At 67.9% G+C, this 57,421-nt stretch carries 51 protein-coding genes and 1 tRNA gene (2 of these 52 only partly in view); 29 read left to right on the top strand and 23 right to left on the bottom strand.

What is annotated here, in order from left to right:
- The 4 genes from IPI67_13825 to IPI67_13810 form a co-directional block, all read left to right on the top strand.
- A protein-coding gene (locus tag IPI67_13825; protein ID MBK7581279.1) for a two-component sensor histidine kinase crosses the window boundary here: on the top strand, nt 1-447 show its final stretch. It extends 1,212 nt beyond the left edge of the window; the window shows 447 of its 1,659 coding nt (coding positions 1,213-1,659); its start codon lies off the left edge, out of view; its stop codon occupies nt 445-447.
- Between the two features lie 40 nt (nt 448-487).
- Entirely contained in the window at nt 488-991 is a 504-nt protein-coding gene (locus IPI67_13820) for a hypothetical protein (protein MBK7581278.1), read from the top strand.
- Nucleotides 992-1,067: 76 nt separating this feature from the next.
- The gene (locus tag IPI67_13815; GenBank protein MBK7581277.1) at nt 1,068-2,678 is read left to right on the top strand and encodes a chemotaxis protein; all 1,611 of its coding nucleotides are present in this window, start codon (nt 1,068-1,070) and stop codon (nt 2,676-2,678) included.
- 3 nt (nt 2,679-2,681) lie between these two features.
- Nucleotides 2,682-4,187 (top strand): glycosyltransferase family 39 protein, encoded by a 1,506-nt coding sequence (locus tag IPI67_13810; GenBank protein MBK7581276.1) that lies wholly within the window; start codon nt 2,682-2,684, stop codon nt 4,185-4,187.
- Nucleotides 4,188-4,417: 230 nt separating this feature from the next.
- On the opposite strand, the gene IPI67_13805 is transcribed toward IPI67_13810, so the two are convergent.
- Nucleotides 4,418-6,028: a hypothetical protein gene (locus IPI67_13805; GenBank protein MBK7581275.1), complete on the bottom strand. Its 1,611-nt coding sequence runs from the start codon at nt 6,026-6,028 to the stop codon at nt 4,418-4,420.
- 516 nt (nt 6,029-6,544) lie between these two features.
- Between IPI67_13805 and IPI67_13800 the strand changes: the two genes are divergently transcribed.
- Nucleotides 6,545-7,042, top strand: a complete 498-nt coding sequence (locus IPI67_13800) for a hypothetical protein (GenBank protein ID MBK7581274.1) — start codon at nt 6,545-6,547, stop codon at nt 7,040-7,042.
- 33 nt (nt 7,043-7,075) lie between these two features.
- Here the strand turns inward: IPI67_13800 and IPI67_13795 are convergent, their stop codons facing one another.
- The 5 genes from IPI67_13795 to IPI67_13775 all read right to left on the bottom strand — a co-directional run bounded on the left by IPI67_13795 (nt 7,076) and on the right by IPI67_13775 (nt 13,250).
- On the bottom strand, nt 7,076-7,579 hold the full coding sequence (locus tag IPI67_13795; GenBank protein MBK7581273.1) for a hypothetical protein: 504 nt from the start codon (nt 7,577-7,579) through the stop codon (nt 7,076-7,078).
- Nucleotides 7,576-9,468: a hypothetical protein gene (locus IPI67_13790; GenBank protein MBK7581272.1), complete on the bottom strand. Its 1,893-nt coding sequence runs from the start codon at nt 9,466-9,468 to the stop codon at nt 7,576-7,578. The genes IPI67_13795 and IPI67_13790 overlap by 4 nt, the downstream gene beginning before the upstream one ends.
- Nucleotides 9,469-9,479: 11 nt before the next feature.
- Nucleotides 9,480-10,691 (bottom strand): VWA domain-containing protein, encoded by a 1,212-nt coding sequence (locus tag IPI67_13785; GenBank protein MBK7581271.1) that lies wholly within the window; start codon nt 10,689-10,691, stop codon nt 9,480-9,482.
- On the bottom strand, nt 10,688-12,319 hold the full coding sequence (locus IPI67_13780) for a transglutaminase domain-containing protein (protein MBK7581270.1): 1,632 nt from the start codon (nt 12,317-12,319) through the stop codon (nt 10,688-10,690). The genes IPI67_13785 and IPI67_13780 overlap by 4 nt, the downstream gene beginning before the upstream one ends.
- A 145-nt stretch (nt 12,320-12,464) precedes the next feature.
- Nucleotides 12,465-13,250 (bottom strand): class I SAM-dependent methyltransferase, encoded by a 786-nt coding sequence (locus IPI67_13775; GenBank protein ID MBK7581269.1) that lies wholly within the window; start codon nt 13,248-13,250, stop codon nt 12,465-12,467.
- A gap of 117 nt (nt 13,251-13,367) precedes the next feature.
- Between IPI67_13775 and IPI67_13770 the strand changes: the two genes are divergently transcribed.
- Together IPI67_13770 and IPI67_13765 are read left to right on the top strand one after the other, a co-directional pair.
- Nucleotides 13,368-14,810 (top strand): methyltransferase domain-containing protein, encoded by a 1,443-nt coding sequence (locus tag IPI67_13770; GenBank protein ID MBK7581268.1) that lies wholly within the window; start codon nt 13,368-13,370, stop codon nt 14,808-14,810.
- Entirely contained in the window at nt 14,807-15,412 is a 606-nt protein-coding gene (locus IPI67_13765) for an HAD-IIIA family hydrolase (protein ID MBK7581267.1), read from the top strand. The genes IPI67_13770 and IPI67_13765 overlap by 4 nt, the downstream gene beginning before the upstream one ends.
- Before the next feature lie 3 nt (nt 15,413-15,415).
- Here IPI67_13765 and IPI67_13760 read toward each other — a convergent pair whose 3' ends face one another.
- The gene (locus tag IPI67_13760) at nt 15,416-16,345 is read right to left on the bottom strand and encodes a hypothetical protein (GenBank protein MBK7581266.1); all 930 of its coding nucleotides are present in this window, start codon (nt 16,343-16,345) and stop codon (nt 15,416-15,418) included.
- A gap of 75 nt (nt 16,346-16,420) precedes the next feature.
- On the opposite strand from IPI67_13760, the gene IPI67_13755 reads away from it, so the two are divergent.
- The 3 genes from IPI67_13755 to IPI67_13745 all read left to right on the top strand — a co-directional run bounded on the left by IPI67_13755 (nt 16,421) and on the right by IPI67_13745 (nt 19,651).
- On the top strand, nt 16,421-17,077 hold the full coding sequence (locus tag IPI67_13755) for a transaldolase (protein ID MBK7581265.1): 657 nt from the start codon (nt 16,421-16,423) through the stop codon (nt 17,075-17,077).
- 25 nt (nt 17,078-17,102) lie between these two features.
- A complete protein-coding gene (locus IPI67_13750; GenBank protein MBK7581264.1) occupies nt 17,103-17,846 on the top strand; it encodes a polyprenol monophosphomannose synthase in 744 nt (247 codons plus the stop codon).
- 416 nt (nt 17,847-18,262) lie between these two features.
- Nucleotides 18,263-19,651, top strand: a complete 1,389-nt coding sequence (locus tag IPI67_13745) for a hypothetical protein (GenBank protein ID MBK7581263.1) — start codon at nt 18,263-18,265, stop codon at nt 19,649-19,651.
- Here the strand turns inward: IPI67_13745 and IPI67_13740 are convergent.
- On the bottom strand, nt 19,648-21,354 hold the full coding sequence (locus tag IPI67_13740) for a serine/threonine protein kinase (protein ID MBK7581262.1): 1,707 nt from the start codon (nt 21,352-21,354) through the stop codon (nt 19,648-19,650). The genes IPI67_13745 and IPI67_13740 overlap by 4 nt on opposite strands.
- A gap of 121 nt (nt 21,355-21,475) precedes the next feature.
- Between IPI67_13740 and IPI67_13735 the strand changes: the two genes are divergently transcribed.
- From IPI67_13735 to IPI67_13720, 4 genes are all read left to right on the top strand, one after another.
- Nucleotides 21,476-22,468, top strand: a complete 993-nt coding sequence (locus IPI67_13735; GenBank protein MBK7581261.1) for an aldo/keto reductase — start codon at nt 21,476-21,478, stop codon at nt 22,466-22,468.
- Nucleotides 22,469-22,480: 12 nt separating this feature from the next.
- Nucleotides 22,481-25,222, top strand: a complete 2,742-nt coding sequence (locus tag IPI67_13730; GenBank protein ID MBK7581260.1) for a hsp70 family protein — start codon at nt 22,481-22,483, stop codon at nt 25,220-25,222.
- A 196-nt stretch (nt 25,223-25,418) separates the two neighbouring features.
- Nucleotides 25,419-26,975: a S1 family peptidase gene (locus IPI67_13725; protein ID MBK7581259.1), complete on the top strand. Its 1,557-nt coding sequence runs from the start codon at nt 25,419-25,421 to the stop codon at nt 26,973-26,975.
- A gap of 200 nt (nt 26,976-27,175) precedes the next feature.
- Nucleotides 27,176-28,189, top strand: a complete 1,014-nt coding sequence (locus IPI67_13720; protein MBK7581258.1) for a hypothetical protein — start codon at nt 27,176-27,178, stop codon at nt 28,187-28,189.
- 132 nt (nt 28,190-28,321) lie between these two features.
- Here IPI67_13720 and IPI67_13715 read toward each other — a convergent pair whose 3' ends face one another.
- Nucleotides 28,322-28,888 (bottom strand): hypothetical protein, encoded by a 567-nt coding sequence (locus IPI67_13715; protein MBK7581257.1) that lies wholly within the window; start codon nt 28,886-28,888, stop codon nt 28,322-28,324.
- Between the two features lie 147 nt (nt 28,889-29,035).
- Between IPI67_13715 and IPI67_13710 the strand changes: the two genes are divergently transcribed.
- From IPI67_13710 to IPI67_13700, 3 genes are all read left to right on the top strand, one after another.
- Entirely contained in the window at nt 29,036-29,899 is an 864-nt protein-coding gene (locus IPI67_13710; GenBank protein MBK7581256.1) for a hypothetical protein, read from the top strand.
- A gap of 108 nt (nt 29,900-30,007) precedes the next feature.
- Complete coding sequence (locus IPI67_13705; GenBank protein MBK7581255.1) at nt 30,008-30,652, top strand: hypothetical protein; 645 nt, start codon at nt 30,008-30,010, stop codon at nt 30,650-30,652.
- Between the two features lie 317 nt (nt 30,653-30,969).
- A complete protein-coding gene (locus tag IPI67_13700) occupies nt 30,970-31,833 on the top strand; it encodes a hypothetical protein (GenBank protein MBK7581254.1) in 864 nt (287 codons plus the stop codon).
- A 34-nt stretch (nt 31,834-31,867) separates the two neighbouring features.
- Here the strand turns inward: IPI67_13700 and IPI67_13695 are convergent, their stop codons facing one another.
- From IPI67_13695 to IPI67_13685, 3 genes are all read right to left on the bottom strand, one after another.
- Nucleotides 31,868-32,656: a class I SAM-dependent methyltransferase gene (locus IPI67_13695; protein MBK7581253.1), complete on the bottom strand. Its 789-nt coding sequence runs from the start codon at nt 32,654-32,656 to the stop codon at nt 31,868-31,870.
- Nucleotides 32,657-32,728: 72 nt separating this feature from the next.
- The gene (locus IPI67_13690) at nt 32,729-33,349 is read right to left on the bottom strand and encodes a hypothetical protein (GenBank protein MBK7581252.1); all 621 of its coding nucleotides are present in this window, start codon (nt 33,347-33,349) and stop codon (nt 32,729-32,731) included.
- Between the two features lie 77 nt (nt 33,350-33,426).
- A complete protein-coding gene (locus IPI67_13685; GenBank protein ID MBK7581251.1) occupies nt 33,427-34,860 on the bottom strand; it encodes a hypothetical protein in 1,434 nt (477 codons plus the stop codon).
- Nucleotides 34,861-34,987: 127 nt separating this feature from the next.
- On the opposite strand from IPI67_13685, the gene IPI67_13680 reads away from it, so the two are divergent.
- Together IPI67_13680 and IPI67_13675 are read left to right on the top strand one after the other, a co-directional pair.
- A complete protein-coding gene (locus IPI67_13680) occupies nt 34,988-35,929 on the top strand; it encodes a serine/threonine protein kinase (protein ID MBK7581250.1) in 942 nt (313 codons plus the stop codon).
- Nucleotides 35,908-36,153 (top strand): cyclic nucleotide-binding domain-containing protein, encoded by a 246-nt coding sequence (locus IPI67_13675; protein ID MBK7581249.1) that lies wholly within the window; start codon nt 35,908-35,910, stop codon nt 36,151-36,153. Before IPI67_13680 ends, IPI67_13675 begins: the two co-directional genes overlap by 22 nt.
- A gap of 10 nt (nt 36,154-36,163) precedes the next feature.
- On the opposite strand, the gene IPI67_13670 is transcribed toward IPI67_13675, so the two are convergent.
- On the bottom strand, nt 36,164-36,730 hold the full coding sequence (locus IPI67_13670) for a zf-TFIIB domain-containing protein (GenBank protein MBK7581248.1): 567 nt from the start codon (nt 36,728-36,730) through the stop codon (nt 36,164-36,166).
- A gap of 171 nt (nt 36,731-36,901) precedes the next feature.
- On the opposite strand from IPI67_13670, the gene IPI67_13665 reads away from it, so the two are divergent.
- From IPI67_13665 to IPI67_13650, 4 genes are all read left to right on the top strand, one after another.
- A complete protein-coding gene (locus IPI67_13665; protein MBK7581247.1) occupies nt 36,902-37,132 on the top strand; it encodes a DUF433 domain-containing protein in 231 nt (76 codons plus the stop codon).
- On the top strand, nt 37,129-37,545 hold the full coding sequence (locus IPI67_13660) for a DUF5615 family PIN-like protein (protein MBK7581246.1): 417 nt from the start codon (nt 37,129-37,131) through the stop codon (nt 37,543-37,545). The genes IPI67_13665 and IPI67_13660 overlap by 4 nt, the downstream gene beginning before the upstream one ends.
- 297 nt (nt 37,546-37,842) lie before the next feature.
- Nucleotides 37,843-38,001: a hypothetical protein gene (locus IPI67_13655; protein ID MBK7581245.1), complete on the top strand. Its 159-nt coding sequence runs from the start codon at nt 37,843-37,845 to the stop codon at nt 37,999-38,001.
- A 653-nt stretch (nt 38,002-38,654) separates the two neighbouring features.
- Nucleotides 38,655-38,963 (top strand): hypothetical protein, encoded by a 309-nt coding sequence (locus IPI67_13650; GenBank protein MBK7581244.1) that lies wholly within the window; start codon nt 38,655-38,657, stop codon nt 38,961-38,963.
- A 188-nt stretch (nt 38,964-39,151) separates the two neighbouring features.
- Here the strand turns inward: IPI67_13650 and IPI67_13645 are convergent, their stop codons facing one another.
- From IPI67_13645 to IPI67_13635, 3 genes are all read right to left on the bottom strand, one after another.
- Entirely contained in the window at nt 39,152-39,295 is a 144-nt protein-coding gene (locus IPI67_13645; protein MBK7581243.1) for a hypothetical protein, read from the bottom strand.
- Nucleotides 39,296-42,769: 3,474 nt separating this feature from the next.
- Complete coding sequence (locus tag IPI67_13640) at nt 42,770-43,027, bottom strand: DUF4215 domain-containing protein (protein ID MBK7581242.1); 258 nt, start codon at nt 43,025-43,027, stop codon at nt 42,770-42,772.
- Between the two features lie 119 nt (nt 43,028-43,146).
- A tRNA-Lys gene (locus IPI67_13635) sits at nt 43,147-43,217 on the bottom strand.
- Between the two features lie 715 nt (nt 43,218-43,932).
- Between IPI67_13635 and IPI67_13630 the strand changes: the two genes are divergently transcribed.
- The 3 genes from IPI67_13630 (at nt 43,933) to IPI67_13620 (ending at nt 46,192) form a co-directional block, all read left to right on the top strand.
- Nucleotides 43,933-44,262: a hypothetical protein gene (locus IPI67_13630; GenBank protein MBK7581241.1), complete on the top strand. Its 330-nt coding sequence runs from the start codon at nt 43,933-43,935 to the stop codon at nt 44,260-44,262.
- A gap of 503 nt (nt 44,263-44,765) precedes the next feature.
- Nucleotides 44,766-45,176, top strand: coding sequence for a hypothetical protein (locus IPI67_13625; GenBank protein ID MBK7581240.1), 411 nt, complete (start codon nt 44,766-44,768; stop codon nt 45,174-45,176).
- A gap of 677 nt (nt 45,177-45,853) precedes the next feature.
- A complete protein-coding gene (locus IPI67_13620; GenBank protein MBK7581239.1) occupies nt 45,854-46,192 on the top strand; it encodes a hypothetical protein in 339 nt (112 codons plus the stop codon).
- Nucleotides 46,193-46,426: 234 nt separating this feature from the next.
- On the opposite strand, the gene IPI67_13615 is transcribed toward IPI67_13620, so the two are convergent.
- The 5 genes from IPI67_13615 to IPI67_13595 all read right to left on the bottom strand — a co-directional run bounded on the left by IPI67_13615 (nt 46,427) and on the right by IPI67_13595 (nt 53,204).
- Nucleotides 46,427-46,933, bottom strand: a complete 507-nt coding sequence (locus IPI67_13615; protein ID MBK7581238.1) for a hypothetical protein — start codon at nt 46,931-46,933, stop codon at nt 46,427-46,429.
- Nucleotides 46,926-48,860, bottom strand: coding sequence for a hypothetical protein (locus IPI67_13610; GenBank protein ID MBK7581237.1), 1,935 nt, complete (start codon nt 48,858-48,860; stop codon nt 46,926-46,928). Before IPI67_13610 ends, IPI67_13615 begins: the two co-directional genes overlap by 8 nt.
- Nucleotides 48,861-49,021: 161 nt before the next feature.
- A complete protein-coding gene (locus tag IPI67_13605) occupies nt 49,022-50,206 on the bottom strand; it encodes a hypothetical protein (protein MBK7581236.1) in 1,185 nt (394 codons plus the stop codon).
- A gap of 443 nt (nt 50,207-50,649) precedes the next feature.
- The gene (locus IPI67_13600; protein MBK7581235.1) at nt 50,650-52,479 is read right to left on the bottom strand and encodes an Hsp70 family protein; all 1,830 of its coding nucleotides are present in this window, start codon (nt 52,477-52,479) and stop codon (nt 50,650-50,652) included.
- Nucleotides 52,476-53,204 carry a DUF2760 domain-containing protein gene (locus IPI67_13595; protein MBK7581234.1) on the bottom strand — a complete coding sequence of 243 codons (729 nt, stop codon included), beginning with the start codon at nt 53,202-53,204 and terminating at the stop codon, nt 52,476-52,478. Before IPI67_13595 ends, IPI67_13600 begins: the two co-directional genes overlap by 4 nt.
- Nucleotides 53,205-53,238: 34 nt before the next feature.
- Between IPI67_13595 and IPI67_13590 the strand changes: the two genes are divergently transcribed.
- Both IPI67_13590 and IPI67_13585 read left to right on the top strand, forming a co-directional pair.
- Nucleotides 53,239-54,045: a Nif3-like dinuclear metal center hexameric protein gene (locus tag IPI67_13590; GenBank protein MBK7581233.1), complete on the top strand. Its 807-nt coding sequence runs from the start codon at nt 53,239-53,241 to the stop codon at nt 54,043-54,045.
- Between the two features lie 56 nt (nt 54,046-54,101).
- A complete protein-coding gene (locus IPI67_13585) occupies nt 54,102-55,253 on the top strand; it encodes a hypothetical protein (GenBank protein MBK7581232.1) in 1,152 nt (383 codons plus the stop codon).
- 33 nt (nt 55,254-55,286) lie between these two features.
- Here IPI67_13585 and IPI67_13580 read toward each other — a convergent pair whose 3' ends face one another.
- Together IPI67_13580 and IPI67_13575 are read right to left on the bottom strand one after the other, a co-directional pair.
- Nucleotides 55,287-56,138 (bottom strand): hypothetical protein, encoded by an 852-nt coding sequence (locus IPI67_13580; GenBank protein ID MBK7581231.1) that lies wholly within the window; start codon nt 56,136-56,138, stop codon nt 55,287-55,289.
- A 73-nt stretch (nt 56,139-56,211) separates the two neighbouring features.
- Entirely contained in the window at nt 56,212-57,102 is an 891-nt protein-coding gene (locus IPI67_13575; protein ID MBK7581230.1) for a serine acetyltransferase, read from the bottom strand.
- A gap of 255 nt (nt 57,103-57,357) precedes the next feature.
- On the opposite strand from IPI67_13575, the gene IPI67_13570 reads away from it, so the two are divergent.
- Nucleotides 57,358-57,421: the 5' end (the start) of a DMT family transporter gene (locus IPI67_13570; protein ID MBK7581229.1), read on the top strand. It continues 773 nt past the right edge of the window; the window shows 64 of its 837 coding nt (coding positions 1-64); it begins with the start codon at nt 57,358-57,360; its stop codon lies beyond the right edge, outside the window.

The following is a 57,421-nucleotide window of genomic DNA, read 5'->3' as shown; positions in this document are numbered from 1 at the left end:
CGCAAGGTCGTCAACTTGCACGCCAGCAGCGGTGCCGCCATCGAGCTCTCCCTCTCGCCGGTGCCGATCATCAACGCGGATGCGGATCAGATGGTGCAGGTGCTGACCAATCTGATCCAGAACGCCATCGACGCTGCGAAGGGCCGGGACGAACCGCGTGTTGTCGTCGAGCTCGGTCCCGCCGGACCGGACCGGGTGGTCTTGGCAGTGAGGGACAACGGCCCCGGTGTGCCGGCCGAGCTCCGGGAGCGCCTGTTCGAGCCCTATGTGACCACCAAACCGGAGGGCACCGGGCTCGGTCTCGCCATCGTGCACCGCATCGTGCTCGAACACGGTGGCGAAATATTCCATGCCGATGCAGCCGGGGGAGGAGCGGTATTCACCGTGGTTTTGGCCGTTGCCGGGCCCACCTTGCTGGCCGAAGCGCCAGTCCCCAGCTCGGCCTGACAGGGAAGGGTTTGGGCGTTTTCGACGTGTAACAAGCTAGATGTCGAACCCGATCCCTTTCCTGGCGATCCTGCTGCTCTCGAGCGGCTGCTCCATTTCCATGACCACCGGCCCCGCCGCTCCGTCAGGTCCTGTCGTAGCCAGCCTGCCGCCGACCGCCGTGTACACCACGCCGGCACCGGCCGGAGCGCCCGCGTATCAGTCACCGGCGCAGCCCGCGTCCTCGCCTCAAACGAACCCGCATCAGCCGGCGGCTGCCACCCCGTCAGCTCCGGCCTCGCGCCCGTCCGATCCGCGCATGCCGCCGCCGGCAGCGAACCCGTCGGACCCCCGCACACCGTCGCCCGTGGCCCGCGGCCCCGCACCCAGTGGAGGCCTGAGTCGCGCTCCAGCCGCCGCCGATCGCAGTCGTGTCTCCACCGCGCCGACCAAGAAGTGGAAGCTCCGCTTCAAGGACACCTGGGTCGATAAGGGCAAAAAACAAGTCGAGCCGACCGAGGCGGCGACCCCGACCCGGAGCGCTCCCGGACGCCGAGAGATGTAACTTCCTTCAGCCGGAGCGCCTTTCTCTTGGCGCCCCGCCCGATGCCCAATAACCTCGCCGCAACCCGCGAGCGAGCATGAACGGACTGTCCCAGCGTCAACTCTTGGGTGTGGGGCTTCCCCTCGTCGCCGGTCTCATCGTCGCCTTCCTGCGACAAGACATCGCAGCCTACGCCATCGCGGTCGGCCTCGTTGGGACGGTCGGAGCGTGGCTGGCGACCTCCGGAGCTAGCTCCGGTGGCGTGGTCGAAGGAGTCGTGTCGGCGGTGCGCCGGCTCCGCGATGGTCGCAAGCCGGAGGCGCCCGCCGACGCGGATCCCGCACTGCGCGGCCTGTACGCGGAGCTCGACGAGCTTCACGAGACGCTCAACGAGCTGAGCGCCCGGGACGAAGAGCGCGCGGTCGCGGTCGACGAAGCGTCGCGGGCCGTGTCGGACGCGTTGCGCAAGCTCACCGAGGGCGTTGCGGGACAGCTCGACACCAGCGAGGACACCGCGCGAACCATCAAGGAGTCTGCGTCGTCGATGCTGGAGATCGCCCAGCACGTCGAGGTGCTCGCTGCCAGCGCCGAGGAGTCCAGCTCCAGCATCTTGGAGATGACGGCGACCAACGAGGAGGTCGCGTCCAACATCGTCGAGCTGGCGTCCAGCGTGCGCGAGAGCGTCAGCAGCATCGAAGAGATGGCATTCTCCATCAAAGAGGTGGCCAAGAACGTCGACGCGCTCTCGCTGACCGCGGAAGAGACCAGCTCGAGCATGAACGAGATGGACGTGTCCATCGATCAGGTTCAGTCGAACGCCAACGAGACGGCCCGGCTCAGCGAGGAGGTCGCGCTGGACGCCGAGCGGGGCGCCGAGAGCATCCTCAAGACCATTGGTGAGATCTATCGCATCAAGGAGAGCAGCCAGGAGGCCGTGGCGGTCATCTCCAACCTCGGGTCGCGCATCGACGCCATCGGGCAGATCCTCAACGTCATCGACGACGTGGCGGAGCAGACCAACCTCTTGGCGCTGAACGCCGCGATCATCGCGGCGCAAGCGGGCGAACACGGCAAGGGGTTTGCGGTCGTCGCCGACGAGATCAAGGACCTGGCGGAGCGGGCCGGGGCAAGCACCAAAGAGATCGCCGATCTGATCAAGACCATCCAGTCCGAGAGCCGCAACGCAATTCAGGCCGTCGAGCGCGGTGCACAGAACGTCGACCGCGGCGTCGAGGTCTCGAACGAGGCCGAGCGCGCGCTCAAGAAGATCCTGGAGAGCTCCCAGAAGAGCACCAACATGGTGCGGGCCATTGCCCGGGCCACGGTTGAACAGGCCAAGGGCAGCAAACAGGTCACCGACGCCATCGGGCGCATCGCCGAGACGGTGCAGCAGATCGCGGCGGCGACGGCGCAGCAGGCCCGCGGCAGCGAGCTCGTGATCAAGAGCAGCGACAAGATGCGGTCCATCGCCCAGCAGGTCGAGCGCTCCAGCCAGGAGCAGTCGCGCGGCGGGCGTCAAATCACCCAGGCCATCGAGAGCATCAGCCACATGGTCAACCAGATCAATTCGTCGCACCGCTCGCAGACCCGTGGCACCGAGCACGCGTTGGCCTCGGCCGCGCGGCTCGAGGACACGGCGCGGCGCCAGGACGGGGCGTTGCGCGAGCTGATCACCCACACCGAGAAGCTGAAGAAAGCGCTCAGCTGAGTCGTGCCGTCTCCGGGCGTGGCGGCGCTCGCAGGGCTCCTGCTCTTTGCCCTGCTCTCGCTGGCTCGGAGCCGCATCCGCCGCTCACTCCCGGGGTCCACGCTGAAACGACGCCCGGCCTGGCGCATGGGCGACGTCGTGTGCCTGCTCGTGGCCACGACTGTTGCGCTGGTGTTGCGCCTGATGTTTCTGGAGTCGCGCCCCGTCGATAACGACGAACCCGTGGGGCTCGGTCTCGTGAGCATCGCCGGCTGGGCGCGCGAGACCGATGCGCGGCTGCATCCGCCGCTGTCGGCGCTGCTCATGACCTGGGTTGGCGGGGCGCACGAGCTCGGGAACGCCCGCGGCGTGTCCGTGTTGGCGGGGGTTGCGTGCGTGCCGCTGGTGTTTGCGCTGGTTCGGGCGGCGGCGGGGCGCGGTCCCGCCACGATCGCTGCGCTGTGGCTCGCCAGCATGCCGGCGGCGCTGCACACCTCGCAGCTCGCGCGCGGCTATTCCCTGGCCGCGCTCGGCGTGCTCGCGGCCCACGTGTGTCTGTCGAAGGCGCTGGACACCGGGCGAGAGCGTTGGTTCTTCGGTTACTCGCTGGTGGCCGCGGCCACGCTGTTCACCGAGTACCTGACGCTGGGGCCGCTGGTTGGTTCGGTGGCGGTCGCGCTCTGGTCTGCGCGCGAGAGGCGCGGGCTCCTGGTGGGGATCGTCGGTGCGTTTGGCGCCGCGGTGACTGCCGTTGCATTCACGTTCCCGTTTGCGCTGCCGACGTTGTGGCTCGGAGTCGGCGGCGGCCCTCACGCGCCGACCGGCTCTCTACGGGCACTCGTGGATGGGCTGGCGCTCTTTTCGGGTCCGGCGGCGCCGTTCAACGGGCTGCTCGTGATTGCGCTGGTGATCGGCGCGGCGCGGCGGCGAGCGTTGGGTGGCAGCGAGGTTCGCGCGATCGCCGCCATTGCGCTCGGCGTGCTCACGCTGCTCGCATTTTCGCTCTTCACGGCAGTGCGTGCGCGGTACTTGCTGCCAGTCGTGCCGCTGTTCGTGGCTGTGGGTGTGCTCGGCGCAAGCGCCTTCGGTCGTATCGGACTGACACTCGTGGCCGCGGTTGCGTGCGCGCACGCCGGGCTCTTGCCTGCATACTTCTCGGGTTCAGCCACGGGCCCGGAGCTATCGACCGGGCGGCGCACACCGATCACCGTCGGCTGGCTGCGAGCGGATCCGAGCGCGGCGGTCGCCGTGTTTCCCGAGTGGTCACTCGCGGAGGCGAGCTACCGTTTGGCTCGGGTATTTCCGGGGCGTGACGCCGGGCTCGACTGTCCGGCAACGCTGTGCGTGCGCGGCGCCCGCAACCTATACGGCGCGCGCGCCGAGAATTTGCCCGGGTTGATCGAGCGCGAGGGGCGCCTCTACGTCTGGCTGCGAGCGGACATGGAGCTCGACCTGCCGGAGTGCGGAGTGGTGCTGCGCGAAGCGGGCACCACCCTTCTGAGCTGCAAGGCCAGCGCCCGCGCTCGTTAGCAAGACCGGTGTGCTCGGGCTGAGACGAGCGGCCGCGTGGGCTCGCGCCGACTTGCGCTGGGGCGCCGGGAAAGGCGCTCGGCCAGCGCGAGGGTCGAATGCGGAGCCGACCTGCGCTGGGAAAGGCGCTCGGCCAGCGCGAGGGTCGAATGCGGAGCCGACCTGCGCTGGGAAAGGCGCTCGGCCAGCGCGAGGGTCGAATGCGGAACCGACCTGCGCTGGGAAAGGCGTCAGCCCAACTGTTGCAAGTGGGCTTCGCGCTGGCGTGATGGGAGGACGCCTCTCCCAGCGCGAGTGGGTTCGCTGGCGTGATGGCAGGACGCCTCTCCCAGCACGAGTGGGTTCGCGCTGGCGTGATGGCAGGACGCCTCTCCCAGCGCGAGTGGGTCTCCATTTCGTGGTGGATTCTTGTGGGCGGCCCTCCCCGTCGCGGGTCGGCGCGCGCCTCGCGCGGGGGGATCGGTTTGGTGTCGTATGGCGCGCGCAATTCGCGGAGCTCGCGCGGAGGGATCGGTTTGGTGTCGTATGGCGCGCGCAATTCGCGGAGCTCGCGCGGGGGGATCGGTTTGGTGTCGTATGGCGCGCGCAATTCGCGGAGCTCGCGCGGAGGGATCGGTTTGGTGTCGTATGGCGCGCGCAATTCGCGGAGCTCGCGCGGAGGGATCGGTTTGGTGTCGTATGGCGCGCGCAATTCGCGGAGGTGGATTGGCTTGCTGATGAGGTCGCGCCCGAAGACGGCCTCGGCGGCGAGGAGATTGTGCGCGCGGCAGAGCACGCGCAGGTTGTCGGGATTGGCGCTCCCGCCCAGCGCGCGGCTGCTTGTGGTCGAGCTCGAGAAACGCGCGCGCCGTGCAGCGCTCGCCGTTCGAGCTGGTGTAAGTGCAGCGCTCGCCATCGCGAGCGATGACCTCGCGCCGCGTCGGATTGCTGACGCGCTCGCCGTCCGAGCGTCGGGGGCGGGCGGGGCGCGCGGTCTTGCCGAGCTTCTTCTTCTCGAGATCGTGCAGCAGGAGATCGACGGCGCGCTCGACCACGAGCGCGAGGTCGCGGCCCGGGTTCACGTGACTCGTGAGATCGAGCGCTCGCTCCAGTTTGCCGCGCAGTTCCGTGCTGGCAGTGAAGTGCACCGCGTGGCGCTCCGGGGCGAGGACTTGAATTTGCGCGGCGCCGCGCGAGCTCGTGTCATGGGGGAAGAAGGCTGCGCTGGGGCTGGCGGTCGCGTCGGTGGGCGGCGGCGCAAGCGGCTGCGCGGTGGGTTGCACGGGCGACGCCGAGCGCTCCGGGGGCGAGGTCAGTAGGGACGAGGGCGGCGGCGACGATCGTGGCGGCGACGAGCCCGAGGTGATCAGCTGCGCTGGCTGTACCGCGGCGAGCAGTGTCGAGCGCGACGGCGGGCGCCGCGGCGGCAACTTGCGCATTCGGGAGGGCACATCGGGTCTGGGTGCGAGGTGGGCGACGAGGGTCTCCACTTCGCGCTTGGTCTTGCCGCAAATCAGGTCGAGCAACTCGGCGTGATTGTCCGGTGTCAGGTGGGACTTGAGCAGCGCGAGGGCCGAGAGGTGCACCTTGCCCGAGGCCACCAGCGCGGGAATGACCGGAAACTTTCGCGCGAGCCGCGCGGCAACGATGCGTCGATAGGCCTCGCCCTCGCTCATGCCGAGGCGGCGCGTGCAGAAGTCGAAGAGAGAGGGGGACGCGGCACGCAGGTGAAGGCGGCGTTCCTCGACCTCGGCGAGGTAGAGGATGAGCTTGGCGGTGACCCGGCGACCGGCGACGACGAGGGAGCGGGTGGCCTCGACGAGCGCGTCGTCGCTCAGCTGATGAAGAGCAGCGTGACTCATGAAGCTCTCGTACCACGGAGATTTCTGGCTTCGCCGCTGACACCCAGCGCGGCGATCGGAGCGTCGGACGGCGCTCGAAGTGTTTTCGTTGCGGCAGCGCGTCTGGTGTCGAGTGCCGGGCGGCAGCACGCGGTTGCAGCCGACCTCGTCGATCGCGCGCGAAGGCGCTGCGAAAATCGGTCAAGCACAATCGTGATCGGTGAGAAGATTTTTTTTGCGCGACGTGCGGAGAGATCTGCGCGAGGGCCGCGTCCGGCCCGCGCGTTCTCCCGAGCCGGCGCCGCGCGGTCACTTTCGCCAGCGCCAGCGTCCGCCGCGCGGTCACTTTCGCCAGCGCCAGCGTCCGCCGCGCGGTCACTTTCGCCAGCGCCAGCGTCCGCCGCGCGGTCACTCTTGTCTCGCGCCAGCGTGAGTTGCGAGCAGGCGCGAGGTGTGCGAACTCTCGCGAGCTTCGGCCGGCGGCCAAGGCCAAGCTCGAGGCATGGGTGACGACGGAAGGTGCGCTCACGAGGCTTCATGGCAGGTCGTGGTTCTGGTGCTCTGGTCGGGTTCGGGCTGCTCGCCGCGGTGGGGCTGATCGGGCTGTCCGTGGTCCTGGCAGTGAAACAAGCTGCGCCCGGACCCGCCAACGTCCCCGCGATCACCGTGCACGAAGAGTTTCCGAACGCCTGGCCCTCGGCGCCGCCCCCCAGCGTGGCGCGGCTCCTCGACGGCGCCGGTCCGGGCACTGCGCTCGGTGAGAAGTGGCGGATCCGTGGGGTGAGCCCGGTCCACGAACAACGCATCGTGATCGACGTTGCCAACGGATCGATCGGGTTTCGCGTGCTCGTGATGCTCAAGGAGCGCGATGCCCGCCTGCCACCGAAGCAGACCGAGCGCTATTCACTCTACACCGTGCAGCCGCGCCCCAGGTCGGACTCGGTCGACGACAAAGACTACGACCTCGTGCTGAAGGCGTTGGGCGAACGCATCGCGAAACAGGAGAAGAGTGTGCCGGTTCCAGACGGGCTGTGACTTGCGTCAGACGAACGGCGACTCTCGCGCACGTCAGCCCCGCGCGCGCCTTCCTCGCGCCCACAGCATCAAGAGCCCCGTCGCGAGCCCAAAACCAATCGGCCAGGCGAGGCCCCGCGTCAGGCTCGCAGGCTCCACCGCCCGCCCCTCCCGCTCAACGTTCCGTCGAAAGAACTCCCCGCGATCATTGGCCCGCACGCGCGCGAGCAATGCATCGGCCGCCTCCCGCGCGGGGCCCATCTGTGCTTCTCCGTCCCGTGTCACGCCAAAGCTCGCGGTCGTCTCGCTCTGGCCCGCGCGCGGGCCGAGCTTCAAGCGCACGAGCGCGCCAGCTTCGTCCTTTAGCTCGACGTCGATGTGGTCAGCTCCGATGCTGACGTTCCACAGCTTGAAACCCCCTGAGATGGCGCCGCCCAGCGAATACGGCGCGAACAGCGCCATGACCTCTGCCTCTCGCCCGCTGCCGATGATCTGCTCTTCGACCGCCTGGGCGAGCGAAGCCGACAACATCAGCGCGAGGCAGAGGCGGCGATTCATTTGTGAACGCGCAGCAGCGTAACCTTCACTTCGTCGCCTTGGTAGGCGTTCCAGCGCATGCTCGGGATCGCAGGCAACGTCGCCTCCGCAACGGGTTCGAGGTGCACTCCGCGCTCGACGGCAGCGCACACCGGGGCGCCGTGCGGCGTCGCACACAGGGACGAACGGAAGTAGTAAGCGGGCTGGGGCAGCGAGCCGAGATCAAACGCAACGTCGTCGTTCCGGAGCGGCGCGCGCCGTGCGGTCCTGCCAGCGTAGAGCGGCAGCACGCTGACCTGGGAGTCCGCGCGCTCCAGGTAGGCAACGGTCGCCTTCGATTCCAACCGTACGCGAAGGGTCCGCACGAACTCCGCTTCGCGCGCGTCCGTCGGCAGGCGCGATAGCGGCAGACGAGCGGGCAAGGTCAGGAGTGACAGCACGACGAGCGCCAGAGCCGCCGCGGACTGCGCGCGCGGCGCTCGGAAACCGCGCGCGATGGCGACCGAGCACAGCACGACGACGGCCGGAAGATACATGCGCTGATGGGCGGCGGTCACCGCCGCGTTCGGATCGCTGGAGAGATCCGTCAAACGCGCGGCTGCGACGACACCCACGCCGGCGAGAGCGATCACCAAGCCACGAAACGAACGCAGGCTCAGGCCCACGACAACGGCGACCCCCAGCACGTAGAGGGTGGGTCTCTGACTCAAGAGCTCCCAGCGTGGCGCGGTGCGGGGCAGCCATTTCTGCCCCAAGGTCCCGTGCATCACCTCGAAAATTGCGCTCCCGCTCGCGATCGCCGCAATCACCACCATCAACGCCCCGCCCGCCGCACACAGCGTGAGGCGGCGCCGCACCGAGCCAGGTGCCAACAGGAGCGGGAGCGGGACCGTGAGCGCAACGGGCCACGCGCTCGGATGAATGCGGAGCATCTGCGCGACCAGCAGCGCCGCTCCAACAATGGGCAGAAAGAAACTCGAGCCCCGCAGGCGCGGCGCTGCCGCAGAGGTCGCCGCGGTCGCCAGCATGCACAGCGAGAGGATGCTCGAGAAGTAGGACTCCGTGGCCGCCAGCCGCGCGAGCAGCGGATCGAGCGCACACCCGAGCGCAAGCGCCGCAGCGAGCCAGAGCTTTGCGCCCAGCCTGCGCGCGATGAACCAGGCCGCCGGAGGTACCGTCGCCGCCAAGAGCGACTGAAAGAGCCAGAGCCCACGCTCGGGCTCACTGGCGATCAATCGCGCGGGCAGCGCAAACAACTCGGCGAAGCCGGGCCCATACGCCGCGAGGCCCGCCTCTCCGCCCAATGCGTGAGCGACCCAGAGTGGCCCTTGACCGTTCTGGTGAAAGAACGAACCGGGCGCGGCGAACCAACGGAGCAGCGCGCACGCAGCAGCCAAACCTAGCGCGAGCTGCGCCTCGCGACCGAACTTCGGCCGCGTCCGCCACACGCACAGCCCGATCGTGGCCAGCGCGGCAATCAACAACCACGGCGCCCGCGGCCCATCCGGCGGACGCGGTGCGGCAGTGGTGGCGAGCGCGAGCGGCAGGTTTGGATCTCGCTCCGCGCACCCGACCAGCGCCTCGAGCATCGTGCGCCGCGCTTCACTCTCCCTGGACCAGTCGGCGAATTGTCCCACCGGAGCGAGTCCGATCGAACCCGCGCTGCGGAAGCTCGCATCCGTGCGAGCTCGAAGCTCGACGTCGAGACGCTCGGCGGGGGCCCGCACGACCACGACGCCGTGATGACAGGTCACGAGCTCGAGTTGCCTTTCCGCGGACGCGGCGCAGCGGGAGACCCAGGCCTCGATGCCGGCGTCACACACCGGTCGTGCCGACGCGGCGGTCGTCCAACCGAGCAGCGCCACGAGCAAGCCCGCGCACACGATCCTCGAGGCGAGCCACGCCTTCACCGAGGTGGCTCCTACGACAGCCTGCGGTGCGCGGCAGCCTTCGAGAGGTGGGCCATGGCCTCGGTCAGACCCTCCAGCGTGAGGTGGTGCATGGGAAAGATCTCACCGATGCCCTTGGCCGTGCCGCCGCTCCAGTACTGCGGTGGGTCGGGGTTCAGCCAGACGCTGCGCTCGAAGCGCTGCTGAATGAACTGCAGCCAGTCGAGACCGGACAGCGCTTCACCACCGGCGGGTGAGCCCCACGGCCCCGTGCCGAGCAGCTCTCCGGGCGCCATGGCGGCGTCGCCGACGAAGACCACCTTCCAGCGCGCGTTCAGCTGATCGACCAGCTGCGGCACCTCGATGGGATCCATCAGCGCGTCGGTCGAATAGACGCGCCCGTAGATGGTGTTGTGGAAGTAATACGTACGCAGCTCACGGAAGTTCGACGCGCGCTTGGCGGCGCTGAACAGCTGCGAACAGGTGTGGGCGAAGGGGTCCATGGAACCGCCGACGTCCATCAACAAGAGCACCCGCACGCTGCTCTTGCGGGGTGGTCGCGTGATGATCTCGAGCTCACCGCCGTTGCGCGCGGTGGCGTCGATGGTGCCTTCCAGATCGAGCTCGTCGAGCGCGCCCTCACGGGTGAACGAGCGCAGCTTGCGCAGCGCGACCTCGATCTGCCGCACGTCGAGCACCAGATCCGAGCGGTACGGGCGATAACGGCGTGCGTCGGCCATGCCCATGGCGCTGCGTCCGCCACGTCCGCCGGAGCCGGAGCGCATGCTGATGCCGGATGGGTGATAGCCGCCGGTTCCGAACGGGCTCGTGCCGCCGGTTCCGATCCAGCGGTTGCCGCCCTCGTGTCGCTCCTTCTGCTCGCGCAGGCGCTGCTCGAGCAACTCACGCAGCTCGTCGACGCTGAGCTCCTTGATGGCAGCCTTCTGTTCGTCCGTCAGCCCTTCGAGGACCTTCGGATCGCGCAGCCATTCCTCCAGCTCTTTCAAGAAGCTGGTGGTCTCGAACACGACACCCTTGAAGTGGGAGAGGAAGGCCTCGTCGAACTTGTCGAGCTCGCTCTCGCGGTGAACCATCAGCGCCCGCGCGATGTAATAGAACCCGTCCAGCGAGTTCTCGTGCAGGCCGAGCGCCAGGGCCCGTGCCAGCTGCACGGCCTCTTGGGCCCCGACCGCCATGCGCCGCGCGCGCAGCTCGTACAAGAAGGGCACGATGAACTGGCTCATTCGCCGACTCCTGCGCCGCAGCGGGCGTCGCCCGGCGTCGACACCACGAGCTCGTATTCGCCCACCTCGAGGTTTGGCGGTACCACGATGGCGCCGTCGTACTTTCCGTCTTCCCCGGCCGACAGCGACTGGATGGGAATGAGCTTGCCGGAGTCACTCCGGAGCGCGAAGTCGACGCGAACTCCGCGGCAACCCTCGCCATCGGCCTCGACGCGACCGACCACGGCCAGCGGCTCGCCGCGGCGGACCTGTCCACTCTTGACGTTCACGCCCAGCTTCGATGCAGGTCGTTCGTCCGCCGGTGTCGTGCCCCCGTCCGCGACGCCGGGGCCGATGTTGGCGACGGGTGTGCTGCCGCTGCTGCTGCCACCGTCGAGCTGAGCCCCGCCGTCCGCGCCGCTCGTGGCGCCGGCATTGCTCGGGCCCCCTGCTCCCGAAATCGTCCGCTCCACCAGCTCGCCCGCGCTCTCCGCGCCGTCCGGCCACTTGAACGGATCGGCCGGCGGTGCGTGCATGGGTTGTGAGGGATCTCGCTCCGTATCCAGTCGTTCGGCGGCGCCGCCCAGATCGACCCGATGCCACCCGAGCGCGTCGAACACCTCGACCCAGGCGTGGGCCTCGTTGCGGATCATGCGGGTCGGGATCCCGAGCGCTTGGGCCGTGATGATGAAGGCGTACGCGCGGTGACGACACACACCCTTCTTGCTCAAGGCGAGCTCTTCGTAGAGCGCGGCGCCCGACGAGATGGGTCGATCGTTGGAGGGAGCAAAGCTCCGAAAGTGAGCGACCAGCGCGGTGACCGCCGCTGCCGGGGTCATGGCGCGCGAGATGCCGACTTTTTCCAGCACACGCTCGGCGGCGCTCTTGATGCTCGCTGGCATGTGGGGGACGAACCGGCTGAGCGAGACGAAGCTGGCGTCGCGCGAGAACGGGCTGCCGAAGGCCTCCCGCGCGATGGCGAGCTGCAGGACCATTCGCACGCGTTTGGTCTCGCCGGAGCGAATGAACCAGTTCTCCGCGCCGTCGCGCTGGAGCTGAAAGGTCGTGGGCGGCACGGTGTGTGCGGACAACACCCGAGTACCGGGGCCGACGCTGGGAATGCGCACCGGCGTGTCGGCGACCAGGTCCACGTTCATGTCGGCGTAGAATTGATCGTCGCCGCTGCGCACGTTGCCGCCAATCGGCAGCTTGACCAAGGCCTTGTCGGCGACGCCCAATTCCAGCGACTCTTCCACCACGTCGTAGGCAAACAGGCGCTTGAACGGTGTGATCGCCGGAATGAACGGGTCGTCGTAGCTCACGACCTCCGGCCGCGACGTGTTGCGGTCGATGCGATAGGTCGCGTCGACGCTCGCCGGTGTGGAGCCGCCGCCGTACGTTTGTTCGTTCTGGCGCTGGGAGCGCAAGGGATCGGGCGCCTGGACCACCCCACTCGGGGTCTCGATGGCGGCCGGGAGCTTGCCGTCGGTCGTGGTCGCGTGGAGCGCCAGGTCCTCGCCCGGGTCCGGATCGAAGTAGGTGTGAACGACTGGCCCCGCTGCGTGCGCCGGCAGAACGATGGCGACGAGCAGCACCACGAGCAGCTTTGCGGTGCCGAGGTAGCGGCGATTGAGTGCGGGGCGGTGCACGGCTGTCGGGAAGAGTAGCACCCGAGTGTTGCAAGGCGCCCCAGGTCTTTGGGTTGGGCGCTCGGGTGCGTGGTACCTTTGGTGATTCGACGGGCTGATTGACGGCGACGACCCGGCGCCCGAGCAGAGCCTGACCCGCTCTGCCTCACCCGCGCTCGGCCACACACACGATCTGAAACCCCAGCAGCTCCGGCCAGACGCCGCAGACCGCCGCCTCGGCCGGCTCGACGAAGCGGCGGTAGCTGCGGAACGCCGACGATTCGCTGAGTGACAGGTGGTCTCCCGCCGCAACGTCCTTCTCGAACAGCTTGCGCAAGAGCGGTGCGGCGGACTGCACCAACGACGGGGTGCAGCGCTCTTCGACGCTGGAGAGGCCCGAGTACTCGAGCAAAGCTCTGAGGGAGCGGCGCGTGAAGAATCGCAGGTGGGTGCGATCGTACAGACCGGACCAGGCGTAATCGAAGCGCCCGGCCAGGGTGCGCAGCCGGTTGTACCAGACCGCGTAGTTGGGCACCGAGATCACGAAGCGCGCGTCACGCAGGCAAGGAGCCTCGGTCAGCTGGCGGAGGAAGCGCACGGGATCCGGCGTGTGCTCGAGCACGTCGGAGAGGATCACGCCGTCGAACGCGGCGCTGTCCGTTCGGGTGAGCCAGGCGTCGGCGAGCCCAACGAACACCTCGTCCGCCGCCTCGCGGGCCAGCTCCGCCGCGTGCAGGTTGGGTTCGATGCCGGCGATGAACAGCTCGGGGTGACGCGACTTCAGCTCGCGGGCGTTGGCGCCGGCACCGCAGCCGACATCGAGCAGCCGCGGGCGAACGCGACCTCGGAGCACCCGACTCTCGACGAGCTCCACGAGCACGCTGTTCGGGCGTTCGACGTACGCATACTCGGTCGCTTCGAGATCCAGTGGGATGGGTCGGGCGGGCCGCATGTTCAGACCGATCAGGGCTCTAGCATGACGAACCGCGCGCCGAAAAACCGCGGGCGCCAAGGCCACTCTGGCCATGCGCCGAGACCTCGCCTAACGTCCGCGGCCTCGCTCTTCACCATGGCGCGCCAGGACCCCAAGGAAGAAGTCAACGCGGCCCTGGCTGCGCTGATCGGACGGCCCGAAGCCGTGCTCGACGTCGGCTGCGGCACCGGCATGAATGGCATGGTGGCGCGGACCACGGGCGCTCGTGTCACGGGCCTCGAGCACGATCCGGTGCTGGCCAAGCGCGCGGGCCTCTTGCTCGACGAGGTGTTCGAGCTCGATCCGACCGATCCCGCGGCGGTCGCGCGCGCGCTCGGAGAGCGGCGCTTCGATCTCGTGCTGATCCCGGATCTGATCGAGCGCTGCGCTCGACCGGCAGACGTGGTGCAGGCGTTTGCCAAGTACGTCGCGCCCGAGGGGCGCCTGATCGTGTCCGCGCGCAATCGTGAGGTCTGGCCCGTCAAGCTCGGGCTCGCCAACGAGAGCATCGGTTTCGAGGAGAGCCATCGTCTCTTCTCCCGCGCCGAGGTGGAGGCGTTCGTGCGTGCGGCGGGCCTGTCGCTGTTGCAGGTCGACGTGAACCCGATGCTCGTCAAGGCGGCGCGGCGATTCCTGGACGAGAGCACCTTCGTCAGCGCGAAATACGGCGAGGCCGAGGCTACTGGCTACCGCGATCTCAGCGTGTGGCAGATGTATCTGAGCTTGGTGCGTCCGGTCGAGGTCGCGCTGACCCGGTTGGCGCCCCGAGTGCTCGCGTATCAACACGTCGTGGTGGCGCGCCGCCCGCCGGAGCCCAGGAAGCTCGCGCTCACCATCGGCATGCTCACGATGGACGAAGAAGAGAGCATCGCGCGCATGATCGACGAAATTCGCCGGGTCGCGCCCGACGCGAAGATCCTGGTCGTCGACAGCAGCGTCAAGGATCAGACGCCGATCATCGCCGAGAAGATGGGCGCGCGGGTCCTGCGTCAGCTGCCGCCGCGGGGTCATGGCCCGGCGATGGAGCTCTTGATGTACGAGTCGGCCAAACAGGGCGACGCGCTCATTTACCTGGACTGCGACTTCACCTATCCGCCCGAGGTGATCCCGGTCATTCGCCGCATCCTCGAGAGCGGTGTCGACGTGGTGAACGCGACGCGTATCCGGGTGAAGCCGGAGGCCATGCCGCTGCCGAACTTCATGGCGAACCGTACGTTCGTCTATTTCTCGCGCGTGCTGAACGGCGTACCGCTCTCGGACCTGCACAGTGGCATGCGGGGTTATCGCTCGAGCGCGATCCGCGCCTTCAGCTTCACTGGCGAAGGCGACGCGCTCCCCATCGACACCATCGTGTGGCCCGCGCGCTCGGGTTACCACGTCGTCGAGGTGCCCATCGACTATCAGGAGCGGGTGGGGACCTCGAAGCTGCGCAAGCTCGCGGGCACGGTGTGGACGTTCATTCGCCTCGCCAAGACCGTCAACGTCGGCACTCGCCGGCGTGACACCTACGACGTGTGGGAGAGCCTCGACGAGCCATGAGCGGGGCGCGCGGGGTGATCGTCGATCGCGACGCGACACTGATCGACGTCGTGCGTGACGAGGAGACCGGCGCCATCAGCGTCGCCTTTCACCCGAGCCACCTGAAACTCTTGCCGGGTGTCGTCGCGGGTCTCGTGGCGCTCCGCGATGCGGGCTTCGTGCTGACGATTGCCACGAACCAGCCAGCGCCTGCCAAGGGGCAGTTCTCGGCCGAGGCCGTGGAGCGAACGAACCGCGCGCTCGAGCAACTGCTCGAGAACGAAGGCCTCCGCGTCGCCGCCTTCGAGGTGTGTATGCATCACCCGGACGGTGGACCCGGGGGCGATCCCGCGCTGCACAAGCGCTGTGATTGTCGCAAACCCGAGCCAGGACTGCTGCTTCGAGCCATGGCCAAGGCTGGGATCGATCCGGCGCTCACCTGGATGATCGGGGACGCCCCGGGCGACGTGCTCGCCGCACGGAACGCCGGGGTGCGCTCGGCGCTGGTGTTTCCGCAGAACCGCTGCGAGCTGTGTCCCCTCAAGGGCGGGCCGGAGGTGCGGGCGGATCTCGTGGCGTCGCGCTTCGACGAAGTCGCCCAGCTGATCATCAGCGCGGGCTGAGCTTCAGGTCGGCGGCAGGAAGCGCCGGACCCAGAAGCCGAGCCAGGGCATGACCCAGAGCCGGCCCTTGTAGGCGGAATAACAGGCGTAGGCGTGGGCGGCGAAGTTCCACAGCCAGTAGAGCGTGAGGGTGATGGCCAGGAGCACGATCAGCGCCGTCTGCAGGGGCGATGGATCGGCGAGCGCGAGCGGGACACCCAGCCCCAGCAGGATGATCGCGAGGGTCGCGATGGAAAATCCGAGCTGGCTCAGGCTCTGGATTGCGCAGAAGCGCACGAAGGGCCGGCCGCGCGCCGCGAACAGGTAGTAGAGCGACGCAATGATGAAGACACCCTGGATCGGCAGGTAACAGAGCAGGCCCGCGAGGGAGTCACTGCTGCTCGAAGCGGCGCCGACCGATGGCAGGGCGGGAGTGCTCACCGGGACATTCAGGGTCGCGCCGAGCCAGTGTGCGAGCTCGGCGGCCTCCGTCGCGTGTTTGGGCAAGAGTGGCCCGAGCAGCTTCAGGGCAGGGCCGTCCGTGCGGTGCGCGCGCAACTCGAGAAACCCCGACACGCGGTCCTGGCGTTCCACCTCGAGCTGGGTGAACGCGGAGAGCGACACCGGATACGGTGAGCGCGCAGTGAAGACGAAGCCGCGACCAAAATCGATCCGGGTGCGCGTGCGCGCCGCCAGGAGGGGTGACACGAGCGCGAGCAGTAGCCCGAGCACGAAGCTGAGGCCGGCGATCCCGGCCAGCACGACGCTGGGTACCGACACCCCGTCTTCGTCGAGCCCTGCCAGGACCGCGAGCAGCGCAAACAACGGTGGCAGAGCCAGGGCGAGCAAGATGCCGCGAAATGCCCAGTGCCGGGCCGGGACGGCGAAGCTGACGCCGTGGTCGGCGGGTTTCACGTGCGCGGCGAGGGCCGTGAACCGGGGTAGCGGCGTCACTCTGGAAGGCTAGCCGAAGCGCGAGGGATCCCGTATATGTCGCCGTCCGCTTTTCCGCGGCAGGAGCCGAAAACCATGGCGCTTTTTCTGGACAGCTCGGACCCCAAGGAGACCGCGGAGATCTTCGCGTGGGGAGTCGTCTCGGGCGTCACCACGAATCCGCTGATCATCAGCCGCGAGGCGCCGGACGCCGATCTGAAGGAGCGCATCCTGGAGGTCATCGTGGCCTCCACCGGCCACGTGTCCGTCGAGCTCACGACCGAGACCGAGCGCGAGATGATGGACGAGGCGCTTGTGTACTGGAACTGGGCACCGACCCGCGTCTGCGTGAAGGTGCCGTTCTCCGAGATCGGGCTCAAGGTACTGAAGCAGCTGGCGGACAAGAAGGTCGCGACCAACGTCACCTGCATGATGAGCTTCAACCAGTGTTACCTGGCGGCGCTGGCCGGTGCGACCTACGTCAGCATCTTCAGCGGTCGGGTTGCGGACATGGGGTACGACGTGCGGCCCATCGTGCGCGAGCTTCGCGCCATTCTCGATCGCGAAGAGCTGCCGAGCAAGATCATCGTTGGCAGTGTGCGACACATGATCGACGTGAACGAGGCGCTGATGGACGGCGCGCACATCGTGACGGTCCCGCCGCCGATCTTGCGCAAGATGCTGTGGAACCCGCGCACGGAGTCCACCATTCGCGAGTTCAACGACGCCTGGGCGAACCGCGGCAAGAAGTGAGCACACCCGCCGGAACCAGCGGAAAATGAGCGAGAACAACCAAGCCTTGGGCCAGGGCGCGCTGATCGTCACGCCCACCTACAACGAACGCTACAACCTGCCGCTGTTCGTGCGGGCCACGCTCGAGGTTGCGCCGGCGGCGAACCTGTTGATCGTCGACGATGCGTCGCCGGACGGTACGGGTGAGGTCGCCGACGAGCTCGCTGCCACTGACTCGCGCATCAAGGTCATGCACCGCCCCGGTAAGATGGGGCTCGGCACGGCGTACGTGCAGGCGTTCGAGCGGGGGCTGGCGGAGGGTTACCGCTACTTCTTCGAGATGGACACGGATCTGTCGCACGACCCGAACTACCTGCCGGCGTTCTTCGCGGCGCTCGACGAGGGCAACGACGTGGTGATCGGCTCGCGCAACATCCCCGGCGGCGGGGTCGAGGGTTGGGGCCTGGGGCGGCACGTGCTGTCGAAGGGCGGCTCGCTCTACTCGCGCATGATCCTGGGTGTGCCGGTGAAGGATCTGACGACGGGCTACAAGGCCTTCAACGCCAAGGCGCTACGCACCATCGATCTGGCGGGGGTTCGCTCGAACGGGTATTCGTTTCAGATCGAGACGACCTATCGAGCCTTGCTGCGGGGGCTGCGGGTGAAAGAGGTCCCGATCGTGTTCGTGGACCGCCGCGCGGGGGAGAGCAAGATGAGCCGGCGCATTTTTGCCGAGGCCATCATGATGGTGTGGAAGCTCCGGATCGCGGCGGTTCGCGGGCAGATCTGAGCGGGGCGGAGGGGTTGGGCGGCACGGAGCGCGCCTGCCCGACCGCGCGGGCGCGAGTGGTTGCGAATGCGCGGTGCGGGATGGGCGGACGTGCCGGAGAGCATCGCGCCCGAACGCGATGCTCTGCTCGCGGAGCCCGACGCGGGCGTGCGACGCTCTGCTCGCGGAGCCCGACGCGGGCGCGCGATGCTCCGCTCGCCGTGCAGAGCGAAAGAAAACCAACTTCCCGCTTGACTGATTTTTGTGAGCGCCGCGTTCGCGATCGAGCACCCGCCGCGCGATGCCGCGTTCTCGACGCGAGACGAGTCGTTCGAGGCGCGTCTGCGCTCACGACCACACAAAACGCATTTTGCTCTCGGAAAGAAGCTCTGCGCGGCGCCTGCGAGCTCCAAAATTCGCGTGGTATGCGGAGAAGCATGAACGCATACCATTCCGTGTCCGACGCCGAGCTGCTCGCGCTTCTCGCTTGCGCAGTTCGCTCCGAACGCGCCGCGTCGGCCGACGTGATCGCCCACCTGGCCGAGGTCGATCGGCGCCAGCTCTATCTGGATGAAGCTTGCTCGTCGCTCTTCGCGTACTGCATCGAGCGCCTCGGTTACTCCGAAGACGGCGCCACGAAACGCGTGCGGGTGGCCCGTCTCGCCCAGCGCTTTCCCCGCCTGCTCGACGAGCTGGCAAGCGGCGCCCTGCATCTAACCGGGCTGTTCTTGCTCTCGCGGCATCTGACGGACGACAACGCCGAGGCCTTGCTTTCACAGGCTCGCGGGAAACCCCGGCGGGAGCTCGAACAGCTCCTCGCGCGCTGGTTTCCGCGGCCGGACGTGCCGGAGCGCATCGAGCCCGCGCCCGCGACGCCCCTGTTCGCCGAGCCCGCGACGTCCCTGTTCGCCGCGCCCGCATCGATCACCTGGCCCGGGCCAGGTAACTCCGCGCCGACACCGTCTCGCGCCCGGATCGAGCCGCTCTCCCCCACCAGCTACCGCGTCGAGCTCACCGTCAGCGCCGAGCTGTACGAGAAGCTCCAGCAAGCAAGGAACCTGCTCAGTCACGCCCTGCCGAGCGGCGATCTCGCCGCGCTGTTCGAGCGCGCCATCGACCAGCTACTCGAGGTGGAGAGACGCCGGCGCACCGGAGCGAACCAACCCCGCCAGCGTCGAGCCCAGAAACCCGGCTCGCGACACGTGCCGGTCGACGTGAAGCGCCGGTCCTGGATCGAGACGCGAACTCGCGCTCGGGGGCGGGTTCTCCCCCCCCCGTGCGCCCGGGGTTTCGCGGGGGGAGCCCCGCCCCCCCCGCGGCGCGCGGCGCCGCCGGCGGTCGAATGCCATCGAACCACTGTTCACCGACGCGCTGGGCGACGCTGCCGCGAGGCGCTGTCCTCCGCTCGAGCACGACCCCCGCCATTGCGCCGCGCGGCCCCGCGCCGGCCATCGAGTCTCCGGCTGCTTTGCAGCGCGCACAACGCCCACGCTGCGCAGCAGGTCTTTGGCGAAGAGCACATCGAACGCAAAGCGCGCCGAAGCCAGGAAAGCCCACAAGCCCGAGCCCGCTCGGGGCGCCGGCTGGGCGCCGGGTTGCAGGGAGAAGCCCGCCCGCTGACGCGCGTGGCTCCGCAAACGGACGAACCCGCCATCGAACCACTGCGCTCCGCGCAGCTGCTAACGCCAACAGGCCCCCCCCCCCGCGGCAAACGCTGGCCGCGGGACTCGAGCTGCTCCCGCCTCGCACGCGATCGGCCCCGCCTTCGCGAGCTGACCCCGCAGCGCCCGCGTACGCCGTCGACCCCGCGCGCGAACCTCGGCTAGACCTCGCTGCCCCAAGGCTTTTCCACGATCAACGAGTCGGCGTCGACGCGCAGGCGACCGTCCAGCCGCTCGCGGGCAGCGTCGGCGAGCGCCGCGGCGAACATCGTTGCGCTGGAGAAGCGGCGTTCGCGATCTTTGGCCAGCACCAGGGCGAGCACTCGCTCGACGTCGGCGCCCAGCCACGGTGCAAGGTCCAGCGGTCGCGTCGGCTGCAGATGCACCACGTTGTACACTGTCAGCACACTGTCCGGCGCGGTGAACGCCGGGCGCCCGGTCAAACATCGATAGGCGATCACGCCCAGAGAAAAGACGTCGCTTCGGTGATCGACGTCGAGTCCCCGGGCCTGCTCCGGCGACATGTAGCTCGGTGTGCCGATGATCGCACCCTGCGTAAGCTGACTCGTGCCCTCGCGCACCTTCGAGACGCCGAAATCGAGCACCTTCCACACTCGCGCAGGCCCGTCCTCCGACAGAAACAGGTTCTGCGGTTTGATGTCGCGATGCACGATCCCTGCACGGTCGGCCACCGCCAGCGCCTCGGCGACCTGCGCGACGATCTGCGCGACCTCGGGCATGTCGAGTCGTTTTGCTTCACGCAGCCGCTCCGCCAGGTCGATGCCGTGCAGCAGCTCCATCGCGATGAACGGCGAACCATCCTCGGCCCGACCCATGCCGAGCACGTCCACCACGTACGGCGACTTCAGCGTGCCAGCGACCTTCGCCTCCCGAAAGAACCGCTCCAGCAGCTCTGCGTCGCCCACCACCGCCGGATTCAGGAACTTGAGCGCGACGCCGCGCTTCGACGAGACCTGCTCGGCCCGGTAGACCTCTCCCATCGCACCCCGACCGATGATCTCACCCACGCGATACCCTCCGACCTCACGATCCGTGAAGCGGCCGATGTTCGCTGCGCGCGCCACGTCGAGGTCGGCGCGCGCTTCGTTGAGCAGCGCCTCGCGCTGGCGGATCTGCAGCGCCGCCTGCTCCAGGCGTTCGAAGGCCTCGCGCGTCGCCTGCCGGCTGCGGCGCGCCATGCTGAAGGTGAGCGCCAGAAGCAGCTCCGCACTGACCGTCAGCGCGGCGAGGCCGCGTAGATCCGGGTGTTCGATGGCAACGACGGCCCGGTCGAGCGGGATCACCCCCGCCATACCGAGGCTAGCGAGCACCGCGTATCCCCCGGCAAGCAGCACGTAGATCACCCACGCGCCGAGCTTCGAATCACTCAACCCGAAGTAGTAGATGCCGACGCAGGCCCCCATCACCGTCGGTGAGAACACGCCCACGTAGATGGTCGCCGCGAGGATCGACACCACGCAGGAGAGCGCGTGGAAGAAGCCGAGTCTGGGATCGTACCTTTCAAGATCGCGGAACCAGAACAGCAGACCCAGGGACAGAAAGAACGTCGCCGCAAGGGCGGCCGCGACCAGGCCGCGAAACGGCAGCGCCTCGCTCGGTGCGTAGAGCGCACCCAGCGCCGCGACGGACAAGAGCGCGGCGAGCCGCATCAGCGCCAGCGTGCGTGTGGCCTCCTCGCGCGACAGGATCACGGTCGCTTCTGCGGTCTGGAGCGAACGGCCGGTCGTTGGCCTGAGCAGCTCGGGCGTCGTGATGCTGGCAGAGCCCGCGGGAGACGCCGCGACCGTGGGGGCCTCGTCGGCCTCTGCGGTTCGGTCTCGGACGGTCGGGTCGCTCTCGGTCGGCATGACACTCGGGCTCGAACCCGAGGCCGGCATCATACGTGGGTTGGGGCTCTCGGTCGCTCCGGGACCGCACGCCACGTTTCTCGTTGACTCCCCGGCCCTCGCCGCCCAGATCGTCTGGGCCATGGACTACTGCTTTCTGGGAGCCACGGGTGTTCGCATCTCGCGCCTCGTGTTCGGCACCATGTCTTTTGGGTCCGACGCGGACGAGGCCACGAGCGGCGCACTCTTTTCCCGCGCGCGGGATGCCGGCATCAACTTCTTCGACTGCGCCGACGTGTACGCCAAGGGCCGCTCCGAGGAGATCCTCGGCAAGCTGATCGCGGGCTGTCGAGACGAAGTGGTGATCTCGACCAAAGCGTATTTTCCCACCGGCAGCGATCAGAACGCCCGGGGCTCGTCGCGGTTTCATCTCGTGCGCGCGGTGGAGGCGAGCCTGCGCCGCCTCGGAACGGACCGCGTCGACGTGTTCTTCTTGCACCGCTTCGACGACCAGACACCCCTCGACGACACGCTGCGAACCCTCGAGACGTTGGTGCAGCAGGGAAAGATCCTGTACCCCGCGGTCAGCAACTTCTCGGCTTGGCAGACGGCCAAGGCGCTCGGCCTCGCGGGTCAGCACGGGCTCTCACCGATCGTTGCGTCGCAGCCGATGTACAACCTGCTCAAGCGCCAGGCAGAGGTCGAGATCTTGCCGCAGGCCCGCGCGGAGAACCTGGGTGTGTTGACCTACAGCCCCCTCGCCGGCGGCCTGCTCAGCGGCAAATACGGGGTCGGACGGGCGCCGCAAGCCGGGCGCGTGGTCGACAACGCAATGTACAAGACGCGCTACGGCGCCGCGTCGAACTTCGAAATCGCGGAGTCATTCTCTGCCCTGGCCAGCGAGCTCGGCATTCATCCGGCGACCCTGGCCATCGCGTGGGTCGCGGCGGCGCCGGGCGTCACCGCGCCGTTGATCGGCGCGCGGAGTCTCGAGCAGCTCGAGCCGTGTTTGGCCGCGGCCGAGCTTCGACTCGACCCGGAGACCCACGCGCGCATCACGGCGCTGTCACCGACGCCGCCACCTGCCACCGATCGCAACGAAGAGACCTCGGCGCACAATTACGGTAGCCGCTGAGAGGGGTCATCGGTGCCCGACTCGAAGCTCGTCGTCGGAATCGACCTCGGCACCACACACACCGTGGTGGCCTCGGCCAGGCGCGAGGCCAACGCGGAGGTCACGGTCTTCGAAGTGCCGCAGCTCGTGTCGACCGGTGAGGTCGGAGCGCAGCCACTCTTGCCTTCGTTCCTCTACGCTCCCTTGCCGGGCGAGGTCCCCGACGATCCCTTCGGGGACGCGCCGTTTGCTCTGGGAGAGGTGGCACGCCGCCGCGCCCAGGAGGTCCCCGGTCGCGTGATTGCGTCGGCGAAGAGCTGGCTCAGCCACGCGGCAGTCGATCGCACGGCAGCGATCTTGCCATGGGGCGCGGCGGAGCAAGACCCGGCGCCGCGCATCTCCCCGGTAGAGGCCAGCGCGCGCTTGCTCGCACACGTCCGCCGAGCTTGGGACGTCGAACACCCGAGCGCGCCTCTGGCGGAGCAAGAGGTCGTGCTCACCGTGCCGGCGTCCTTCGACCAGGCAGCGCGGCTCCTGACCTTGCAAGCTGCGCGCGACGCAGGTCTCGCGGTTCGCTTGCTCGAAGAGCCACAGGCGGCCTTCTACGACACACTCGCTCACCTCGGCCCTGCACACTTCGACCAGGTGCTTGGTGAGGCAACCGAGGCGTTGGTGCTCGTGTGCGACATCGGTGGCGGCACTACCGATCTCACGTTGATTCGCCTGAGCCGAGCGGCGGATGGTGGCCTGGGTCTCGATCGAGTCGCCGTCGGCCGTCACCTGTTGCTCGGCGGCGACAACATGGATCTGGCGCTGGCGCATGTTTGCGAGGCGCGCTGGGTGACACCTCCCGAGCGCCTCGAAGCACGGCGTTTCGCTCAGCTGGTTGCCGCCTGCCGCGACGCCAAGGAACGGCTTCTGTCCGACGGCGCGCCGGACTCGGCTCCGATTGCCCTGGTCGGCAGCGGTTCGGCGCTGGTCGGCAGCACCCTGCGCACGGAGCTTTCTCGCGCGGACACCGAACGGCTGGTGCTCGATGGATTCTTGCCGCGCGTCGGCCGCGACGAACTGCCGAAGCGCGGACGCTCGGGCCTCCTGGCGTTTGGCCTGCCGTACGAACACGACGCGGCGATCACGCGCCATCTCGCGGCCTTCGTTGCGCGCCACACCCCGGCCGAAGTTCCCATCCGCGCGCTGTTGTTCAACGGCGGGGTGTTCCGCGCAGCCCTCGTCGCCGAGCGAGTGCTCGAGGTGGTCCGCTCGTGGAGTGATGCAGCGTGTGAACGTCTGCCGGAGCGTGACCCCGATCTCGCCGTGGCGCGCGGTGCCGTAGCCTATGGCCTCGCCCTCGGCGGACATGGGCTCGTCATCGGAGGTGGAGCCGCGCAGGGTTTCTACATCGGAGTGGACGACGCCAAAGCGAAGCGAGCGGTGTGTGTGGTGCCACGCGGCGCGCGCGAAGGGGAACGTCACATCGCAGCGGGGCGGCCGCTCGCGCTCAGGGTCGGACGTCCGGTGCAATTCGAGCTCTACTCGGCGGACCACGCGGTGCACACGCCAGGCGAGCTCGTCGAGCTCGACGATGAACGTTTCACTCGCCTGCCGCCCGTCGCCTCGACCTTCGAGGCGCGGGCGGGCGGCGAGGAAGTGTTGGTTGCGCTCGAAGGGGAGCTGTCGCAGGTTGGAACTCTCGAGCTGTCGTGCATCGAGAGCGCTCCAGCCGATCCCAAATCCCCTCGGCGCTTCGCCCTCGCGTTCGAGCTGCGCGCTCCGACCGAGAGCAACGCCGAGCCACGACTGTCGGAGCGTCCCAGACCGAGCGTGCGCCCCGAGAGCAACCGCTTCGACGAGGCCAAGGTTGCCATCGAGCGCGTGTTCGGGCCAGCGCGCGCCGACGTGAAGGATCGCGAGGTCAAGGATCTGTGGCGCGAGCTCACGCGGGTGCTCGGAGAGCGGCAGACCTGGAGCGCCGAGCTGTGTCGCGCGCTGTTCGACGAGATCGCACCGCTCCACAAGGCGCGCAAACGTTCGGTCGATCACGAGCGCGTGTTCTGGATGTTCGCCGGTTATTGCCTGCGACCCGGCTATGGGCACCCGCTCGATCCAGGTCGCATCCGCACACTCTCGCCGCTGTTCGAGCAGGGGCTCGTGTTTCAGGACGAAGCGCGCGGCTGGCAGCAGTTCTGGATCGCCTGGCGGCGCATGGCCGGTGGGCTCGCGGAGAACCTGCAGAGCCACATCCGTGATCGGGTGGATCCGTTCCTGGCCCCGGCGGGTCAGGCCGGCAAGAAACCCAAGGGCATGCGCCCCCAGGCCCTCGACGAAATGCTGGAGCTTGCCTCTGCGCTCGAGCGTGTGCCCAGAGAGCGACGCAGCGCGCTCGGCGAGTGGTTGCTCGAGCGCACCTGGACCGAGCAGAACCCGCGCCTCTGGGCTGCCATCGGCCGCCTTGGTGCCCGCGCGCCGGCCTACGCGAGCTTGCACCACGTGATCCCGACCCGCGTCGCCGAAGGCTGGCTCGATCATCTGCTGAGAGAGAAATGGTCGGAGGTAGCGACTGCGCCGCGCGCCGGCATGTTGCTCGCACGCGCGACGGGAGATCGGACCCGCGACGTGCGCCCGGAACTGGCAGAGCGAACTGCGCGAGCCCTGGCGGGAGTCAACGCGGACGCCGAGTGGATCCGTGCGGTGCGTGAGGTCGTCCCGATCGAGGACCGGGAACGAGCCGAGTTTTTCGGCGAGGAAATTCCGCGCGGCCTGCGTTTGGCGGAGTAATTGGGGCCGAGGTGCGACGGTGTGTGCACGCCGCCAGCGCGGTCCCAGATTGGCAGCGCTGCCTGCCCGGTCCTGCACGGCTGGATCTGGAACCCAGCGGCGACGGCGAAAAGCCACGCGCTGCTGGTGAGCCGTTGGGGTCGGTGCGACACTGTCCGTGGTCCAGGGGGACTCATTCGAAAGCGGTAACCAAATCATGATCCGACCCGCCCCCCTGTTTGGTCTCGCCACACTGGTGCTCTTCGTTTCAGCTTGCTCCGGCGGTGACCCGACGCGCGAGCGCCCTTCGAGCACGTCAGAATCCATCGTCGGCGGCGTCGATGACACGGGGGCGGCGGCGCACAACAACGTGGTCATGCTCGGCATTGCCGGCGGCGGCTACTGCACGGGGTCCCTGATCGCGCCCAAGCTGGTCCTCACCGCGCGGCACTGCGTTGCGCCAAACCTGACCCCGCAGGGGATTGGCTGCGACATCAACGGAAACTCGACCAACGGCGATCACATTGGCAACAACTACGCGGCGTCGAGCATCAAGGTCTACACCGGCACGAAGCCGGCGTTCTGGGGCACCCCGGTGGCGGTCGGCACGCAGCTCTTCACCCTGCCCACCAAGAACCTGTGCAACAGCGACATCGCCTTGATCGTGCTGAACACGCCGATCACCAGCGCCACGCCGATGAAGATCCGGCTGACCTCTCCGCCCGTCATCGGGGAGCTTGCCACCGCGGTCGGCTACGGCTCGATCAATGACAGCCCCCAGGGTCAGGGTGTCGGGACCCGAAGGCGTCGCGCCAACGTACCCGTCGTCAGCGTGGGCAAGGACTGGAATCAGAACCTTGGGGACGCTGAGCTCGCTGCGGGACAGGCGATTTGTTCGGGGGACTCCGGGGGTCCACTCATCTCGGCGGGGGGAGCGGTCATTGGCATCGCGTCGCGGGGCGCGAAGTGCACCGATCCCAACGAGAATCCGAAGTACGCCCGCGTTGATTACCAGAAGGCGTTGATCGACCAGGCTTTCGCCGCGGCGGGTGCATCGCCGCTCCTGGAGACCGGCTCGGGCACACCCATCACACCCAAAGCCACCGGCGAGGCACCGTGCAAGACCGGCGCCGAGTGCAGCTCGTTCTTGTGTGCGGCGGGTGGTTACTGCACCGACTTCTGCAGCGCCTCGTCGTGCCCGACGGGCATGGTCTGTCAGGACGTCTCCTTCCCGATGTTCACCAAGCCCGTGCCCGCGTGTGTACCCCTCGGCGGCGGCACGGCGTGTGAGCAGTGTCGCAACACCGAGTGTGTGAACGTCGTCTCGGACTGTATCGCAGACGCGAGCTGCAAGGCCGTGTTGGCTTGCGCGGACGCTTGCGCCGATGCTGCGTGCATCGCGGCCTGCAAGGCGACGAACGCTGCCGGTGCCGATGCCTACGACTCGGTCGCCTATTGCGCCTGCAACAGCAGCTGCGCCGCGCCGTGCGCGAGTCACTGCAGCGCCGGGACGGGTGGAGCCGGCGGGGCCGCGGGTGGCGGAGGCGCAGCGGGAGCGGGCGCAACCGGTGCTGGCGGCGGTGCGCCGGGCGGTACCACGGGCTCGGGTGGCGCGGGCACCGGCGCCGCCACGGGCACGGGGGGCAACTCCAAGGGTACGTCCGACAGCTCCGGCGGGTGCAGCGTGCCGCGGCGCGGCTCGTCGTCGAATGGGTTCTCGCTGGCGCTGGCGGCGCTCGCCCTCGCAGTGGCTCGACGTCGACGCACGGCGTGAGCGGGCGCGCGGGACGACGCCGGCTCACAGCGAGGTCGACGCGGGCGCGCAACCCGTGCGCGCGAGGCTTCGCCTGTGGCTGCGCGTGTAGTCGATGCACGCACCTCATTTCGTCCGCGTGCGTCGGAGTACTCAACTCTTGGGGCCGGAGACCGTGAATCACCAGTGAGGCGCCCGCATCGATCAGGGCGTTGCCATTGATGTCAAAGGGTCCACTCCTCTCGCTCGCCGCGTCCTTCGCCCTCCTGGGCATGACTCACCCGGCTGCCGCCGGAGAACCGCTGCCGATGGCCCGCGCGAGCTTTCCCCTCGTCACGGAAACTGCGGACCCGCCGCCCGCTCGCGAATCGAGCCTGGATCGCCTCTCCCCGAAGGTCGTGGCCGCCCTGCCGCTCTTGCCCGGCGCGGCTCCCAAGACTGCGCCGCCCCAGCCAGCCAACCATGCCGCGCCGCCCCCAGCACGACCTCCGACGGCCGCGCGAAGCCGACCGACGAACACCGCTCCGGAATGGGAGGTCTCCCTCTTTCGCAACCATCCGAGCACGCGCTCGTTGAATGAACGCCAGAGCCGCGGCCCCGACCAGGTCACCCCCGAGCCTTCCGCCCGCGAGCGCGATCTCTGGATGCTCTCCATCGAAGGCGTGACGCGCGCACCGATCGACGCCGGCCTGCAAGCAACCTTCGAGACACCCGTGGGCCTGCGTTTCTTCGGCGGCTACGGCTGGGTGCCGAGCATGTACTTGGGGCGCATCATGGGAACCGCCGCGCAGATCAGCTCCGATCCCGTAGTGGGCACGGTGCTCGAGAACGGATTCGACAGCGGCAAGGTGTGGCGTGCCGGCGTGGGATACCGCCCGTTCCGCAGCGTCGGGGTGTACCTCGACGCGGGCTACGCGCGCGTGACACTCCGCGGAGAGTTGAACTCCGCAGAGCTGAGCGGCGTTCCCGGTCTCGGCGGCAGCGAGACCGTCGACAGCACGCTGGGCCTCGGTTTCGTGGAGCTCGGTTATCAGGCCAAGATCGCCGAGCGCGTCGTGCTCGCGCTCGCGGTGGGCGCGACGAAGGTGTTCAAGGCCGATACCCGAGTGACCGGCAGCGGCGGCGCGGCCGACGATCCGAAGATCAACGAAGCAGCGGCAGTCGTGGACGACGGTCTCGAGACCTATGGACTCTTGCCGACGTTGACGCTGCGTCTCGGCCTCGATCTGATCTGAACCGAGTGCGTGCGGCCGGCGGCGAGTTCGGCAACATCCAGGTCGCGGGCTGCAGCTACACCTGTAGCTTCTCGTACTGAGCGGACGCGCTCTCAGTCGCACGAACGCGATCTCAGCTGCACGGTCCCGCGCTCAGCCGCACGGCCCAGCGCACATCGTATCGGCACAGCCGATCGCCGCGTCGTACTCTGCCTTGCCCTTCGGATACTGCTTGTCGCAATCACTGAGGCAGTCTGCGACCCCCGCATCGCCGGCGTCCCCCGGCAACAGCGCGCAGGCGAGGATGCAGTTCACGTAACCGTCGTCACAGTCCGAGCTCGCGTAACAAACGTTGATCGCCGCGCAGCATTCCTTCTCCGCACAGGCGTTGCAGGCGGCGTTCTTGGAAGAATACGGCTTGGTGAGAGTGCACACGCTCGCATCGGCCGGTGCATCTGCGCCGGCGTCACCGGCGACTCCGGCGGTCCCCCCACTACCCGCGCTGCCCCCACCCGACGTGTTTCCAGCGCTTCCCCCGCCCGAAACGGCACCGCCGACGCCACCCCCGTCGCCGGAGGCTCCACCACTCGAGCTCCCGCTTGCCCCGCCCACAGCTGACCCTGCCGAACCGCCGCCCTCGCCATCCGCGCTGCACGCGAGCGGAAGAAGCACGCACGAAAACAGCCAACCCGAAGGGACGAGCGCTGAGCGGAGTCTCATGTCTGGAAACCTACCACCGAAGGCGCGCCGCGCGGACCCGCCAGGCCAGCGCGGCGTAATCAGACCAAGCCCCGCCATGCGCCCGGCGACACGAGCGCCGCGGGTCCCCTGACCCTGTGGTAATCTCGCCTGGTTGAGGGACTTACCATGACAAAGAAGAACTTCCTTGCTGCAGTGTGTGTGTTGAGCGCGGTCGGACTCGTCGGCGCCTGCGGCGGTAGCAGTGACGACAGCGGCAGCGGCGGAAAGAGCACGGGCGGCGCCTCGAGCGGCGGTGCCTCGAGCGGTGGCACTTCGAGCGGTGGCACTTCGAGCGGTGGCACTTCGAGCGGTGGCACTTCGAGCGGTGGCTCTGCCGGCACCACGAGTGGCGGCGCGGCCGGCGCAGCGACGGGTGGTGGCGCAGGCACGGGCGGCGCGGCAGGCGCAGGCACGGGCGGCGCGGGCACGGGCGGCGCGGGCACGGGCGGCGCGGGCACGGGCGGCGCAGGTACCGGCGGCGCGGGTGGCGGCAACGCGACTTGTCCGACCCAGGCCCCTCAGGACAACTCGAACTGCACCACCTTCAGCACCGGGTTGAATTGCCCGTACAACAACAACCAGTGCACGTGCTTCACGTCGTTCAACAACAACAAGCAGTGGAACTGCAATCAATGTCCGGCGACGAAGCCGGCGGAAGACGCACAGTGCAACAGCGGCGGCGCGCGCTGCAACTACGGCGATCAGCACTGCGGGTGTTTTGGCAACACCTGGAATTGCTCGGCGTGCCCGGCCACTGCGCCGCAGGACAACGCCTCGTGCACGACTCAACAGTCGGGCCTTCAGTGCGCGTGGGGCACGACCGCGTGTTCCTGCTCCCAGGGCAACTGGAACTGCAACACACCGAGCGCGAACGGCTGCCCCAATCAGGAGCCGAACCCCGGCAACAACTGCAACTTGCCGGCGACGACACAGTGCCAGTACGGCAACACGACCTGCGTCTGTCTGAACAACCAGTACTTCTGTAACTGACCCGGCGCACGTGCGCCGGCCTCCGGCCCGCCCGCGTCACACAGGACGGGAGCGGGCCGGTGGTCTTTTTGTTGCCCGCCCAGACTGAGCCGCCGTCCAATTTGCGGCGTGGCGGACGTTCTCGAAAGGGCGACGACGGGGCGCGCAGGCTGTCGGGGCTGCGGCCGCAAGATCGAAAAGGGGGACCTGCGTTTCGGAGAAACGCTGCCGAATCCCTTCGGCGAGGGCGAAGCAACCTTCTTTTTTCACCTCGGCTGCGCCGCGTGCAACCGGAGCGAGAAATTCCTCGCAGCGCTCTCCGGCACGGAGCTCGACGTACACGATCGCCAGCGGCTGGAACGAGTTGCCGCGATTGGTGTCGCTCACCCGCGTTCCACGCGATTGCTCCACGCCGAGCGCGCGCCGTCGGGACGCGCCCGCTGCCGGTCGTGCAAGGAGCTGATCTCAGATGGCGGGTGGCGCATGTCGTTGGGGATCTTCGAGGAGGGGCGCACCGAGCCCATTGGCTTCATTCATCCGGAATGTTCCAACGCTTACTTCGAGACTCGTGAGCTCGACGAACACATCGCGCTCTTGACGCCGGATCTTTCGCCCGAAGACTTGACGGAGCTCGTGTTGCTGTTGACGCAGGGGCCGAGCAGCGTGGTTTCACCCGGACTGGCGCGAGCCAAGGCCGAACCCGGACCCACCCTGGCCAGGGCGCCCGCCGCTGAAAGTGCGTCCGCATCCCGCCGGAAACAGCGTTCGCGCTGACCACGCGACGCGGCCAGCTTTGCCCTCGACGGGCCGCGCGGCCGCACCAGCGGCGATCTTGCAAGGGCTCCGGGCGGCGGCGCCGGGTCAGTGATTGCTTGCGCCACGGACCGCGTTCTGCCATGTGGCGGGCGAAGGCCATGAAGCGTCCGACGGCAAAAGCGAAACCAGCTGCCGGAGCCAGGCCCGCGCCCGCGAAATCCCAATCGACCTCTGCAAAAAAGCCCAATCCACTGAAGACAAAAGCACAGCCCTCCGCGGCAGCCTCGAAGCCGGCAACAGCGAGCCCGAAATCCGCTCAGGCCAAGCCGGCGGCGTTGAGCAAGAGCGCGCTGATCATCAAGGCCGCCGAGACGTTGGCTCCTGGGGCGATGAAGGTCTCCGCGCGCGTGCGCCTCGCCGTGGAGAATCCAACGGGCTACGTCACACGACACCGCCCCGAGCTCGCAAAGCGCGGCGTGACGACGCCGACACCTCGCTTGCCGTTCTTCGCGCTGCTCGATGGGCTCGACGCCGATGGACGGGTCGCGCTGGTCGAGGGCAATGCCTCGGCGAAGGAGGTCCTGCTGCGCGTGCGCAAGCTGAAGGCGCCCAACAAGCTCGACTTCCGCTGGGCGGATTCGCTGGACTTCACGAGCCTCGAGAACGTGACGGCGGAGCGTTTTCTTCAGGCCATCGCCGCCCGCGCGGAGCCGGCGGGTGTAGTTTTTCTGAGCTTGGACACCGGTACCGACCAGCACGCCGTGGTCATGGTCGATCGGTCGCGCGTGAACATCACTCTGGCCGCGATGAAGGCCGCGGGTTACCCGGCTCGCATCGTCGCCGTCAAAGCGCTGGTCGAGAGAGCCAAGCCGGCGGCCAAACGCACACGCGGAGGCGCGCCCCTCGAGGAGTGGCCCGAGTGCGACGCAGATCCTTCCAACACCTGGCGCTATTTCATCGACAAGGACGGGACGCGCTCGCTCTGCCTGCGCAAGTGGCCCCAGGCGTTCGACTTGATGCACGAGAGCCTGAAGAGCCCCGCGCCTTCCCGCTCGGAGAAGAAGAGCTTCGCGACCGTACAGCAGTGTCGTGAGGCTTATGTCGCGTTCTACGCGGAGTTGGCCAAGGACGGCTGGCTGCAGTTTGCCGCGCCGGAGCACGCAAAAGAGCTCAAAGCGCGGGCATCTTCCCGCAAGTGAGCACCGCGCTCGCAGCGGCGCGCGCTCGGCCTCTTCACGTCGGCGCGCCCCAGAAGAAGTAACCCTTGCCACCCAGGGCGTACCGATACGTGCCGAACTCCCAGCGGTAGTCGGCGCCGAAGGGCTCGACCATCTCTCGCAGCTCACCCTCTTCGTAGACCCGGAGTGTGCTCACGAAGCCGTCCCACGCGCTGATGCCCAAGGTGAGCGGCGTGACCCCCCAAGCGAGCACGGTCTTGCCCAGCGTGCGCTCGGGCGTGAGCACCGGGTTGGCCAGGAGCGCCGCCAGACCAAAGGGAGCAAAGGCGAGGAACTGAAGCGGGTTTCGGTCGAACGCCTCCGACACCCAGATGGACGCGCGCGAGCGCACCGCGTCGGCCAGGATCTCGCGGGCGAGCTCGGGCGGGAAATGGTGAAACGCATTGATGATGGCCCGCGCTCGGCCGTGGCTGGTCTCCGCCGGGATCGCGGTTGCGTCCAGCGCCGTGTAGTGCGCCTGGATCTTGGGCTCACGCGCGGTGACCCGCGCCCAGGCTCGCTCGCGGGGATACAAGTCCGTCAAGAGCAACTCCGGCGGCTCGCGCCCGACGCGTCGAAACTCGTTCACGACGATCTCAGCCGGGCCTCCCGCGCCGGCGCAGAGATCGATCACACGCTCCGTGCCCGCGGCGTCCAGGAACTCCGCGAACGGCTCGACCATCCCGGTGAGTGTCCGGCCCCAGCTCAGGCCCCGGCTCAGCGACTCCACGACGGTATCGCGCACGTCGGACCCAACCCAGTCGAGGTCGTTGAACTCGAACAGCTGCAGGCGTGGCAAACGCATGGTTCGAGCTTTACTCCTTCTCGCTCCGCGCGCTGAGCCAGGGCGAAATCCAGGGCAATTCCAGGCGCGCCATCAGTGAGGCGCCCCACACTTGCCGAAGACGTAGCCCGGCTGGCACTCACACAGGCACTGCCAGAAGCGGGAGCCGTAGGTGCAGCGCGGCACGACGTTCACACTGGCCGCGCCAACGTACTCGTCGTCGTCCACGCGCACGACGAGTCGCCACTCGAGCCCATGCACCATGCGTTCGCCGTAGTTGGGGCAGGCAACCAGGTGCAGGAAGTTGGAGTTGTCCTCCGAAGGGGGCTCCACCTTCTCCGAAGCGTCCGGCGTGGGTTCGAGCTTCACGACGCGCGTGTCGCTGACCAAGATCTGCTCCGTGGTGGGATCGATCAGCTCCGCCGTCATGTGCACGGCGCCCGGCGGCATGCCCGCGACGCGTGCGCCAGCAAAGGCCGCGTACCCGCCTTGACTCGCCAATCGAACCGGCAGGTCGTCTCCGTCGGCCAGCAGGCGCAAGGGTTCACCTTGCACGGTGAAAAATCCGGGCTGCACCTCGACCGGCTTTGGAGGAAGCGCGCTTGCGTCGGGGCGCGCCGTGCCGACACTGGCCCCCTCACTCTCGGAGCACGCCAGACACAGCGCCGAGAGCGCGAACCAGAACGCGGGGGATGGCGACGCCGGCGCCAACATGGTGACGGAGTGAAGCAGGTTTCTTCGGGCTCGTCGAAGGCACAGGCGCAATCGTCATGCGTCGGCCCCGAGCGCGACTATCGACTCAGCCGGTACACCGATTTGTCGCCGATTCGCATCCAGTACAAATGCGTTCCGTCCAGACCCCAGAGAATGTCGGTCGCAGTGGACCCGTTCTGCACGAACAGCTGTTCCGTCCCGCCCGAGAGAGGCTTCTTCATCACCTTCGCCGAGGCAGCGCCCCACCAGAACAGCTCCGTCGCGTCTCCCAAGAGGAGACTCAGCGTACCTTGATTGGTGGCGAAGTCTTCGACTGCTCCGCCGGTGATCGACACACGGCGCACGACCCCGGAAGGAACCGCCCAGCTCACCCAGCCACCCCCGACTGACAGCTGCGCCACGCTGGTCTCGTCCGCGAGGAACTTGGGGGTGGTGCTGCCCGGACCGACCCGCGCGATGTGGCTCCCATCGAAGTAGAAGGCCGTGCCGCTCTCCGCCGCGAGGCTGTTCGGGCTAGCGCCGGTGCTGATGAGGGTCGTGGTGGTTCCACCGCTGAACGGTCGAGCGTAGACCGCGCCGGACACAGTCCAGTAGACGCTCGTCGCGTCGACCGCCACGGCACCGGGTGTGTTCTTCGAGCCGGCGCAGGCAATGCTCTGTGCTGCGCTCGCGCCGGACGGAAGCTCCAGCAGGCAACCCGCTGCGAACAAGTACAGACTTCCGGAGGGGGCGGGCACGAGTGCCTTGACCCCGCCGGTCTTCTTGTCGAGCACGCTCGGGTTCGCCCCGGGGGAGCCAATCGAGACGATATCTTGAACGGTCGAGGTCGTGCTCGTGATGGGGTTGAACTTGCTGTATTCGCGGGCCAGGTAGAGAACGCCGCTCTTCACTCCGAGCGCGGTCGTCCCCTTGGCATCGTTTGTCATTTGAGTGGGCGCGCACTGCCCCGTGTCGCACTGGGTGTCCTTGCAATCGCGGCCGCACGAGCCGCAATTCTTCTGATCCCCAAGCGACGTTTCACACCCGTTCGAGTCATCGCCGTCGCAGTTGCCCCACGCGGCCGTGCAGGCGATCACACACTTTCCGGACTGGCACACCGAGCTCGAAGTATTCGTGGTCCCGCAGCTGTGTTTGCAAGTTCCACAGTTCAGCGCGTCGTCTGCTGTGGCCATTTCGCAGCCGTTCGCCGGGTTGCCGTCACAATCGCCGGCCAGCTCGTCGCAGGTGATGGTGCACTGCCCGCCAGCACACGACGGCTCCGCATTCGGTGCGCTCGCGCAGTTCTGACCACATACGCCGCAGCTCGTGGGATCCGTCAGCGTATCGACCTCACAACCGTTCGAGGTCTTGCCGTCGCAGTCGGCACGCCCGACCGTACACGGCCAGACGCCACCCTCCGGGCCCGCGTCGGCGCTACCCCCGTCGACCGCCGACGGGTTGACCTCGTCGATGGCAAGACAGCCACCGACCAGAAGCGTCAACAGCATCGCCGCGGTGGACGAGCGGCCCATGCCTCGAATGGTACCACCCGACGCGCCAGCGGCGAGGCACGCCACTCGGCTCGGGCTCATTGCACGCAGAAAGGAGCGCATGATCTTCGCATGCCAGGCATTTCCGGGCCTGTTAGCCTGAGCACAAATGGGGAACGAACAGCTAGCGGCGGCGGCTCGCTCCGAGCCAGTACAGGTCATCGAAAAAATCCCGGTAGGCGGCGACCACGGCGTCGACGCCGCGCTCATCCAGAGCGAGGGCATCCCGACGCCGCCTGATCTTCGCATCATGCCGGAGCTCGGGAGGGGGGTTGCCGGGCGCATTCATCCGGCGATCGATCGCTACCTGTTGCGCAGGGTGGCGCTCAAGCGCCTGAGCAAGGAGCTGGCGCAGCACCCATTTTATCGCGACGGTTTCATCGCCGAGGCGCAGATGACGGGCCAGCTCGAGCACCCGAACATCGTGCCGGTGCACGAGCTGGGTGTGAGCCCGGAGGGTGTGCCGTTCTTCACGATGAAGCTCGTGCATGGAGTGTCGCTGCGCGATTGGCTGCGCGATCGCCAGCGTCCTCCCGGCTCCAGCCAGCGGCTCGAGGCCGGGCTCGAGATCTTCCTGAAGGTGTGCGAGGCCATCGCTTACGCCCACGACTCGGGTGTGGTGCACCGGGACTTGAAACCCGAGAACGTGATGGTGGGCAGCTTCGGTCAGGTCTACGTGATGGACTGGGGCCTGGCGCGGCTCACGCGCAGCATTCCGGCGTCCGGGGCGCGCGCGCAGATGGAGGCCGAGGGCCCGGTCGGCACGCCGCCCTTCATGGCGCCCGAACAAGCCCGCGGCAAACCCCACGAGATGGACGAGCGCACCGACGTGTTCGGGCTCGGCGCGATCCTGTATCAGCTCGTCAGCGGCAGGTTGCCCTACGGAGCGCTGCGCGATCCGAAGGAGATCATCGCGCGTGCGCTGGCCGGTGAGACCGTCGACATCGACGCGGCCACGGCGGGTTTGCAGATCCCGAAACGCATTCGCCAGATCGTGACCCGGGCCATCAGCAAAGATCCAGCCGCGCGATGGAGGAGACGCTGTCGGTGATGGAGCCCGGCGACGCGTTCGGCGAGATGGCGCTCTTGCTCTACGAACCGCGCGCGGCGTCGGTGGTGGCGGAGGGCGAGGTCACGCTGCTGGTGCTCGACAAGCAGACCTTGAGCGAGGGTCTGGGCATCGATGGCTGGACGGGCGCGCTGGTGCGGGGTTTGGCCCAGCGTTTTGCAGATCTCGAGCAACAGGTGCGCGCCAGCGGCATGCGCCGCGGTTGAAGATTCTCGGTCAAAGACCGCGGCGTTTCACCAGACCGCCGAGGAGCCCGAGCAGCCACATGCCTGGAATTCGGTCCATGCGGCGCTCGCTCTCGATGAGCGCTGCCTGATCGACGCTCTCCCGGGTGCGCGCGCTGAGCGTTCTCAGCGACTCTCGAACCTCCGGCGATCGGGCCCAGTGTTCGAAGCCGTAGCCGGGCAAAGGAGCGGCATCGCGCGCGTGCTGATGGGCGATGGTGTAAGCGACGGCGGTGAGCTCTCGGGCGTCGAACCAGGTCCCGTGCTCGGCGCAGAAGTCGACGGGAATGCCGACCAGCGCGGTTCGTTTCATGGTGCTCTTGCAGCGCGGACACTGGAGCGTTGCGCTGTCGTCCCAGGGCAGCAGATCGAGCGCGGCGGGGTCGATGGCCTTCCCGAGTTGTTCGTAGAAGCTGGTGCGCACGAAGCCGAACGCCTCGTCGTCGAGCAGCACACCGGCGCAGCCATCACAGCCGAGCGCCGACCCCGCCTGGATCGCCAGCGCCTCGAGCGGGCGCGAGCAACGCGGACAGCGCGGGGCAGTGCGGTACTCGCTCACGACGAGTCAGAGTAGCGCGGCGCCGTTTGGCGAGGGGGTGGCGAAGGCGCGAATCGCTTCACTTTCAGCCGCTTCGGCCCGATTTCGCGCGAGGACCAGCGGGACGGAGAGGGAAACGGGTGGACAGGGATGGACACGAACGTGGTCCTCCCGAGGTGCTACGATCACGCCATGGCCTTCGACCGCATCACCGTGGATCCCGCCAAGATGGGCGGTCAGCCGTGCATCCGTGGCATGCGGCTGACGGTGAAGCGCGTGCTGGAAGCTCTGGCCGTGTATCCGAATCCGACCGAACTCAAGCAGCAATACCCTGAGCTGGACGACGAAGACATCCGACAAGCGCTGGCATACGCGGCCACGCTGATCCCTGGCCAGCCCGGGGACCTTTCGGCCGCCTCGTGAAGCTGCTGCTCGACCAGGGCCTCCCGCGTGGCGCATGCGCTACTCGCCCAGCAGGGGCACGACGTCCTGCACGTCGGCGACGTCGGCTTGCAGCGGCGGCCGACGACTCCATCTTGGACTGGGCTGCAGCTGAGGCCCGTGTCGTCGTCACGCTGGATGCTGACTTCCACGCCATTCTGGCTCGGCGGGCGGCCCTTGGGCCATCGGTGATCCGGGTGCGCGTCGAGGGACTGCGCGCGGAAGCATTGGCCGTTCTTCTAGCGCGAATCATCGCCTCCTCCGAAGCCGCGTTGAATGCGGGCGCGGCGGTGACCGTGGGGCCAGACGAAGAGACGGCCCGCGCACGGACACTGCCGCTGTGGTTCACTCATCCCCGTGGAGGCGGTCATTGCGGACCGCCATCGGTGCATTGACCCATGGACGAATCCCACCTCCTCGAGAGCTCGCGAAGATCGAGGCGCTCTTCGCCGGCACCGTCCGACGGCGGGCGCTTCGCCGCCGCCGAGGCTCGCCGTCGCATCCTCGATCGGCTCGCCGAGGTCCGCGCCCTCGACCCACCCATCAGTACAAGTTCACGCTGGCGGACGCCTGGTCCCGTCGCGTGTTCCTCGCGCTCTGCCGTCGCTACGAGCTCGTGCCTATCGCCGTCGCGGGCGGCGGCGCACCACCGTCATGCTGAAGGTGCCGCGGCGGTTCGTCGACGAGACGCTGTGGCCCAGTACGTCCAGCTCAGCGACACGCTGCGGCTCTACCTGGAGGAGGTCACCGAGCGCGTGGTCACTCAGGTGCTTCAGGCGGACAGCTCGGAGGCGGCCGAGGCCGATGAGCCGCGGCAGCTCACTCTCGGCGGCAAACGCGACGAGACGTGAGCGGCAGAGGTTGGTGGGACATGAAGGACTTGAACCTTCAGCCAACGGATTAAGAGTGCTCGAGGGGAATGCGTGAATCGAGGGTGATTTCGGCGGGTTTCATGCGAAGTCGGCGAGAACCCCGGTGGACAGGGATGGACACAGGTGGACGGGGATGGACATCGGATTGTCCACCCAGCGTGCGCAGGCCGGGAGCAGTGGGGGCGGCGGGACAGGTCATGGGAGAGGGGTTCCATTGCAGAGTATGGCCGCGGACGAACGACTCCGCCTTGCCGGCGAGCACCCCGGAATCGCAGCGCCCCAGAGCTCGTCCGGACTGGGGAATGTCCCGTCGCCCCAGTTGCGGCCGTCGGGGGCTGCGAACGCCACGCGGTCCCGTCATTGAGCCGAACGACCATGGCCGCGCTCTTCTGGGTCGGTGTCAGTTGCGTCAAGTAGGTCCCACTCACGAACCCGTTCGCAATGGTCAGGCTGCGCAGCGTGGACGGTATGCCCGCCCTCAGGAGAGTGGGCGCAAGCTGCTTGGGATCTGCGACGAACGCGGCCTTGTACAGGTCGTACTTGGTGTAGGTGGTCTCGCCGGCCGACACGACCGGCGAGGTGCCCTCGACCCAAACGATTGTGCTCCCGTCGGTCTGAAGCTGCCGGATGTCATGCGACGCGTCACCCATGAACAGGGTCAACTGGCCTCCCGCCTCGACCCACCACTCGGTCCTCTCCACGAGAAACCGGTCCACGAACGCCGTGTTCCCGACGACTGGTCCAGGGCTGAACTGACCGCCCTGCGGCGCGCCGGCGAGCTGAGTGACCCACTTCAGGCCCTGGCTGGCCATGTCGCCGATTGCGGTATCCGTCAAACAGAACCGCGCTGCTTCACCGAGGAGAAGGCCGCCTCCGAACAATGTGCAGTGTTGGTGAACGCCGCGAAACAGGAGGGTCGTGTCCTGCGCCGTCATCAGTGAGCCCGCATCCGTCAGTGGGCGCACCACGTAGTGCTGGTCGGCGCCGACCGTCGTGTCGAACGAAACGCCGATCAGCCCCTCCGCGCTGTTGAACGCGAGTCCAGGCACCCGCCCACAATCGATGTCATAGTTGGGGCGCCATCCTGCTACTGCGCTCATCTCCGCGATACCACCCTGCCACACCCGCGTCACCTTGCGGTTGAATCCCCAACGAAGAGCTTCACGCCGGGGCCGACGGCTCGCACGCCGGGCACCACCGTGCGCTCGCCGCCTTCGCCCACGGCGTAGCCAACCATTGGCAGCCGGTGCACCAGCTCGTCTTCGGAAGCCACTCTATCTTCGGAGTCGCTTGGCGAGATCGTCGGGTACGCACGTGCCGGTGCATCCACGGGAAGGCAGGGTGCCGAAACCAACCTGGCCAAGCGCAAGCCTCGTCAGGAGGCATCGTCCCGCCCGTACCGCGCCACCGGCGCGGCCCGCCTGTCGATGAAGCGTCCCCGCCCCCAAACCTCCCCTCCTCCCGCCCCGCCACTCAGGCCCCAGGCCCCTCCTCCGTTCGTCCGCCGCACCCCGGCACAACCGTGCGGACATCGCCTGCACCCAATGGGATCAATGCCGCTGCGACTACTGACGCGGTGCTTACTGAAGGCCCAGCCAGTGCGCCTATCGGTTTGGCGCCCGGTTGAAAGTCTGCTCGAGGGATGTTCCGGAAGACGATGTCGCCGGTCGGGCTTCGCTTTGCGACCGCAATCGCAGCGCTCTGACGCCCTTCCGCAGGGGAAGAGCAGGCGTCGGATTCGGGGTCAACCGTCCATGCACGACTTGGCCGGCCCCTCCGTTCGCTGTCGAAGGATCGAATAGGACGTAGAGGCAAGGTGAGGCCCGCTGAACGCGAGGAGCAGCAGGCCTTCGGCGGTCACCGACCGAAACCAGGTGGCGCCCGCATCTGCTTTTGGCGGGCCGGGACACTTCCTCGCTGCGCCGGTACGCTTGATCGAACTAGCCTGAACTCGGCCTCCTTCTGCCCCGCTATCACGTCGAGCAGATACGGCGAATCATCAGCCATCCGGTATGCAAGGCTTCTCCTGCCGCTGGCGTCGACTCCAGTAAGCGGGTGTCGAGGACCGCGCTCCGATGGATCGACTGTGGTGAGTCGCTCAATTCCACTCTCTCGGCCGACGACATACAGCTCGTCGCCGTCCGCTCATGGCGCGAACGCTACGACTCCGCACAGTACACTCGGGCCGGGTCGGAGGACACACGTCGCGAGTCGTGAAGCCAGCCCGTGGGTCTCGAGCACATCTCCGACGGGCAGCGGGTCTCGCTGTCAGCAGCACGCCCCGAGTCCGATACCTTGCGCACGAAGCGCGTCAGACGGTTCCACGCGACCGATCGACCGGGTGACGCCGAGACTCGCAGCGTCGCCTCGTCGCTGCGCTCAGCTCGTTTCAACCTCAACGGCGACGTTTTCGCCGGGCCCGGCCAGAGCGCCGAGGACGAGCAACACTTCGGTCGGACTCGCGCAATCCAGCCCGCGGGTTCGGGGAAGGGGCACTTGGGGCAGAGAGGGAAGTCAGGTGCGCCAGGCTTGGCATTTGCACAAGCCGAGCGAAAACGACATCCCGAATCGCGGGTTCAGGTCTTGCGTGTAGTACCGCGCTGCGAAGTCTGCCTTCCGCGCGGCCAATGCGACGCCACCATGGCCCGCGTGACGCCCATCCAACGCCATCCAGCGCGTCAGCAGGCTGGAGCGTCGTGTGACTCCGTCGGTGCTGGGGTGATGCCGACCGGTCCTGCTCCAGACCACCATCGGTGGTGCCAAAAGGGGGGTGACCGAGGGCGCGTAGGTCGACTTGTCGTTTCTGGCGGTCTTGGCGGGTAGACCTGGCCGGGCGCGCCCCAGGGACGGTGGTGTGATGCGTGGGTGGTCGTGGCTCGGTCTTGCTCGGGAACGTCTTCGCTGCCGATGGCATGAGTCCAATGGGAGCTCACACAGTTGAGGGTGGGGTGGCTGGGAAATCGCTGGGGTCCCAGTTCGTGGCGGCGGGGGGTCCGCTATCCTCTCCACTTCCTGTGGCCAGAATCGGGCGCTCTTCGTACAAGCGGCTGTGGGCTCGTCTGCGGGGAAACCTGGGCCCTCCGGCTCGCGGGTCGCAGGCTCGTCGCGTCGGGACAGGGGGAGTCGCGGGGTGTGTCGCGTGTTGCAGTTGGTCTGCGTCCGTTCGCAGTCGCGGGTCTTGCGAGGTCCCACACCGAGGACGTCGAGTCCAAGACAAACCCGTCCTTGTCTCCGTCCGCAAAAGGATCTTCTCCGCCGGCGAGGGACTCGTCGCAGACGTCGGAAGACCTCCAGTCCGCGTCAGGTTGCCGCACGGGGGTCGCCTGGTCCCCGATCCCATCGCGTCTTGGTGTTGATCGGGTTGAGGCTAAACCTGTCGCGGCCAGCGCCGGCGCCATCATGGGGCTGGGACGAAAACAGCGACGCACGGATCGCTGGTCAGGACACCGTCAGAATCGTGAATCGGAACTGGGCAGAGTAAGCCTTTGTCGGCGTCAGAGAAGATCCCGGTGGGCGGCCTCCGCCCCTCGCTGATGCACGCCGACGGCGGTTGCACAGGGTCATCCGCAAGGGTGTCCGTTGAGACGGCGTGAAACGGCCGGCGAAATCCGGCCCCCAGGTCTCGGCGAGTTTACGAACCGGTGGCTGGATTCACGATGTGGACCAGATCACCTTCCGCCAGGCTGCCTGGTACTGAGCCTGGGTAGTTGGGTCTGCCGATGTAGTTGGACCGCCGATTAGACCGAGCCTCCTGTCCAACGCGGAAGCGCTGAGCCCGTTGGTTTTCGCCGTAACCTCCAGCGAAAGCCGCGGAGGCCATCGAGGGCTCGGGGCCGCGCGTACATGCCGAGGAGCAGCTTCGGCGGGTGACTTAACCGGGTGCGTGGTCGCGAATCGGTCCTGCCGGGCACCGGATGGCCACCACGTCCCAGTACGACGTAGTTCAGCCCGGCGACCCAGTTTGGGTGCTGAACACGTTGCTTGCGTCGATCGAACTTGACGAAGGCGAGGTGCCCCGGCGGCAGTCGCCGCATTATCGAACCGAACCTTGCCCCAGGACGAACTGGTTCGCGGGCGCGTGGCCACATTCAGGTCTCGCAGTGCTACAGAACCACGTCGGGAGAGAATACCATCCGCCGCAGCCGACCGCTCCGGTGATGCGGACGACACCCGAGAAGATTCGCGAACGTCGAAGCCACCGTTCTGGACCGACTGCGAGAGACGGAACCGCGTGCTCAGGGGACCGGAGCGCCGCGACGTGGCGTTCTGTATGCAGGAGGCGGCGACGGTGCGAGCGCAGCGGGAGGGCGATGCTCAGCGCTCGCCGAAGCCTATGTTCCAAGACGCCCCGCATCATGGCAACCTCCTCGCAGCGAAACCGCCGAAGTTCGGGTCTCGCGCCGTGCGAAGACTATGTCAACGTGCAGCCACGAGCTTGACAGCAGCGTGCTGCGTGATTCGGTCTACGGCGTGCTCACCTCCAACCTGTACGAACGTCACCTCAAGCCCGCTTTGGACGAAGCGGACACATTCTGAGGTACCGGCTCGCGGCACCCCCCGCCCCCCACAACTTCGAGCCGAGCACAGAGGCCCTCACCGCCGTCGTCGTCACTCGCGAGCAGAGCCGTCCCCGTGGCGTCGAGCATTCCGATCTGGATGTCGAGCGCCTCGCTCGCGCATGCCGACGAATCGAGCCAGTGCTTCGACCACCGTTGGCTGCGTGCCGACCGCTAGCTCGACGATGTCACTAAGTCCCCAGATCCGGTGATATCTCCGCGTAGAACGGTTGCACCAGCTCGTTGGCCTGCGCGATCACGTCGTTCGGCTCAGTCTCGGTTGCTTCCACACGGCAATCGGCCGTGCACCCATCGTTGGGGTTCACGTTCCCGTCGTCGCATCCCTCATTGCTCGACCGGTAGCCGTCGCCGCAGTGTGGACATCCGTTCGAGTCGGGGCACTCCATTTGCGACAGCTCCGACGAGCAACCGGACATGAGAAGAGCCATGGCGGTGATGCCAGCGAAAGGGAAACGTATGCAACGGACCAACGGATCACGGAGAAGTTGTCCCAGCGATTGTCCCAGCTGTCCCAGCTGCGCGACGACTTCTTCTGCAGTGATGTTCGTGGGACATGAAGGACTTGAACTTTCAGCCAACGGATTAAGAGTCCGCTGCTCTCAATTGAGCTAATGTCCCAGCCTGATTCGCGTTTCCGCTGTCAGGAGGGCCCGCTATTACCATGGTGGTCTGGCACGTCAAGCGTCGCTTCACACCCCCGGTGAACGCTGCGGTACCCTCGGCGGGTGAGCGTGTTTCGTTGCGAGCGCGCGTGCTACCTGGAACCCTCGGGCTACCGGGGTTTGCCGGTAGCGCCGCGGCGGGGGCCTGCGCGCCGAGCGCGCCTCCGGGGACGCCCGAGACACCCCATCACGAGTGCCGAGCCCTCGCGGTCACGGCCCCACTTCCACGCGTTTGCAGAGCCGCCGCCGACATCACAACGAGCGACGCCGAGCGCCACTCGCAGTCACCGATGCCGGTCCCCGAGACCAGACGCCTCCCGCTCTGCCACCCAAACCCGAACCCCGAAACAGCTGGGTGCGTGGTTCGCGAGCCTGAAAGCTGCCGCCGGGCGCCGAGAAGTGGTGCACCCATGGCGGCGCAGTGTCACCCGGCAAGCTCGACCATTGGAGCACAGGGCGCAGGCAGGACCGCCCTCGGCACCCCCGCCGTGATCGACGTCGCGTCCGTGCACCCCGCGGGCTGCAACGACTTCGGCGGCTGTGCCAGGCCAAGTTGCAAACGCCGGTGTCCCTGCGCGAGCGCGCTTCGCACAAGGACGCTTGCTGTTACGATCTGCCACGACAATGCGTGCCGCCGACCGGGGCCGGCCGTTCCGTTTGGTGAGCTCCTGGTGCACGCACACGGGTGTGAACGGTCCGATTGGCTGGCGGACGTCGATCTCGAGCTTGCGCAGCGCTCCGGCTGCGGAGCGCCAGGCTCGCGCAGAGCTCTGACCGAGATCGCCGGGCTCGAACACTCTTCCATCGCGTCGTTCGCGAAGGTTGCGCTCGATCTGCCGGCGCTCGGCGCGCCGCCTGAGCTCGTGGCGGCCACACACCACGCGGCCCTCGATGAAATCGAGCACGCGACGCTCGCTTACGCGGTGGCTTCCGGCATCGAGCGGCGTCGAGCTGGGCCCCGGCCGATGCCGATCCTGGCCTCGCCGAGCACGATCTCGTGAGCTTCGCAGTGGCGACGTTCCGCGACGGCTGCGTCGAAGAGACCACCGGCCCATCGTCGCGCGGACCTCGGCGCACGCGGAGCCGAGTCGTTACCCGCCGTGTGCTCGCCCGCATCGCCGACGACGAGGATCGCCACGCCGAGCTTGCGAGGGTATGCTCGGGTGGGCCATCGATGTCGGAGGTGTGACAGGCGCAGGGCGGTCGCAAGTGGAGCTCAGCGGTCGAGGCCGCGGAGACGAGCGACGACACACCTTGCCGTGCTGCGGTTGTTGGTGCGCCCGTGGAGGCGTTGGTGGTAGGAGCGCGCCCGATTGCGGCGCTCCCACGCACGCGCCTGACCCCGCAAAGGTGAAACTACGGTACCCAGCGCGCCCTGTCGATTCGAACCCCTGACCCCGGTTCCTGAAGACCGATGTCTATCCAGCTGAGCTAGGGGCGCTTGCCCCCTTCCCGGCGCCCGGCGGTTTCGCGTGCCGAGCGCGTTGTTCCAGCGTCCCACGCGATGCCCAGCGCTTCGGTGCCGCCGCCGGCTGAGGCGATCCAGCCCGACCGCGTGGTGGACCCCGATGGTTGGCTGGTCATCACGTCGTGGGTCGTGATCGCGCTGTCGGCCGCGCAGATCCTGCTGCTGTCGTTCGGGCGCGACCAGGGCATCTACGCCACCGTCGCCGACGGCATCCTGCGCGACAGATGCCATATCGGATGTCTGGGACTCAAACCCCTGGCATCTAGCTGTCGCTCTACGCCCTGGCCCAGGCGCTGTTCCGGCGAAGACTACGTTCGCGCCCCGCCTGCTCGAGGTCGCCGGTCTGATCGGCAGCGATCTTTCGGTTTCATGCGCCCGTCGGAGGTCTTCTTCGGAGTCAAACGCGCCGGGGTCGTGGGGCGCGGTCGCGGCGCGATTCGCGCGTAGCCTGTTTCCGGGCGCCACGGGGCAACCCGAAACGTTCGGCGGCTTTGACCGTGTGGGCGCTGGTGTCACGGCCGCCGAAGGCAAACGTAGTCGTCGTTTCTGGCGCTGGCTCGCCATCGGTGCGCTTTTCGGTTGTGCGTTCTGCTCAAACCACGCCTGGCGGCGGCGCCATCGTGTGTGCGCTCTTCCTTCCCGAGACGAGTGGGCGCGCGAAGGCAAATGGCAGGCAGCGGTCTTGCCTTCGTCGTCCATCGCCGTCGGCAGCCTCTTCCCATCGCTGCCTGCGGGCTCTGGTTCAAAATGCGCGGCGCCTGGGACGCCCTCTCGTGGGACCCCGTTCGAGTCTCACGCCGATACACCAAACTCGGCTGGACCAACCGCAGCGCCGGAGATGTTCTACTGGGGAACGGAGGAGCTCTTCTTCCGCTTCTCGGCCCTTGCCGCCGCCGGCTTCATCGTTGCCATCGTGATCCGGCTGATGCACGAGAGCGAACGGCGGGCCTGTTCCTCTTGCTCGGTGATCGCCATCCATCTGGCGGGCATCGCCCTGCAAGGCAAAATTTTCCAGTATCACTACGCCGCGACGTTGCCGTTGCTCGCGCTGCTCGGGGCTTGGGCCTGTACAAACTCTGGCGTCGCACGCTGGCACCGGGCAGCGACCGGCGTCGTGGCCTTTCATGGCGTTCGTGATGGTCGCCACCAGCATGCGGATCGCGGTGCGGATCCGGCAGCTTCTGGGATCGCAGTCCTGGCGCACGGGCTATCTGGTGCGCATGGGACCGATCAACTCCCGCGAGCTGCTCGACAAGGAGCTCTACCGCGTCGCCGACTACAACCCTGACGCGGACCGGCAGGTGGCGCTCGAGGTGGAGTGGCGCACCGCGCCCGGCACCAAGATCTCGTCTGGGGTTTCGAGCCGGGCATCTATTGATGTCGGACCGGCAGGCCTCGACCCGCTACATCTACGACGTGCCACAGCGAGTGTCGTGGGGCGTGAACGAGCCTGCGCGAGTTGATTGCGGAGCTGAAGCAGAACCCCCGCGCTCTTCATCACCCAGCGGGGTGACCGCTTCACCTGGGTCACCGGGGACGACTACGACTCGGCCGAGGCGCTTCGTCCATTTTCCGGAGCTGCCCGGATCGTGAGCGACGATTTCGAGGCTGGCGGTGACGATCGAGGACTCGACGTCTGCACACGCAAGGGCGAAAAGCCCCAGAGAGCCTGCACTACCGGGCCGCGAACCCGCGCTTCATTGATCGGGCAGCGCGGGCAGCGCGGTTTGCCGCGCGACCGAGCAACCAGCCGTCGACACACAGCGCGCGCCCGCGACGTCCCGCGTGGAGAGCCTCAACTCCACGTCGTGTCCGGCGCCTGCGAGACGCGCCGTGTCGACGATCACCAAGCGGGTCCCCGGCAGGTTCGGCAACCAGAAGGAGCCAACCGGGCCGCCATCGACGAAGAGCTCGACCCGGGCGCGCTTTCTGCCCCAGACCATGCCCGAATCGTCGAAGCCGGCAACCAGCGCCAGCTTGTCGGTGAAGGTCGCGCGGACGCTCGCCGTCGCCGGGTGCTCGCGGGACGGTGCGGTCCAGATCATCGAACGCATCACCCCACCCAGACGACAGGGTCGGGCAGGAGCGCTGCCGGGGAGCCCACTCAGCGCCTGAAGCACACTCGGCGTCGAGACACCGAGCAGACGATAGTGCCCGAGTCGGCGATCTTCGAGCGGCCTTCCCAGCTTGCGAAACTCACGCAAGATCTCGTTCTCGCGCCCCGTGCGCAGCGGTGAACCAGGCCGTCTCGTGTCCGAAAACCCCGTAGGGACCGAAGGCGGGATCGAGCGGCTCGCGAGCGGTGGGCCCGGGCGGCGCCGAGGTGGCGAAGAGGGGTTTGGCGTGAATGAACGCCACGTTCCAGTCCGCGCGATCGACCAGCACATCACCCGGTTTCATGCGGTTCGCGAGCAGCTCGCGCGCGAGCGATGCGCCGGCAACGCTGTGAGACACCGCGAGGGTTCTGACCAGGTAGAGCGCGGCGAGCCCCGAGAGCAAGAGGCCCGCGAGCGCGAGGCGGAGCCTCCACTTCGCTGGCGCGCGCTGCGCCGGCGCCTTCGCAGCCAACGCGCGCGTCGCGCTCGGATTGCCGGTCAGCGTGTCGTCGCTTGCCACAGCGAACGCCGCGAACAGCGCACAGCCCAGATAGAAGCTGTCCCAGATGATGCCGTTGAACATCACGAAGAGCACGTAGGCCGTACCAAGCGGGGCGATGACCCGGCGACGTCCGCGCACGAACACGGCGATCAGCAAGAAGAGTGCGGGCAGCGCGACCTGCGCTCGCGGCATCCACTCGGTCTTGTGTGCGCGGTAGAGCGGACCTGAAAATCCGAACTTCTCCCAGAACCAACCCTCGTGCACCGGGCCGTACTCGACCAGCCAGCGGAAGGTGCCGAACCAGAAGGCGTCCGGGTTGCGCCACACGAAAGGCACGAGCAGCGCGGCGGTCACGACTCCCGTCAGCGCAACGCGCGAGAGCGCCGCGCGCCACCCGAGATCGCGCAGCATTGCCACGATCACGAACGGAGCGACCACCGCTGCGAAGTGTCGCGTCGCGAGGGCGATACCGAGAGCAAACGCCGCCAACCACCAGTTCTTCTTCAGGGTCGCCGCGAGCACGATGGCGAGCACGAACCACCAGGCGTGGGGCTCGGCGTAGATGCCGTTCCACGCCATGCTCGGGCTGAACAGCCAGGCTGCGCCAAAGCCGATGGCGGCGCCTTGCGCGTGCTCACGCCGCGCGGGCCGCAAGCCCGAGGCAGCCCAGAACAATCCGCCCACGACCGCGGCGTCGGCGACGAGCCCCATCAAGCGAAAGTCGAGCGCGCCGAACCAGCGCGGCAGACTCCAGAGCAGCCACATGCCCGGCAGGTACGTGAGCGGCACCACACTGCCCGGTTGCATCTGGTGCAGCCCGTAGGGATTGCGGCCCGAGAAGAAGGCGTCCTGCGCGCTCTTCACCAGCGGCAGCATGTCGCGGGTGCTGGGATCGATCTTCCAGGTCTCGAGGCCCACGTAGCGCAGGCCGAGACCGGCGCCGAGCAGCGCGAGCATGCGCACGAGCGGCGGCACGCGGGGCAGGAACAACAGCGCGCAGAGCACGACCGCCGCCGAGAGCGTCACGGAGTCGAGGCCGGGGCGCCCGTAGGGCAAGACGGGCAGCCCTTGCACACGCAGCTGGCCGACCTGGTGTGCGAGCAGGCCGAGGGCCATCAGGATGCCGAGGCGTTCCACATCGCGGCCAGTCGAACGCCCGTGGAGCAAGCGCAGGCCGAACGCCACGGGATAGGCGGCCAGCATCGGCGTGTACAAGAAGAGCTCGCGCTGACGCTGATTGGCGAGCGTTGGCATCGGGTGGGTCTTGGGCGCGAGCAGCGGCAGGAGCGCCTGCGCCATCAGCCACAGGCCAGCGGCGACCGCGAACAGACCAAGCGCACGGCCAATCCACACCAGCCAGCGCGGCGGCTCTGGTGGCGTGTGCTCGGGCGGGGAGATCCAGAGTGCGCCAACGAAGACGGCGAGCAGCGCGAAGGTCGCGCCCACGGTGTCGCCGAAGGTGGTGCCAACGTACTCCGCAACGACGATCAGCGGCAGAAGCCACACGAACAGCCCCGCCAAAAATCGCCTCATTGACCCGAACGCCTTCATGCTGGCGGGGGGAAACTAGCATGGCGTTTCTGCCGGGACCCAGGGGTGGTTCCGGGACGGCCTGCGGCCGTGTGCAATCACCAGCCGGTGACCTGCGAGCACGAGCCGGTGACCTATGAGACTTCGTACAGGCCCCGCGCGCGTCAGGCCGCGGCCAGCTCGCGCAGCGCCGCGCGGAGCAGTGGTTCGATGGCCGGTTCGTCCGTTTGCGGAGCCACGCGCGTCAGCGCGAGCGCGGCTTTCTCCCGTCGAAACCCCAAGCGCACCAGCGCCGACAGCACCTGCTCTCGAACGCGAGCGGGCTCGGGCTCCTGGGCTTTCCTGGCGTCGGCGCGTTTTCGTTCGATGTGCTCTTCGCCAAAGACCTGCCGCGCAGTGTGGGCGTTGTGCGCGCTGCAAAGCAGCCGGAGATTCTTTGGCGTGGCCGCGCCCCCGAGCGCAAATGGCGTGTCGTGCTCGAGCGTGAGGAAACGCTTCTCGCTGCAGCGTCGTCCCTGCGCGTCGGTGAACGTGCATTGATTCGCGTCTCGATCCAGGACGGCGCGCTTCACGTCGACCGGCACGTGTCGCGAGCCGGGTTTCTGGGCTCGACGCTGGCGGGGTTGGTTCGCTCCGGTGCGCCGGCGGGTCTCCACCTCGAGTAGCTGGTCGATGGCGCGCTCGAACAGCGCGGCGAGATCGCCGCTCGGCAGGGCGTGACTGAGCAGGTTCCTTGCTTTGTGGAGCTTCTCGTATAGCTCGGCGCTGACGGTGAGCTCGACGCGGTAGCTGGTGGGGGAGAGCGGCTCGATCCGCGCGCGAGGCGGTGTCGGCGCGGAGTTACCTGGCCCGGGCCAGGTGATCGGCGGGGGCCCGGCGAACCGGGGCGTCGCGGACCCGGCGAACAGTGGCGTCGCGGGCGCGGGCTCGATGCGCTCGGGCACGTCCGGCCGCGGAAACCAGCGCGCGAGGAGCTGTTCGAGCTCCCGCCGGGATTTCCCGCGAGCCTGCGAAAGCAAGGCCTCGGCGTTGTCGTCCGTCAGATGCCGCGAGAGCAAGAACAGCCCGGTCAGATGCAGGGCGCCGCTTGCCAGCTCGTCGAGCAGGCGGGGAAAGCGCTGGGCGAGACGGGCCACCCGCACGCGTTTCGTGGCGCCGTCTTCGGAGTAACCGAGGCGCTCGATGCAGTACGCGAAGAGCGACGAGCAAGCTTCATCCAGGTAGAGCTGGCGCCGATCGACCTCGGCCAGGTGGGCGATCACGTCGGCCGACGCGGCGCGTTCGGAGCGAACTGCGCAAGCGAGAAGCGCGAGCAGCTCGGCGTCGGACACGGAATGGAATGCGTTCATGCTTCTCCGCATACCACGCGAATTTTGAGCTCGCAGGCGCCGCGCAGAGCTTCTTTCCGAGAGCAAAATGCGTTTGGTGTGGTCGTGAGCGCAGACGCGCCTCGAACGACTCGTCTCGCGTCGAGAACGCGGCATCGCGCGGCGGGTGCTCGATCGCGAACGCGGCGCTCACAAAAATCAGTCAAGCGGGAAGTTGGTTCTCTTTCGCTCTGCACGGCGAGCGGAGCATCGCGTTGGATGATGCCGGCGCGGGGTTGCCGCGCCCGAGCATCGCGCTCGCGCGTCGGGCTCCGCGAGCAAGCATCGCGCGCGCGTCAGGCTCCGCGAGCGAGCATCGCGTTGGATGGTGCCGGCGCGAGGTTGTCGCGCCGAGCATCGCGCGCCCGCGCGTCGAGCTCCGCGAGCCGAGCATCGCGCCGGCGAAGAACGCCGCGTCCGACCGTTCATCCCGCCGCGCGCACTCCCAGCTCGATCTTCCAGCGCTCGTCGGGCTCGCGCGGCTCGCGTGGGACGGCTTCGAGTAGCAGCGTTCCGACCGGAGTGATCTGCGCGGCCAGGGTCACGGGCACTACATCACCCTCACGCCGGCCCTCTGCGGGTAGCTCGATCTCGATCGGTGATAGCTCCTCCAGCTCTCCCGGCGCCCAGCGCTCGAGCTGTGCGCCGGCGGCGTCGCTCCGGCGAACGCTGGAGCCGAAGAAGCGAAACTGCACCGGCTCGCCCACCACCAATCCCAGCTCGTTCGGTGGCAGCTCGGCGTGAGTTCCCTCCTCCATGCCAAAGGGCGCCACACACAGCGCAACGATCGGCGGTTCCACGCCGGGGACCGCCGGCGCGGGACTCTCGATGCCGACGTAGTACGCACGCGCGGTGCCGCCGCGAATGCGCAGCGCCTTGCCGCGCCGCACCAGACCAAAATACGCAGCACCTCGCGCGACCGCGAGGTCGGGATCCGCCCCGGGCAACACCCGCGGGGCGGGGGCGCCGTCACTCTTCAGCCAGTGTGTGAGCGCTTCGAGCAAGCGCGAACGCAGCGCCTCACCCTTGACCACTCCACCGTTGAACAACACCGCGCTCGGGTGCAGGAGCGCCCCGTGTTTGGCGCCGAACCCCGCGAGTTTCTCCGTAGCCTCGACCTGGCGAGCCAGAAACGCGGCCAGGTGTTTGGTGATGGCGGGATCCGCGGCATACGGCAGACCGAGCTGCGTCAGACCCGAGCGCGCTCGCGCCTGCGGACGTGCGTTCGCCGCCACGACCGGGAAAAAGCCCTCGACCAAAACCCGCGAGACCTCCTCGCGCGTCAGCTCGCTGCGCAGCGCGTTGCCGAGCAAGCTCGAACCCCGGCCCGCAACCGCGATGGGCGCGCTCTCGGCACTCGCATCCGACAGCAGCCGCTCTTTGGCGCCGCGGCAGGTGTGGGTGAGCGCTGCCATCTGCCAGCGGTCGACCTCTTTGCCCTGCTCACGGAGCTTCTGCGCCACCACGTGTGCGAGAGCGAGATCCATGTTGTCGCCGCCCAACAAGATGTGATCACCCACCGCGATGCGGTGAAGCGTGAGTGCACCTTGCTCCTCGACCGCCGCGATCGCGGAAAAATCCGTGGTGCCGCCGCCCACATCCACGACCAACACCACATCGCCCGGTCCGAGGTGTGCACGCCACCCTTCCCCCGCGCTGGTGATCCATGCGTAGAGCGCGGCCTGCGGCTCTTCGAGCAGTGTCACGTTCTCGAGGCCCGCGGCGTACGCGGCTTCGACGGTGAGATCGCGCGCCGCAGCGTCGAACGAAGCGGGCACGGTGAGGATCACCTCTTGCTCGCCGAGTGGCACGCCGTGCTCGGCCAGGAAGGCCTCGCTCAGGTGATCCAGGTAGCGAAACGAGGCTTCTACCGGCGAAATCTGCTCGATGTCGTCGGGCGCGCCGGCGGGCAAGATCGCCCCGCGCCGATCGACCCCGGCGTGACACAGCCAGCTCTTTGCGCTGGAGATCACCCGCGCCGGCGACTCGGCCGCCCGCACCCGGGCGTGTTCCCCCACGGCAAACCGACGCGACGCATCCCAGGGCAAGGCCAGCGGCGCCTCACTCTCGTGAGCGAAGTACAAGAACGACGGCAAGAGCGGGCGCGCTTCGAGCGACCCCGGCGCCGTGAGCTGGGGCAAGGCGAGCACCTCCGGCGCCGGCATCTCGTCCCCGTCCGCCTTCGACAGATCGATGGCGGCGAGCGCCGTGTGTGTGGTGCCCAGATCGATCCCGACCGCGTAGCGCGCGCTCATATCTCCACTTCCGCTGGCATCAACACGTGCGGGTCGTGGCCATCGACCACGCTGGGCAGGGTCAGTCCCTTTGCCATCCAGCCCTTGTGCAGCAGCGTCCCGCGATAGGGCGCCGAACCGGCGACGTTCCCGGTCAGCTTGACGAGCGCCGGGTCGAAGCCCGCCTCGAGCTCGAGCTTCGCGCCTTCGTCCTCGCTCCGCACACTCTCGATCTCGGCGCACTTGAACAGCGCCTTGCGACAGCCCTCATGAACGACCCGTGCCGCTGCACCAATGTCGGCGTCGGGGAAACTCGCGACCTCTTGTTTCAGGAAATCGATCAGGCGCCCCTCGCGCTGCAGCAGCGACAAGAGCTGCAGTGCCGGCACCACGCTCGGCGGTTGGGCCTTTTTCGGCTTTTCGACGGCCTTCGGGGCACCCTCGTCGGTCGGGGCCGGCAGCAGGTTGGCGCCGTCGAGCAGACGGCGGACTTGGTGCGCCAGAGCTCCGTCGAACAGCACACGAAAGAAACAGCTGAAGGCGAGCACGAGGCGCGCGCCGAAGGACAATGTTGCGCTCACGGGCGCGCAGCATAGTCCGGTCCCGGCGCTCTGGCCCACCCCGGATCCCCGCCCGCCACAGGCGCGAAATTCGCCTCGATGACGCCCGTTGCATCGGAGCCTGCGAGCTCTGGGCTGGCCGCCCTCACGCCGGGCCGCGCTCGCGTTTTGCTGGCGCACGGGCATTGGGCGAGTGATGCTCTCTGGGGTCCCGAGCCTCATGCCGACTCCGCTCTCCGAGATCATCGCCGTCCTGGAGGCCATTGCGCCGCTGCGCTACGCTGCCGATTGGGACAACGTCGGGCTGCTGGTCGAACCGACCAGCGGCGAACAGTCCGTGAGCCGGGTGCTCCTGACCATCGATCTCGGTGAAGACGTGCTCGCCGAGGCGGTCGAACGCCGCGCGGAGCTGGTGGTCGCGTATCATCCGCCGATCTTCGGTGGCCTGAAGCGGCTCACTCAGTCGCGGGCCGACGAACGCGTCGTGGTCTCGGCGCTCCGAGCGGGGATCACCATCTATTCACCGCACACTGCCCTCGACGCCGCGCCCGGCGGCGTGAACGACTGGCTCGCGGCGGCGCTCGGCGCTGGAAACACTGCGCCGCTCCAGCCCGCGCCGGATGGCAACCCGGGCTTCGGCATGGGGCGAATGGTGGAGCTCGAGTCTCCCATGACCCTTCACGCGCTCGTCGCACGGGTGAAGGCGCATCTCCGGCTCGATCACGTGCGCGTCGCGGCGGCCGCCCGGCACGACGCGGGCGAGCCGATCCAGCGCGCGGCGGTGTGTGCCGGCGCCGGCGGGTCGTTGTTCGCGGGGCTCGCTGAGCCGGAGCTCTACCTGACCGGTGAGATGCGCCACCACGACGTGCGAGCCAAGCTCGCCGCGGGAGCCAGCGTGATTCTCTGCGACCACACCAACACCGAGCGGGGTTTCCTGCCGGACCTGGCTCGACGCATCTCGGCAGCACTGCCCGACTTCGACCTCGTCGTTTCGACCGAGGACCGCGACCCCCTCCACGTCGTCTGACCGGCGAGTTGATCCCGGTCAGTTCGCCTCCGCGCGTCCGCCCGTAGACTTGACGGATGCAGGTCGAAAAACTTCCGGTCAACGCCCGGGCCGCGCAGCTGAACCTCGAGGTCGAGCGCGTCGCCAACCTCATTGTGCGGAGCTACGACGGCTGGCTGGAGCGCCTGCACCTGGGCGGGCGAGCGGCGAAATACGACGACCTGCAGTACGAGTTCATCGGCGGTGCCGCGGACTCGCTGCGCAAGAAACACTACGACAAGAGCCTGCGACTGCTGTGGAAGGGTGAGGCCGCGCTCCCGTGGTCGAGCTTCCGGGACTGCAACGCCCACGAGCGCGAGCTGGTCGATCTGGCAGAGCTGAACATGAACGCGGAAGAACGTGCGTTGCGCCAGCGCATCACCAGCGCGGAGTTCAAGGCCCTGCTGAATCGCGAGTACACCCTGGAGCAGAAGCGCGCCATCGTCGCGGTGCTGTCGGCGATCGGCCACGGTGAGGCGTATGCCTGGTTGGTGTCGGCGAGCCTCTTGCCCGAGGTGAAGAGCACGGGCGCCAAGGCGGCGTTGACCATGCAGATCCTGGAGGAGGCCAAACACTTCGTCGTGATGCGGGAGCTGATGCAGGCCTTCGAGGTCGAGATCCCACGCCAGAGTGTGTGGGAGTACCTGCTCTTGGAAGGCGCGCTCAAGGCCAAGGGACTCGACAAGTTTTTCGGCATGAACGTGCTCGTCGAGAGCATCGCCCTCAGCATCTTCGGCGTGCTGTCGACGCTGCCCGGGCTCGAGGTGCTGAGACTGTTTCACCTCGACGAGAGCCGGCACACCGCGCTGCCCATGAACTACTTCAAGGAGTTCCCGCTGGCCGAGTGGCAGAAACGGAACCCGCTCGGGCGCATGCGCCGCTTGAAGATGGCGTTGCCGACGCTGCCCTTGATCATGCTGCTCGAGCCGGAGCTGGCGGTGCTCGGCATCGACGCCTTCGACTTTGCCGGCTCCGTGATGCGAAAGGTCTCCCACCTGTCCGAGCGCGCGGGATTTCTCCAAGCCGAAGAGGCCGCCGGGCAGAGCCAGTTCTTCAATCGCGTGTTCAACGCCTACTGCAAGGCCACACGCCCCGGGCATCGCGAGAAGAACTTCATGGAAGCCGAGACGACGGTGGGGGAGGCCGAGCTGGCGGTCGAACGCGAGGCCTTCGGCGACCGCGCGGCGTGAACGCAAGGGTTCGCGCCCGAGAGGTGCGCCGCCTCAGCACGGAGGCGTGAGGCAGGCCCAGGCGCCGCCCTTGCACGTACACGTGTTCTTGCACCAGCCGCCGTAGCTGCAGGACTGCCCCACGTCCGCGCACTTCGAGCCCGAGCTGGGCATCGCGCTGGGGCAGCCATCCGGTTCCTTGCATGCGCTCGGCTCGAGGCAGAAGCCCGTGTACTTGCCGCCCTCGACCTCGTGGGTGCCGTTGTTCGGACACATCGGCATCGGAACGGGCGGCCCGCACGCTGGCCCGCAACTCTCCGACGTCAGCGCGTGGCACTCGGGCGCACACAGTGAGTCGGGAGGGCAGTTCGTCGGCTGAGCCGCGACACAACCGGGCGTCGTGTTGCAGTTGTCCGTGTCACAGGTGGCCGCGCCACCGGTGCACGCCCAGCTCGGAGTCTGGCCGCAGTGCTGCGGCACCGCTCCGGGTACACAGCTCGACTCTTCTCGCGGGGCACAATCGATGAACTCGTAGTTCACACAGTCGGCGCACATGCCGGTGGGTTTGCACATCGGGCAGCATGCGTCGTCGTAGAGGGGTACACAGCGCGAGGACGCTGCGAGGCACTCGGTCTCGCCCAGCGTGCTGCACTCGGCCCCGGAGTCCACGGGCCCACAACCCGCGCCTCCGCCCGCACCGCCGAAGGGCTCACCGCCTCCACCGGAGACTGCGCCGAAGGCGGCCGTGCCCCCGCTCGCCGACGTTCCCCCGTTCGCCGCGGTTCCGCCGTTGCCTCCCGACACGGCGCCGCCGCTGCCTCCGCCCGAGTCGATCTGGGTCTTGCCGCCGCAGCCGAGCGCCAGAGCGCCACCTACGATGAGAACCCTCGACAGACCGCGCTTCATGGCGGGATTGTGCCACGCCAAGCTGCTCGAGTCTTCGCGGCGCGCCGTTCGTGCCGCCGGTCGAGCCGAAAGCCTACTCCTTGGCGCGGCCGAAGATCTTCGACCCCGGCGGGACGCTGGTCGTGATCCAGACGTTGCCGCCGATGACGGCACCCTTCCCGATCACGGTGTCGCCTCCCAGAATGGTGGCGCCGGAATAGATGGTGACGTCGTCCTCGAGCGTGGGGTGGCGTTTGTCGCTGACGCTCACGCCGTCTTTGCGCCGAACGCTGAGCGCTCCCAGGGTGACACCCTGATAGATCTTCACGTTCTTGCCGATGACGCTGGTCTCACCGATCACCACACCGGTGCCGTGATCGATGAAGAAGCGCTCGCCGATCTGTGCGCCGGCGTGAATGTCGATGCCCGTCTCGGCATGGGCCGACTCGCACAAGATGCGCGGAATCATCGGCACCTTGGCCTCGTACAAAACGTGCGCGACACGCTGCGCGGTGATGGCCTGGATGGCCGGATAACTGAAGACCACCTCTTCGATGCTCTTGGCGGCCGGGTCCCCCTCGAAGGCCGCGTTGACGTCGGAGTTCAGCAGCCGCCGCACGTCGGGCAGGCGCTCGAACAGCTTGAGCACGACCTCTTCGTTCCAGCCCTCGGGTCGATGAGCTCGCGGCGCGCCGAAGCGCTCTTCGTAGGTGACCGCGCGCGCGATCTGCTCCACGAGGATCTCGTAGGCGGGGTACAGATGCTCACTCACGCTGTAGCGCAGGTTGTCCCGTGACAGCGGCCGCGTGCTGTAGAAGCCCATGTAGATGGCGGGCAGGATGTGGCGGAAGGCCTCGATGACCGCGCGCTTGTTGGGCAACGCCGCGCTCTCGAGGTTGTTGATCTCCTCGCCGCCGTCGTAGCTCTTCACCACGCCATCGATGGCGGCTTCCAGATCGGGAACTCGGATGAGCGGACGAGCCATGGGATGCCCTGTGGGATCACTTGGCGCGGCGACCCGAGCCGCTGTTCGCGGTCGAGCCTGCGCTGACGAAGCACGTTCTAGCATTGTCGCTCGTGTCCTGTCGGGGAAAGCCCCCTGAGAAGCGTCAACTTGGGGCCTCGACCCGCTGCTGCCAACCCCTTCTGGCAACCGACGTTGCGCGACCGGCCCCACCCGGGCAATAACCCGCCCGTGCTACCGGCGAGCGGCGAGCGTCGGGGGGAGGCCTGGCTCGTCTTGTCTGCGCTCGCGTTCAGCGCCATGAGCGTGCAGGTCAAGCTCGCTGGGCGAGAGCTGCCGG

The organism is Myxococcales bacterium (assembly GCA_016706225.1).
GTDB lineage: Bacteria > Myxococcota_A > Polyangia > Polyangiales > Polyangiaceae > JADJKB01.
The sequence above is the reverse complement of the archived record's forward strand: the minus strand, read 5'-3'. Positions and strand labels throughout refer to the sequence as shown.

Coding starts and splice junctions, on each gene's coding strand:
- IPI67_13820 (MBK7581278.1), top strand. CDS start 488: ATGTCGAACCCGATCCCTTTCCTGGCGATCCTGCTGCTCTCGAGCGGC.
- IPI67_13815 (MBK7581277.1), top strand. CDS start 1,068: ATGAACGGACTGTCCCAGCGTCAACTCTTGGGTGTGGGGCTTCCCCTC.
- IPI67_13805 (MBK7581275.1), bottom strand. CDS start 6,028: ATGAGTCACGCTGCTCTTCATCAGCTGAGCGACGACGCGCTCGTCGAG.
- IPI67_13800 (MBK7581274.1), top strand. CDS start 6,545: ATGGCAGGTCGTGGTTCTGGTGCTCTGGTCGGGTTCGGGCTGCTCGCC.
- IPI67_13795 (MBK7581273.1), bottom strand. CDS start 7,579: ATGAATCGCCGCCTCTGCCTCGCGCTGATGTTGTCGGCTTCGCTCGCC.
- IPI67_13785 (MBK7581271.1), bottom strand. CDS start 10,691: ATGAGCCAGTTCATCGTGCCCTTCTTGTACGAGCTGCGCGCGCGGCGC.
- IPI67_13775 (MBK7581269.1), bottom strand. CDS start 13,250: ATGCGGCCCGCCCGACCCATCCCACTGGATCTCGAAGCGACCGAGTAT.
- IPI67_13770 (MBK7581268.1), top strand. CDS start 13,368: ATGGCGCGCCAGGACCCCAAGGAAGAAGTCAACGCGGCCCTGGCTGCG.
- IPI67_13765 (MBK7581267.1), top strand. CDS start 14,807: ATGAGCGGGGCGCGCGGGGTGATCGTCGATCGCGACGCGACACTGATC.
- IPI67_13755 (MBK7581265.1), top strand. CDS start 16,421: ATGGCGCTTTTTCTGGACAGCTCGGACCCCAAGGAGACCGCGGAGATC.
- IPI67_13750 (MBK7581264.1), top strand. CDS start 17,103: ATGAGCGAGAACAACCAAGCCTTGGGCCAGGGCGCGCTGATCGTCACG.
- IPI67_13745 (MBK7581263.1), top strand. CDS start 18,263: ATGAACGCATACCATTCCGTGTCCGACGCCGAGCTGCTCGCGCTTCTC.
- IPI67_13740 (MBK7581262.1), bottom strand. CDS start 21,354: ATGCCGACCGAGAGCGACCCGACCGTCCGAGACCGAACCGCAGAGGCC.
- IPI67_13735 (MBK7581261.1), top strand. CDS start 21,476: ATGGACTACTGCTTTCTGGGAGCCACGGGTGTTCGCATCTCGCGCCTC.
- IPI67_13725 (MBK7581259.1), top strand. CDS start 25,419: ATGATCCGACCCGCCCCCCTGTTTGGTCTCGCCACACTGGTGCTCTTC.
- IPI67_13720 (MBK7581258.1), top strand. CDS start 27,176: ATGTCAAAGGGTCCACTCCTCTCGCTCGCCGCGTCCTTCGCCCTCCTG.
- IPI67_13715 (MBK7581257.1), bottom strand. CDS start 28,888: ATGAGACTCCGCTCAGCGCTCGTCCCTTCGGGTTGGCTGTTTTCGTGC.
- IPI67_13710 (MBK7581256.1), top strand. CDS start 29,036: ATGACAAAGAAGAACTTCCTTGCTGCAGTGTGTGTGTTGAGCGCGGTC.
- IPI67_13695 (MBK7581253.1), bottom strand. CDS start 32,656: ATGCGTTTGCCACGCCTGCAGCTGTTCGAGTTCAACGACCTCGACTGG.
- IPI67_13690 (MBK7581252.1), bottom strand. CDS start 33,349: ATGTTGGCGCCGGCGTCGCCATCCCCCGCGTTCTGGTTCGCGCTCTCG.
- IPI67_13685 (MBK7581251.1), bottom strand. CDS start 34,860: ATGGGCCGCTCGTCCACCGCGGCGATGCTGTTGACGCTTCTGGTCGGT.
- IPI67_13680 (MBK7581250.1), top strand. CDS start 34,988: ATGGGGAACGAACAGCTAGCGGCGGCGGCTCGCTCCGAGCCAGTACAG.
- IPI67_13675 (MBK7581249.1), top strand. CDS start 35,908: ATGGAGGAGACGCTGTCGGTGATGGAGCCCGGCGACGCGTTCGGCGAG.
- IPI67_13665 (MBK7581247.1), top strand. CDS start 36,902: ATGGCCTTCGACCGCATCACCGTGGATCCCGCCAAGATGGGCGGTCAG.
- IPI67_13650 (MBK7581244.1), top strand. CDS start 38,655: ATGCGACGCGTCACCCATGAACAGGGTCAACTGGCCTCCCGCCTCGAC.
- IPI67_13640 (MBK7581242.1), bottom strand. CDS start 43,027: ATGGCTCTTCTCATGTCCGGTTGCTCGTCGGAGCTGTCGCAAATGGAG.
- IPI67_13625 (MBK7581240.1), top strand. CDS start 44,766: ATGCCCAGCGCTTCGGTGCCGCCGCCGGCTGAGGCGATCCAGCCCGAC.
- IPI67_13620 (MBK7581239.1), top strand. CDS start 45,854: ATGGCGTTCGTGATGGTCGCCACCAGCATGCGGATCGCGGTGCGGATC.
- IPI67_13610 (MBK7581237.1), bottom strand. CDS start 48,860: ATGAGGCGATTTTTGGCGGGGCTGTTCGTGTGGCTTCTGCCGCTGATC.
- IPI67_13605 (MBK7581236.1), bottom strand. CDS start 50,206: ATGAACGCATTCCATTCCGTGTCCGACGCCGAGCTGCTCGCGCTTCTC.
- IPI67_13600 (MBK7581235.1), bottom strand. CDS start 52,479: ATGAGCGCGCGCTACGCGGTCGGGATCGATCTGGGCACCACACACACG.
- IPI67_13595 (MBK7581234.1), bottom strand. CDS start 53,204: ATGCCCGTGCGCCAGCAAAACGCGAGCGCGGCCCGGCGTGAGGGCGGC.
- IPI67_13590 (MBK7581233.1), top strand. CDS start 53,239: ATGCCGACTCCGCTCTCCGAGATCATCGCCGTCCTGGAGGCCATTGCG.
- IPI67_13585 (MBK7581232.1), top strand. CDS start 54,102: ATGCAGGTCGAAAAACTTCCGGTCAACGCCCGGGCCGCGCAGCTGAAC.
- IPI67_13580 (MBK7581231.1), bottom strand. CDS start 56,138: ATGAAGCGCGGTCTGTCGAGGGTTCTCATCGTAGGTGGCGCTCTGGCG.
- IPI67_13575 (MBK7581230.1), bottom strand. CDS start 57,102: ATGGCTCGTCCGCTCATCCGAGTTCCCGATCTGGAAGCCGCCATCGAT.